This window comes from Vibrio sp. Vb0304, from assembly GCF_033338995.1.
In the GTDB taxonomy this organism is placed as follows: domain Bacteria; phylum Pseudomonadota; class Gammaproteobacteria; order Enterobacterales; family Vibrionaceae; genus Vibrio; species Vibrio alginolyticus.
Window position 1 is genome coordinate 1 of the sequence record NZ_JAWOTT010000006.1, and the last position, 57671, is coordinate 57671.

The following is a 57671-nucleotide window of genomic DNA, read 5'->3' on the forward strand; positions in this document are numbered from 1 at the left end:
AAATTGTTTGAATATGAGCGTACGTTGGATTCCTGCTTTTTGAAAATATCCATGATGAGACCGTTTTTAATTCCTATTGTTTGAGGATTATTTGAGAGGAATGCGATACAAATATTCTGTATCGTGTTTGCCTTTAAAGTGGGCTTCTTCATCCAAAAATGTGCTTACTTGGCCAGAATTGCCGTTCATCGCATCTAACTTTTTGAACAGTGCCCAAGAGGCTTTATTATCTTCCGTGATGGTAGTTTCTACCGATTTAACACCGCCTAATTCCTCTCGGGTGAGAAGTTCTTTCAACATGCGGAATGCTAAACCATGACCTCTAAAGCGAGGTGAGACTGCAACTTGCCAGACAAATAAAACGTCTTGCTCGTCTGGTTTCTGATAACCGGAAATGAAACCTGCGATTTCGCCTTTTTGCTCAACCAAAATACTGGTTTTGCTGAAATGCGTAGACTGTAGGAAATTGCAATAAGATGAGTTCATGTCCAATGGAGGACAGTCTGCAATCAAGCTGTAAATGTCGTCACCATCAGAGATTTTAGGCTCACGAAAAATCCATTTTTTACTTGAGTCTTCTCCAATCTCTGGATAAAGGACCCAAGGTGCTGATGTGATCATGTGAAAATACATATCCTTTGAGGTCTAATTAAATTTCCTTTTTATTATGGGCATCCCTCGCGACTAAAAATCAAATAATCCGCCTTTTTATCGGCATTTTTGTGATTTGTATCACAAAAATAAACCTATTAACCAAAAGTTAAAATAGTTTGAGGTCTAATTTATTAAATAGTCACCTAAATGCGCAGTACAAAAAACAACCAGAATAAGACCATTTTCCATGCTGTTCATTTCTCAGAAAAAAATAGAAATCCAAAAAAAAAGCGGCATGCTTTCGCATACCGCTTTTATCAATAATTTAACTGCTGATACTAGTTATTTTGATTTCTTAGAAACCGCCTTTGGACGAGGTTCATCCATCAAACCTTTTATCAAAGATACCGTTGCAACAAGCAAAACAATAGTAAATGGTAAACCAGTCGTCACCGCCATTGCTTGAGCAGCAGCTAGACCACCACCCAACATCAATGCAATCGCAACCAAACCTTCAAACGTACACCAGAACACGCGTTGTGGCGTTGGTGCATCGACCTTACCGCCCGCAGCAATAGTATCAATAACCAGTGATCCTGAGTCAGAAGAGGTAATGAAGAACACCACGACTAAGATAATGCCGACAAAAGATGTTATCTCAGCCAATGGCATAACATCTAACATGGCAAAAAGTTTTAAAGGGAGTTCTGCGTTAAACACCGCCTCATAGCCATCATTAACGTATTGGCTAATTGCGTTACCGCCAAAAGCCGTCATCCATAACACACAAACTGAAGATGGGATAAGAATAACGCAAATAATAAACTCACGAACCGAACGACCGCGAGACACACGTGCGATGAACATACCCACAAATGGTGACCAAGAAATCCACCACGCCCAGTAAAACGCCGTCCAGCCTTGAGAGTAATTCACATCCTCTCGTCCAAATGGCATAGATAAGGCAGGGATATTAGCCACATAGGAAACGATGTTCTCGAAGAAACCAGTTAAAATCGCAATCGTCGGGCCAACAACAATAACAAATAGCAATAGCAGTGCTGCAAGACCCATATTGATTTCAGATAAGATTTTCACGCCCTTATCGAGTCCAGCCACAACAGAGATTAAAGCGAGCGCAGTAATACCAATAATCAATATGACCTGCGTGGTATTGGTCATTGGGACATCAAACAGGAAGTTCAAACCCGTTGCGGCTTGAGATGCACCGTAGCCTAGCGATGTTGCTAAACCAAAAACCGTCGCTACCACTGCAAGAATATCGATAATATGACCAGTCCAACCCCATACACGCTCACCAAACAAAGGGTAAAAAATTGAGCGCATAGTGAGTGGCAAACCTTTGTTAAATGAAAAGATAGCCAGTCCAAGAGCCAAGAGCGCGTATATTGACCACGGATGAAGTGCCCAGTGGTAAATCGTCGCAGCCATCCCTAATGCCGAAGCTGCAGTTGCATCGCCCTCTGCACCACCTAGCGGTGCCCAGTCAGTACGTACACCATTCTCAACGCTCACGCCACCAATCGCAGAACTAAAATGGGACATCGGTTCTGATACCCCGAAGAATACGAGACCAATGCCCATACCTGCAGCAAATAGCATTGCCAACCATCCGGCATAGGAGTAATCCGGTGTTGCTTCAGTACCACCGATTCGCACACGGCCCAATGGTGTGAAGATCAATCCGACACAGACAATGACAAAAATATTACCTGAAGCGAGAAAAAACCAGTCTAAATTGTGTAACAAACCCGCTCGTAGGTCTGCAAAAAACGGCTCTACCTGTTCTCGGAATAATAGTGTTATCACAACAAACATGACGATTGCTAAGCCAGAAATTGCAAAAACACGGTTGTGAATATCAAGGCCAAATGGGCCTACCTTTAGCGCAACGTTATCCTGACCAATTTGATAGTCAGTATCTATTGCGTTTACTTTTCCATCGGGGCGTTGAATGCCACCGTTATTATCGGTGCTCACGGATAATCTCCTTAAAAATACGTGACCAAGTTTAAATTACTTTCGTCGGAGTTCGAGTAATGAAACGTCTTCATCACTACCAAGCACATGTTCATAAAACATTGTTCTTATAAGCGGTTACTCAATCCGCCATCATAATCTTAAAGCCCCCTATCTCTCATTGCATTTTATTGTTTTCACCATAAATAACGCCTATTGCCAAACCGAAGATATTGGCATGTTTCGATTAAAGTGATACTGCAGTTGTGCTTGAAACAGCTCCGCAGTTGCTAACGCATCCGTCAGGGCATGGTGAGGTTGATAAGCAGGGAGGCCATATCTTTCACGAGCGTACCCTAATCGTACAGAACCGGGTTTCTTGCCTTTCAACTTATTGATAAAACCTCTGCATTCACGGCGTTGTATCGCATACTCAATATCTAACGTATCAACAACAGGAAACTGTATCCCCTCTCCGATGCTATTTAGCAAGGCGTTATTAAAGAACTGCCTTTCAATGTTCTTGTAGTGAACAAGTACCACTTTGCCTGACAACGCATCCAATATTTCACCCAAGATCTGAGACAGCTGCGGCGCGTTTTTAACCTCAGAGTCAGTGATACCGTGAATAATGACAGACTCGTGGTTTAACTCTCTGTTTGGGTTAACGACCCAATGAGCAGAACCATTACATTGAACACGATCAATAGTGAACGGCACAAGTCCGATCGTGAGAATGACATCCTCTTCCGAGTTCAATCCTGTTGTCTCAAAGTCTACCGAGACAAATGGCACTTGTTCAATTGGTGTTTCCCCATTAACCATCGGTGTCGAATAATAGCGTTTGAGCCTCTCGTCTTTCGCTTCTTTAGCGAGTTGCTTGAACAACATTGACCACTCTGGCGTCTGGGATGTATCCAACAACGGATGTTCTTTTTCTGCCTTTTTTGAGAACCACATCATTTGCTACTTCTCTGGTATCGAAACTTAATGAAGTTCTGTGCGTTACTTAGAATTTGAAATGCTGCTTTTAAGTTTCGACGTTCAAATTCAGACATGTTCTCCGGCTCAATATTGTTGTCTGGCTCTTCTCCATTTTCTATATCAAGGGCTTGGTGACGAATTCGAACCATGTAGATTAGCTCCATCGCATCCCTTAAATCCAAACCTCGACCTTTCGGTAAAATGCCAGCATCATTAATGTCATCTAAACGGTCGAAAGAGTTTTGCGATCGCGAACCGATTGCCAGAGAATGCACCCGTATTAAATCGGCCAACGGAGCCGTCCCCCTTCGCTTCAAGTTAATCGAGTTGCGATGACGACCATCTTTCTCCATCACAAAGTCTTTGAAAAAGCCCAGTGGAGGCGTCCTACGTATTGCGTTATACGCCATACAAGCAAGAAAGCGGTTATTTCTTTTCGCTCGTCTCACAATAAAGCTGCTTAATTGCTCCGCCCACTTCACTCGCCCATGCACACCGAGGAGATCAAAAAAGATATTACTATTTAACAATCTCTCAGGGGTTGGATTGTCTATCCAGTTTCCAAAGCATTCTTCCCATTCTGCACGAGTTTTTCGCCATTCTGGGTTGGTAGCCATAATGTCTCCAGTACAATAAGCATAGCCGCATGCCGCTAAACCATCACAAACAAATTTAGCAAACTTTTCAAAGTACTCTCCGTGAATCTCAACGTCATAACTGTTATCGAGAATAAGCGCGTTATCTTGATCCGTTACAATTAGCTGCTCATCCCTCGCCATTGAACCCATTGCGACTAAACAATAAGGAATGGGCGCTGGGCCGAACTCTTGCTCAGCTAATTCAGCGAGGCGTTGTTTGAAACTACTGCCTATAACCGACATGGCTCGACCAATCATGTGCGCGTTGGCATCTTCATTGACCATTCTTACGAAACAGTCTTTTACTTGTTCAGAAACCTGCTTGAGATCCTCGACACTGGTTTGCTGAAAAATAGAGCTCACTAGCAATAGGCTGTTCTGAGATTCGTAACGAACGATGTCCGTCATGCCAATAATTCCTATCGGCTTTTTATCTTTTAAAATTGGTAAATGATGCACGTTGTAACGCAACATGGTTAACATGGCCTCAAACACATAGGCGTTATAATCCAATGAAACCACGTCATAACTCATGACCTCACTCACTGGAATATTGGTATCAATACCCTGAGCTAGTACGCGAATGCAAAGATCGCGATCAGTCAATATTCCAAGCAGCTGTTCGTCATCTTCTTCTGTGAGCTCCTCTGTCGGGCGAATAATGAGCAGAGAGGTGACATTTTCCTCTGCCATTAGTATCGCAGCTTCCTGAATTGAAGCCGTTGCCTCCAGGGTTACTGGATCTCTTGCTAAGATTTTACGTGCCTTAGCGGTGGTAAAGTCATTGCTTTCGGAGCGGCTAGATATTGCGCTTCGCAAACGCGCGCTATCTTCCAGTTCCATGTAGTCCGCAAAGTTTTCAAACTCATCACAAAGTTCATTGAAGATGTTTTCCGGAATACAGTAAACGAGAGTGTCTTCTATCGCTTTGGCTGGCATCCGTACGCGGTTGTTCATCAACAACCCCATCTGACCAAACAGTCCACCAGCATCAATCCTGTTGTAAAGTTCACCTTTACGCCGATAAATCTCTACCGCCCCACTTCTCACCATATACAAGTCGCGGATCGTATCTCCGAAGTTAAGGATTTTTGTTCCTTGCCGAAAGTATGCAACCTCGGCATTGAGAGCAATTTTTCTAAGCTGCTCTTCAGGTAGGTCATCAAAAGGTGGGTACTGGCTAATGAAATTGAGCACTTCTAACTGTTCGGCTTCCATTTTTTATTCCATACGTTGCCTAAACTACAGCGATAAATATCACCCTGAGTGAAATCAAGCAATAAATAAATCTAAGGATAACAGTACCTAACCGATTTCACAGGACCAAGTCTTAATCAAAAATTAGAGCTCTAACCTTTTTATATGTAGAGTTCTAAGCTATCACAGCTTATATCTATGCAAGCGAGTTGAGTTGAAATGTACAAAAAAATTCAAAATAAATTCAACCCTACGTCAGGGCAACGTTATGGCGGATAAAAACACATCACAAGCAATTGTTTTAAATATAAAAAACAAGAATTGAACATACCTTGCTCAACGAACTCTCTATGCACGGCAGAACTAGTTAACCAACCCCCTTTCGTTGAAAGTTGAACTAAAATTAATTAGAGTACAAATCGTTAAACAGTTATAAACACACGAAAAAGGACAGATAACATGGATCCCATACTGGAAGTTAAGGGACTGTATAAAGTGTTTGGAGAAGACCCAGAGAGAGCCTTCTCGCTTATCGACAAAGGCGTCGATAAAGACGGTATTTTTGAACAGACAGGTTTAACAGTCGGCGTAAACGATGTATCTCTCACCATAAATGAAGGGGAAATTTTCGTAATCATGGGCCTTTCTGGCTCCGGGAAATCCACCCTTGTTCGACTTCTTAACCGGCTCATTGAGCCGACTAAAGGTAGTGTTTATCTCAAAGGAAGAGATATCGCCCACATCTCCGAAAATGAACTTCGAGAAGTTCGTCGTAACAATATCTCAATGGTGTTTCAAAGTTTCGCACTCATGCCACACATGACGGTGATTGAAAATGCCGCCTTTGGTTTAGAACTTGCCGGCATCGACGTTAATGAGCGTCAGAAAAGTGCCCTTTCCGCCTTAGAAAGAGTGGGTTTAGACCCTTATGCAGAATCTTTCCCTGACGAATTATCCGGTGGTATGAAACAGCGCGTTGGTTTAGCGAGAGCGTTAGCTTGTGATCCAGACATCCTATTAATGGACGAGGCGTTTTCCGCTTTAGACCCATTGATCCGTTCTGAGATGCAAGATGAGCTTATTCGTCTACAGAACGATGACAAACGCACAATTGTCTTCATTTCTCATGATTTGGATGAAGCAATGCGCATTGGCGACCGTATCGCCATCATGCAAAACGGTGAGGTTGTTCAGGTTGGTACACCTGATGAAATATTACACAGTCCAGCAAATGATTATGTCGAAGCCTTTTTCCGCGGCGTAAACATCGCAAGTGTCTTGACAGCAAAAGATATCGCGCGCAAGAAGCCAGCGGCTGTTTTTAAGAAATCGGAAAATGACGGTCCAGGCTCTGCGATGCAGATTCTGATGGATCACGACCGTGATTACGGTATTGTCGTCGATAAATCTAGCCGATATTCCGGCATCGTATCTCTTGATTCACTACGTTTGGCTCATAAAGAAAACCGTTCGTTAGCCAGTGCTCAATTACCGGATGAAGTTACTCTTCAGCCTGATCAGTCAATTAATGACATTTTGGGTCTGGTTGCTGGTGTTCCTTATGCCGTGCCTGTCGTAGATGAGCAAGGAACTTACTTTGGTGTCGTGACTAAATCACGTCTTCTACAAACACTAGATAAGGATTAACACGATGTCTTCAGAGCAAACTAACAATGATCCCTGGTCAAATACTGCTCCTGCGCAAGATGATCCTTGGTCGCAAGGTACAGAGGCCGCGCCAAGTAATGATTGGCTCAACTCAGAAACTGTAGAGCAAGCACCATTCGATATTATGAACCCATTCCAAGATGCGGTTTTACCCCTCGATAGCTGGGTAGAGTCCGGTTTGAACTGGCTGGTGGAACATGGTCGACCTGTTTTCCAAGCAATACGAGTTCCAATCGACTTTATTCTAACGTCGTTTGAAACTGCTTTGGTGTCTACACCTGCGCCTATAATGGTACTCATTTTATTTTTGCTAGCGTGGCAGTTTTCCAATGTAAAACTTGGTTTTTCTACTCTTGTATCCCTTGTTTTCATCGGCCTAATTGGTGCGTGGTCACAAGCGATGACAACGCTAGCACTGGTGTTAACCGCCGTTTTCTTCTGTTTGCTTATAGGGCTACCAATGGGGATATGGTTGGCAAGGAGCCAAACCGCTGCCAAATTTGTTAGGCCAATATTAGATGCAATGCAAACGACTCCCGCGTTCGTTTACCTTGTGCCAATTGTTATGTTGTTTGGTATTGGTAACGTTCCTGGCGTAGTAGTAACGATCATTTTCGCCCTGCCTCCCGTTGTGCGCCTGACTATTTTGGGTATTCAGCAAGTACCTGAAGAGCTTATCGAAGCTGGCCACTCTTTCGGGGCAAACAAAAAACAGATGCTTTATCGCATCCAGTTACCGTTGGCGTTACCAACCATCATGGCAGGTGTAAACCAAACCTTAATGCTGTCACTTTCTATGGTAGTGATTGCTTCAATGATTGCTGTTGGCGGCTTAGGCCAAATGGTACTTCGTGGTATTGGCCGACTTGATATGGGTCTTGCTGCCGTTGGTGGCTTAGGCATCGTTATTCTTGCGATTTTGTTAGACCGTATCACCCAGGTGTTAGGGGTTAATGCGGGCAACACTAAACTTCGCTGGTATCACACAGGTCCTGTTTCATACCTATTAAAACTGAAAACAAAGACGAACCAAGACGATCTAAAACTTAGGAGAAACATCAATGAATAATTCATGGAAGAAAGCGCTCTCTGTTGGAGCTCTAAGTACTATCGCATTTTCAACTTATGGTGTGGCAAGTGAACTACCGGGTGAAGGTGTCACTGTTCAGCCTGTTCAATCAACCGTTGCAGAAGAAACATTTCAAACGTTGATCGTAAACCGCGCACTTGAAGAGCTTGGTTACGATGTTAAACCGACCAAAGAAGTGGACTACAACGTAGGCTACACCTCTATTGCTAAAGGTGATGCTACTTTCTTAGCGGTTGGTTGGTTCCCTCTTCACGCCGATAAGTACACGATGTCTGGCGGTGATGATAAGTTCTTCCGTAAAGGCCAATACGTAAGTGGTGCTGCGCAAGGTTATTTGATCGATAAGAAAACCGCGGAAAAATATAACATCACGAACATTGGTCAGTTAAAAGATCCAAAATTGGCGAAGCTATTCGATGCAAACGGCGATGGCAAAGCGGACTTAACTGGCTGCAACCCAGGTTGGGGTTGTGAAATGGTTGTTGAACATCAGTTGGATGCTTTCAAACTTCGTGACACAGTAACACACAACCAAGGTAACTACGCGGCGATTATCGCTGATACAATCTCACGTTACAAAAAAGGCGATCCGATTCTTTACTACACTTGGACACCGTACTGGGTAAGTGGCGTTTTAGTTCCAGGGAAAGATGTTGTGTGGTTAGAAGTGCCATTCTCTTCACTTCCTGGTGAGCGTAAGGACATTGATACGACACTAGAGAACGGTAAGAACTACGGCTTCGAGATGAACTCTATGCGCATCGTTGCTAATAAAGAGTTTACAGAAAACAACCCTGCTGCTGCAAAGCTGTTTGAAATCATCAAACTAAATATCAATGATGTTAGTGCTCAGAATATGATGATGAGCCAAGGTAAGAACAGCTCAGCGGACATCGAGTCTCATGTAAATGGCTGGATCAAAGCGAACCAGAAAAAGTTCGACGCATGGGTCGAAGAAGCGAAGAAAGCCGCAATGTAATCATGCCTTTATCAACCTCTAGAGCCAGTTGGTGTTATCAACTGGCTCTTTTTTTTTACACAAACGCCCCTCCCCCTTACATAGACATACCAACACTTACACTACTCGACCATAAACCCACATTATAATTCACGTTTATTTCACGCTTGCTTTGCTAAAAACAACACAACATAACAATTAAACTATTCGAATAAATATGAAAAACTTATCAAAGAGCTCTGTGTGGGGGCCTTTGCAGCCAATTGCTGCCTTTTCTTTGTTTTCGCTTCTATTTCTGTCTATCTCAAGAGTTTTGCTAGCCTTTTGGAAGATTGACCGTATTGACTCTCTAAACGACTTAATTTACATCCTAGGTCAAGGTTTGCGCGTAGATATTGCAACGCTTTGCTGGTTATTTATTCTTCCAGCACTGGTTTCAACCTTCATGCCATTAACCGGTAAGATGGGAGAGTGTTGGAAGCGAATATTACGCATATGGATGGTTTTAGGGCTTTGGGTGCTTGTATACATGGAGCTAGCAACAGCGCCATTCATTCAGGAATACGACCTACGTCCAAACCGCCTGTTTGTGGAATATTTAATCTACCCAAAAGAAGTCTTGAGTATGCTCTGGATTGGCTACAAATTAGAACTGTTTATTGGTGCGTTAGGTACAGTTTTAACCATCACTTTAGGTTGGAAGTGGAGTAAGAAACTGACCGATAAGGCGCAGCAGGTCAACTGGAAATGGCGACCACTATTGGCACTTTTCGTTGTTCTTTTTGGGGTTGCAGGTGCTCGCTCATCTTTAGGGCACCGCCCGCTAAATCCTGCTATGGTCGCCTTTTCTAACGATCCACTGCTTAACGACTTAGCACTGAACTCATCTTACTCATTGTTGTTTGCGGTTAATAGCATGAAGTCAGAAAAGAGTGCGGAGCAGTTCTACGGAAAAATGGACACTCAAAAGATGTTGGAATTAGTTCGCACTTCATCAACAAAATCCGACTTCAACCCTTCATTACTCCCAACCATGAACAGTAACCCCGCGACTTACCAAGGTAAACATAAAAACTTAGTGATTTTGCTACAAGAAAGCTTAGGCGCCCAATTTGTCGGTGCTTTGGGTGGTTTGCCTCTAACACCAAACCTTGATGAACTCATGAAGGAAGGTTGGCAGTTCACACAAATGTACGCCACTGGTACTCGTTCTGTTCGTGGAATTGAAGCTGTAACCACGGGCTTTCCTCCATCTCCGTCTCGCGCGGTAGTGAAGCTGAGTAAAAGCCAAACGGGTTTCTTTACCATCGCGGACTTACTGAAAGCTCAAGGCTATCACACGCAATTTATTTACGGCGGTGAAGCCAACTTTGACAACATGAAAACTTTCTTCTTTGGTAACGGTTTTGATCAAATAGTAGAAGAAGACGATTATAACAACCCAAGCTTTGTTGGCTCTTGGGGTGTTAGTGATGAAGATCTATATAACAAAGCAAACGAAGAGTTTGAACGCCTTTCAAAAAGCGACAAACCTTTTTTTAGCTTAGTTTTTACGTCAAGTAATCATAGCCCTTATGAGTATCCAAAAGGCAAAATTGAGCCATACGATTCAGAACATATGACGCGTAACAACGCCGTAAAATATTCCGATTACGCTTTGGGCACTTTCTTTGAAAAGGCGAAAAAGTCATCTTATTGGGATGATACCATTTTCATTGTAATTGCAGATCATGATGCACGTGTTTCTGGCGCTAACCTTGTTCCGGTTAAGCACTTTCACATTCCAGCATTGATCCTTGGTAAAGGCATTCAACCACGTAAAGATGACCGCATAGCAAACAACATCGACATGCCGCCTACACTGTTATCTCTAATTGGGGTAGATGCTAAAACACCGATGATTGGTCGTGATTTAACGAAGCCACTAGCTCGCGAAGATGAGCGCGCAATGATGCAATACGACAAAAACTTTGGTTATTTAACGCGCGACAATCTCGTTGTGCTTTCACCTGGTGAAAAGGTATCGACCCTGGCGTACGACTTTAACGGCCAAACCATGGAGCCGCTAGAGGTGGACGAGTCTATTGTCGAGCGTGCAAAAGCAAACGCATTATTTGCATCTAAAGCTTATCAAAACAACTGGTATTCTTCCAAACACACTCATTAATACCAATGATTCCGCTGATAAAAAGGAGCTAAACGGCTCCTTTTTCTTATTCTTTCACTTACCTTCGAGAATGTGCTACTGACAACTCCTGTCGTTCCTTTCCGTTAGATTGCCCCTACTATTTCTAATTGATTAAGGAACAAACCATGCTGACTATCAATTCATTCGTTCTCTACGTTGAGGACATCCACATAAGCCAAGTTTTTTATTCGAAACTGTTCGAACGCAAAGTCACGCAGTTGTCTCCAACCTTCGCCGCTATTCCACTGACCGAAGGCTTAACGTTGACACTCAAGCAAAGAGATAATCTTTCACCCTACAGCGGCATTCGAGGTGGTGGTACCGAGTTGTCTTTATCAGTGCCCAATAGTCATATGCTAGAGCGCATTTACAAGCGCTGGAAAGACCTAGGTGTTGAGTTTGTTCAACCACCAGCGACATCAGTGTATGGGTTAAATTTTATGGCTATCGATCCAGATAAGCATCGCATTCGTGTTTTCATAAATGAATAAAAATGCGTTAAAAATGCTTTTTACCCATTCCCAATGTGACTTCAATAAATTAGACTCAAGGAAACATCAAAAGCGGCGTAGTAATAAGAAGGAATGCCCATGAGCTCAAGTATGATCCTTAGCGAATCCCTAATCGAGAGCGGAAGAGATATCCCCCTCAAAGAACTGCTTTATGCAAAGCGCGTGCTGGATAACTACATGGCAGTAGCCAAAGAAAGTAGCCCGCTTGAGCTATTAACTGAGATGAAATCGGCAGCAAAGCAAGTAGAATACTTTACAACGACTAGTAACCCGTGTGAGGCTCGTAATGTCATCAGTCAGATGATTGATAAAATCGACACCGCGGAATCTTTTGCTTCGTTCAAAGCATTAGCAGGTAAGCCATCTCAAGCACTCAATGAACTAATTGAAGATCGAGCTCAGCTGATTAAACACGAACGAGAACTCCTGCTCGCCTCAGGCTATGACGCCTCACGAATCTAATATACGCGATAGGCTAAAAGTCATAGCTAACAACGAAAAAGGAGCTCTTAAAGAGCTCCTTTTGCTTTTCAAAAATCGGATACAAAAGACTTAAAGGCCGATATCTTCCGTTATTGCTTTGATTTGTTTGAGGTCCATTTTATAGACTTCAATCATTTGATCGACCTGACTTAGTCGTGAATTAGCTTCATCATGTTTATCACACGCGTCCGACTTCACGTCCCAAGATTTGCCTTCTAAAAATACGTCACACTCTTTCTTGAGTTTCTCAATCTTAGGTAATAATTTTGACCGTTCTTTCTCGAGAGACTCTAATTCTTGCGAAATTTTTAGCTCTTTCTGGAATACTTCGCGGGACCGCTCAAACATAGTCGCTTGCATATCCGCTTGACGACTCAACTTCTCATTTTCTGACTTCGTCGTGTTGATCTTATCTGCCTGCTGCTTCAATTGAGACTCTAGTGACAAGTTGACCTTCTCGACCTCAGTCAATTGCTTTTGCAACTTCTTAAGTGCTTTCTGATGAGCTTCATCTTTCGCGGCGAGTAACTCACTAACTTGGTTTTGTATTTCTTGGTCGAGCGCCTCTTCCCGCACTTTTACTTGAGATGCCAACTGGGTTCTATCTTGCGTTAGTGCTTGATACTTTTCTTCTAATACGTGGTAAGTCGATTCCCACTTGTTCGCAGTGACAACCGATCCAACAAGGCCACCAAATGCCAAGCCTAACACCGCAGCGATTGCGATATAGATATGCGTACGTTTGTCACGCTCTTCAATGACAACTACGTCGTCTTGCTCTTCCATTTTGTTCTGAGAACTCACCGTATACTACTCCAAGGACTCTTTTACTTTGCTAGCGGATCAATTCCGCAAACATAATTGATGCTGTATAAATCAGAAATGCGCCAATTAATGTTATAACGGTCGCTTTTTGGACTTTTTCATTGGTTCGATAACGAAACAGCACAAATGCTACTGCAATCAACACCGCAATGGCTAATAATCTGGTCATACCGCCTCCTTGTCCACTCATGAAAAACTGCCTAGGTCCGTAGACTGTTTCACAAAGATTCATTGTAACCCATTTATACGTACCATAAGGTCAACTTAGCGTAGATTTTAAAATAAGTGCTCCGATTTTAATCAATTTTGTGTTCTTAATTGAATAACTTATGTCGTAACGATCGAAACACATTTATCGTTCTGAAGTGTTTTTGGGTTCCATTCCCTAACCCAATAAATTTTATTTATGCCGTGACTCGCACAAAAAGATTGGCAAACATACCTTCATGAAAATAGATGAGGTTATTTCATTGAAAATAAATTGACATAGGGTGTTGAAATGGACCAAAAACATGATAGAGTTCACACGTTAATGATGACCAGCATCATTAACTAACCTTTACTCATTTAATTGAGTAATTGTTCCGATGAAGACTGCAGGAGAGTGGTTATTAATCAAATTTTAACATTTGATTAGCATAACTCGCCGAAGAATTAACTATTTCAGGTGCTACCTAGGTAGCGGAGACTGTAGTTGGAGGAACCTCTGGAGAGAACCGTTAAATCGGTCGCCGAAGGAGCAAGTCTTGCACTCACGCAAGGTGAAACTCTCAGGCAAAAGGACAGAGGAGTGGAAAGTTACAACCTAACTATTTTGGCTTGGCCTTCCCGCCTACAACCAATAGCTTAGTTCTTTTAGAGATCGTTGATCTCGTCCTTTCCCTCTTCTCCTTATTAGTTGTTTTATTAAGGGGAAATCATGAACAACCTACAATCTTTACTACAAACCATCGATAATTTTGTCTGGGGTCCACCGCTGCTTATTTTGCTAGTAGGTACAGGTGTTTACTTCACTTTTAGCCTTGGCTTGATCCAGTTTAAACACCTCCCAACAGCGCTAGCGATGGTATTCAGTAAAGATAAGTCATCTAATACTCAAGGTGACGTTTCTAGCTTTGCAGCTCTTTGTACTGCGCTCTCAGCAACAATTGGTACTGGTAACATTGTTGGTGTTGCCACAGCAATCAAACTCGGTGGACCAGGCGCTCTATTCTGGATGTGGCTCGCTGCCCTTTTCGGAATGGCGACTAAATACGCCGAATGTTTGTTGGCGGTTAAGTACCGAAGAGTCGATGATAAAGGCCAAATGATTGGTGGCCCAATGTATTACTTGCAATACGGTGTTGGCTCAAAAGCTCTCGCGATCATGTTTGCAGTGTTTGCTTTGGGTGTTGCTTGTTTTGGTATCGGTACGTTTCCACAAGTAAACGCGATTCTGGATGCAAGTGAGATATCTCTTGGTGTTAACCGTGAGCTATCTGCCTTTGTACTAACTCTTTTGGTTGCTTTCGTAACTTTGGGTGGCATCAAATCCATTGCTAACGTTGCAGGAAAAGTGGTTCCTACCATGGCTGTATTTTATGTGTTGGCGTGTTTAAGCGTGATCATCATGAATGCAGACCAATTGTTCAATGCCGTTGAATTAGTGCTGGTTTCAGCCTTTACATCAACAGCAGCGACTGGTGGTTTTTTAGGTGCAAGCATCATGCTGGCAATCCAATCAGGTATCGCTCGCGGTGTGTTCTCAAATGAATCAGGTTTGGGTAGCGCGCCTATGGCAGCAGCAGCAGCGAAGACAGACTCTTGTGTTAAACAAGGCCTAATTTCAATGACGGGTACCTTTTTCGATACCATCATTATTTGTACCATGACAGGCCTTGCTTTAATCCTGACCGGTGCATGGCAAAGTGACCTAGCAGGCGCCGCGATGACGACTCATGCTTTTGCGGTGGGTTTAAATGCAGATACATTTGGCCCTATGCTCGTCTCAATCGGTTTGATGTTCTTCGCTTTTACCACCATTCTTGGTTGGAACTACTACGGTGAGCGTTGCGTTGTGTTCCTGTTCGGAACTAAAGCTGTGCTTCCATACAAACTGATTTTCGTTGGCTTGGTGGCATCTGGTGCATTCCTTCACCTCGATATGATTTGGCTACTGGCTGATATCGTAAACGGTCTGATGGCAATTCCTAACCTGATTGGTTTGATCGCACTGCGTCACGTCGTACTGGCAGAAACCAAACTGTTCTTTAGCTCAACATCGCAATCAGGTGAAGTTGAAGCAGTGAAAGCTTAGTGAAACGACAGCTGTTCGGTCACAAACTACCAGTAACGGAGAGCAAAGCACATTAGAAATGGTAAAAACATAAAGCCCGCTATTATTTAGCGGGCTTTATTTATCTTCGGTTAAATGGTTAATCTCTCAACCATTGATGCTCAACGTTTTCTCCACGTTCTTCAAAAAACTTCGCATTTTTTTGCTTGAATTGATCCGCTTTCAACTCTGATAGCGGCCAGTCTAAAAATGCTTCTGTTACAAACGAGTCGCCGACACCAACCTCAATCGATTCCAGATGTTTCCCGATGTAGCGATAAAAGTAGCCTTGCCCAAACGCATCGCACACCATAGGTACATGCCTGACACGTTGATGATTGACAGAGACCGAAGCCCAAGTCGTCGTTTTAGGTTCACAGGTTTGCTCTTTTACAACGTCGACCTCAAATTTATTGTCCATAGTTGTCGAAACAAAAACGACAATAGCGTCATGCAAATACACACGCCTGAGCAATAACTGTTTAGTGTCTTGAGTTCGCGTTTGTTGTATTCCATTAGCAAAAGGCTCGAAGTAGCCCCAGTGCCAAGACCAGATCATGCCGCGTTGCGCAAACTGTACTTGTGGCCACGTATGCCAAGCAACAGCGGCACCTATCCACACAATAAATACAGCGAGTAGTATCAACAATCGATAAATATTACGCATTAAACGGGTTTTTCAATTAATAACTTCACACCAAGTGCGACTAATACTGCGCCCGTCGCGCCTTCCATCCACTTCATAAAGCTTGCATTCTTTAGTAGATTTTTAGCCGAGTTAAGCGCGCCAGCTAAACCACACTGCCAAACCATCGCAATAGCAAAGTGTACAGATGCCATCATCATTGATTGAAGCAAGGGTGAACCTTCTGGATTCACAAACTGTGGCAAGAAAGCCAAATAGAAGACCGCCGTTTTCGGGTTCAAGACGTTAGAAAGAAAGCCCTCTCTAAAAGAGCGCTTACCATTAAACACTTCGTGAATCTGCTCGGTCACGGTCAATCCATCTTTCGACGACATTAGCGCTTTTAAACTGCTCAAACCAAGCCAGATAAGATAAGCTGCGCCAATCATTTTTACGATTTGGAACAACTCTGCTGATTGCGCAAGAATCGCCGAGATACCAACCGCAGAAAAAAAAGCATGTACGAATAAACCAAAGCAAATCCCTAGACTGGTTGTACATCCATCTTTTAGGCCCGAGCGGCTAGTGTTACGGATAACAAGTGCAGTATCTAAACCTGGCGTTAACGTTAAAATCGTAATGGCAATAATAAATGCCTCGAAATTCAAAATATCCATATTATCGTGATAATTAATTGTTAATCCTTCATCAATACCGCCAATCCACAAGATTCGCAAGCTTCTTTTTTAAGAGAGCTATACAACTGGGTGAGTTTATGGACAATGGGTTGGAGTTAATTGTTAATTATTAGTAAATTAACGCAGGTTGCTTAGTGCAACACCATATGAAGGACCCGTTATCGGGTGTTTAGGGAAAGAACAAAAGAATAAGAGTAGTCACATGAACGCATTTACAAAACTCGTTGAACATTCCAAAAAAGTGGCAAATTTTGAGCATCTATCAGCCATCATAGATTGGGATCAAGCGGCGGTCATGCCACCTGGTGGCGCTGAAGCACGCTCGAATGCCACGGCAGAGCTCGATGTACATATCCATTCTTTAATGACTCAACCGCACTTGGGAGAGCTTTTCGCTCAGGCAGAAGAAGAGACGCTGTCTACAAAAGAAAAATCTATCCTAAGAGAAATGAAGCGTGGGTGGCAGCAAGCTAACTTACTACCAGAATCATTAGTTCAAGCTCAATCTCTTGCTGGCTCCAAATGTGAACATGCATGGCGTACGCAACGTGGAGAAAATGACTGGGCTGGTTTTGAAAAGAACTGGGCTGAAGTCGTAAAGCTATCGCAGGAAGAAGCGCAAATTAGAGCCGAAGCAAATGGCACGACTCCTTATGATGCCATGCTCGATGTTTATGAACCTGGCACAACGTCTGCGTCGTTAGACATTCTTTTTGCTGACGTGAAAACCTGGCTTCCTACTTTGATCGATGAAGCGCTTGAAAAACAACAATCAGACAACATCTTATTGCCAACTGCACACTACCCTGCGGAAAAGCAAAAAGCGCTCGGTTTGGAAGTCATGAAGCTACTTCAATTCGATTTTGAACACGGTCGACTTGATGAGAGTACCCACCCATTTTGTGGCGGTGTACCGACAGATGTGCGTATTACGACACGTTATAATGAAAACGAGTTTGTCCAATCATTGATGGGGATTGTCCACGAAACTGGCCATGCTCGATACGAGCAAGGGCTACCAAAAGATTTATCAGGAACACCCGCGGGAGAAGCTCGCTCTATGGGTATTCATGAATCACAATCACTCTTCTTTGAAATGCAAATAGGACGAAGCAGCGCGTTTATCGATCACCTCGCTCGACTGGCTTCTAACCATTTTTCTGGTAGTGAATTCGAAAAAGACAATTTAGCCAAAATTTACACTCGCGTAGAAAAAGGCTTTATTCGCGTAGATGCTGACGAACTAACATATCCTGCTCACGTTATCCTTCGATATGAAATTGAGCGAGATCTCATGAACGGCGTCATCAAACATACAGATGTACCAGAACTCTGGAACGAAAAGATGAAAGCGTACTTGGGGCTATCAACCGAAGGAAACTTCAAAAATGGCTGTATGCAAGATATCCATTGGACAGACGGAAGTTTTGGCTATTTCCCGTCCTACACGCTCGGTGCGATGTACGCTGCACAATTTATGGCAGCAATGAAACAAACCGTCGATGTAGATGCGGTTATTCGTTCTGGCGACTTAGCTCCGATATTCAATTGGCTCTCGGAAAACATCTGGAGTAAAGGTAGCTTATTCACCACTGATGAGTTGGTAAAACAAGCCACGGGTGAAACACTGAATGCTAAACACTTTCAAGCTCACCTAAAAGATCGCTACTTATAAAGCGAAAAGAATAGAAAGTAAAAGCCCAAGGTTCGTATGTTCCTTGGGCTTTTTGTAGGCTCTCTATGTGTTATGCCAAGCTAGGGATGAGCCTAGGCTTGTACAAACAGTCCTCACCCTCTGGTCTAGTTTTAAACCGACGATGAAGCCACATATACTGGCTCGGACTTGCCATGATTGATGTTTCAACTATTTGATTCACGAATGCGGCGGCGCGTTGATGATCCTCTTTCGGGAAACCTTCGACGGGCGCACTAATGGTTAGGGTATAGTGTCCGTCTTTTCCTCTTACCATCGTAAAAGGCACAATGGCGCAATCTGTAGAATCAACCAACAAACTTGTACCTGTCGTAGTACAAGCATTTTTAACGGCAAATAACGGTGCAAATGTCGAGCGTCGGTTACCATAATCGTGGTCCGGTGCATACCAAACCCGCTCACCCGCTTTAAGTGCTTCAAGCATGGCTTTGACGTTTTTACGATCAATCAGTGTACGATTAGAGCGAGAGCGTCCCTTATACTGAAAATAATCAAAGCACGGATTATTGTTTGGGCGATAAACACCGGTTCCAGACTTTTTAATGCCAAAAGCTCGAGCACCTAACTCTAGATTCATTGAGTGTACGGCCAACATTAATGCACCTTTGCCTGACTTCTCTAAAGCCTCTAGATGCTCCATGCCTTTTATCGTGACGTGTTTGTTTACCCGTTTATCTGACCAAAACCATGCCATTGCGGTCTCAAAAAGTGCGATGCCAGTATTGTCGATGTTGTCTTTTAGAATTGCTTCGCGTTGGCATTTTTCCATATGAGGGAAGCAAAGCTCAAGATTGCGTCTGATCGTAACTTGACGTTTTCTCATGAATCGCATAGCTAAACGACCAATGTTGCGTCCCAAAGCTAGTTGAACTTTAAAAGGAAGGAGGCTAAGTAAGTACATCACGCTAATGATAATTAACGTTCCCCAGTAACGAGGCAAAAGAAATTCGGCCTTGAATGCAGGCTTTTTGTATTTGTTCATGTAAGTATTGTCAGATGTGCCCATCTATAAGTGATAAAAACAATGATAATGGACTGCACTTTTATCATTGATAACGCTAATAACATAAATTAAAGCGCGCGGATTCTATGGTTCTTCGACACACTACACAATAAGAACTTTGCAGAAATATGTAGGGAATGAAAAAGCAGTAAAGATGAGTCGCCACGTTAACATCTATCGGAGTGATTTATCTACTGCCCTTTCCTAAAGTTTGAAGAAACATAACTTTGTATTTTCAATGCGCTAAATAATGTCTATTTTTCAATCACATAATGCGACCGTTATGAATACAACAATAAGACGTCATATCAATACTCGCCATTAGCGATTGAATTTGCACTAAAAAGCCGCAGCAATTTCTCGCTGCGGCTTCTTATTCACTTAACAAGTAGAGTGGCGTTATTCGTGCCCTACTGTTTTGGATAATAAATTTACGATCAACACACCAGCGATGATAAACCCAACACCAACTAGGGCTGGTAAGTCTAGACGCTGTCCGTAAACAAAGTAACCAACCGTCGCAACCAAAACGATCCCAGCACCACTCCATATGGCATAAACAACCCCAACAGGCATTGTTTGCACTGTGACGGAAAGCAAGAAGAAAGCGATGCCGTAACCAATCAAAACGACTGTGCTCGGCATTACTTTCGTAAATTGCTCTGTTTTGGGAATATAAGAAGTGGCAATCACTTCACATACAATCGCTATCGACAGCGCCAACATTGGTGGCATAGAGACAAGCATTTTGAACATAAGGCATTAACGCTCAACAGAAATGTAACCGACAACATGTCCGGATAATTAGGCCGCGCATTATACCCAACTCATCTCACGATGGAATACCACTAACGATGTTTACACACCATCACTTTCGCTTACTTTTTGATGACCAGGTGAAAGGCTGACGTTTTGGTGCTGACGAGAAATTTCAAAGTAGATATGCATATCAATCGGCTCAGGTGTATTGAGTAGCATCTTACCTACTTCACGTTGGAAATGACCATAATTACCTAGCTCATCCGTTAGTTCTAGGAGCTCGTAAGAGGCTTCATCGGCAAACATTCCATACGCATACTGATAATGACTGATATCCTTGCTCTTATCATAACCCAGCTTTTGAAGAGCTTGATCAATCTCTTCCGGCGTATAAATGTCTTTATCACCAAACGAATGCAGTAGCACGCAAGGAACTTCTTGAGCGATGCCCTGAATCTTTGTCTTTCTCTTGAAAATACCGAACATAATGTCCTCCACTGACGATGTTTCCAAATATGCACATTAATGCAAAATGGTGAGCTGATTGTTTTTAGTATGGCTCATTAATTTGAGACTTCCTTACTACGAAGTCACCTTCACATATTAACGTGATCGCATAATTACCAGCAAATAGTACACACTGCGTTTCAAACCTATCTCATCAGAAACTCTGCTTTAGTCACAATTGTGTGACAACCCCGAGTACGGTTTACCATAATGTAAAGAGTAGATTGAAAAGTCGGATTTCGTATCGACATCTAAACTTAATTAAGTTAGCTTTAGAAGTATAGACGTCTAGATTGACTATACTTAGGGAGAGAAAGTCGTGCCAATTAGAATTCCAGATCAATTACCAGCTACCGATGTATTAAGGACAGAAAACATCTTCGTGATGAGTGAAACGCGTGCAGCGAGTCAGGAAATACGTCCTTTAAGAGTGCTGATCCTTAATCTGATGCCAAAAAAAATAGAGACTGAAACTCAGTTTCTGCGTCTACTCTCAAACAGCCCACTACAGGTTAACGTCGAATTACTGCGCATTGATAACCGCCCGAGTAAAAATACGCCAACTGAACATTTAGACACGTTTTATCGCCAATTTGAAATGGTGCGAGATAAAAACTTCGATGGCATGATCATTACTGGGGCTCCATTAGGTTTGGTGCAATTTGAAGATGTCATTTATTGGGATCATCTCAAAACCATCATGGAGTGGGCAAAAGATCATGTGACATCCACTCTTTATGTTTGCTGGGCTGCGCAAGCAGGGTTAAAGCTACTCTACGATCTACCTAAAAAAACGCGTAAAGAAAAACTTTCAGGCGTGTATCATCATCAAATCCATCATCAGTTTCACCCTATCTTACGCGGATTTGATGACACGTTTTTGGCTCCTCACTCGCGTTACGCAGATTTTTCGCCTCACTTTCTAGAAGAGCATACTGACTTAGACATTTTAGCGACATCGGATGTCGCAGGTGTGTACTTGGCCACCACAAAAGACAAACGCAATGTCTTTGTCACAGGACACCCTGAGTATGATTCTCACACCTTACATAATGAATATATCCGAGATTTAAGCGAAGGTATGGAGCCCGCTATTCCTGTCAACTATTACCCAAACAACAACCCAGATAACCCACCAATTGCAAGCTGGAGAAGCCATGGACACCTCCTCTTTTTAAACTGGCTGAACTACTGTGTTTATCAGCAAACACCGTACGATCTCGATCACTTCAGTGAAGATGCTTTCACTAAAGACGATTAGCTTCAAAATAAGCAAACAAAGCACTCATCATTACCGAAATGTAATATGTGAACCAAGCCGCCATATGGCGGCTTTTTCATAACAGTTTGCAAACCTGATCGCATAGTGTTTTTTCCTCAATAGGTTTTTGCTAAGTAATTCATATCATGCAGAAAGATTCAGGGATGTAGGGATAAAGAATGAAAACAGCAAAGCTCGGTGCACTAATATTATTGTCTCAGTTTGCACTCGTGGGTTGCGTGACGGTGAAAGAAGATGGAAGCCCTGTCGTTAAAGCCGATCCTGTGGCAATGGCAGAATCACGTATCGCACTTGGCTTAGGTTATTTAGACGGCGGTAACATGATTCGCGCGCATGATAACTTACAACAAGCCTTAAACCACGCACCTCAATACTATCGCGCGCAATTATCTATGGCTCACTACTACGAAACGGTTGGTGAAGATATTAAAGCCGAACAGATGTATAAACGCTCTCTACGCCAACACACTAAAAACGGAAATGTGCTCAATAACTACGGTACTTTTCTTTGCAAGCGAGGTGACTTCGAAAAAGCCGATCAGATGTTTAATCGAGCCATTGAGCAGCCTTATTACTACCTTATTCCAGCAAGCTATGAGAATGCAGCTTTTTGTGCGCTAAAATCACAAGATAAAGACAAAGCGAGATACTACTTTACTAGAGCTATCGATCATGACCCTCATAGACCAAAATCGATTTTGCAACTCGCTAAAATAGAAATTGATAGCGGTGATTATACTGAAGCTAGAATTCGATTAATGAGATTCAATCAAATGTATGGCGTGAAGAAGCCCTCTTTGCAACTCATGATTCAACTTGAACGTGCAGCAGGCAATGAAGCTCTCGAGAAAAAGTATCAAAAACAATTGGAAAAATTTTCTTAGTACAAAATAGCGATACATAAGGCGCATTAGCTCACAGCCAATACAGCGCTTGACCAAGAATCCAGTGAATTCAGACTCACGGTGATACATTCATCCTGTACATAAACGTCAAATTCGGTACTATTTGAACGGAATAAGTGACCAAGTCACATTATAAAAAGTGCGCACACAACGAAATTTGTACATCATACTGTTTTTAAGATTGATTTCGGCACATTGATAAATACTAAATATTACTGACATGCACCAGAAGGAAGTTGAAGCCGGATGAAACCTGCCTGCACTCTGTTATTACTCACTTTGCTGAGTTCACCTTTTGTTGTCAGTGCACAAGAAAATATTGAGAAAACATTCACATTTGGCATTGTGTCCAATAAAGCCCAAAGCAAAATCAAAAAAGCGACGCCCCTTACTCAGTATGTAACTGAAAATATGACTGAATATGGTTACGCAAAAGGGGTGGTAAAGGTATTTAAAAATTATCGTCAGCTCGCGGTTGCGCTTGAAAATGGCACCGTTCAAATTGCAACGGCGACCCCCTTTAATGCGATGACCTTAGAAAAGGAGTCTAATAGCCAAGTTCTTGCTATACGATGGAAAAAAGGCCTGCAAAAATATCATACGGTGTTCTTTACTAATAAAGAGAGTGGCATTGAGTCACTTTCTGACCTGCGCGGAAAAACGCTTGTTTTCGAAAAGCGCACGTCTACCAGCAGCTATTACCTACCTGCGATTACATTGCTGAATCACGGAGAAAAACTGCAATACCTTCCCTCTCCTGATGACAAACCGGCCAAAGACAGTATTGGTTATTTATTCCTTGATGAGCAACTCGCTCAGTCAAATGAAATCAACCTATCTGTATGGGTATATAAACAGAGAGTTGCAGCAGGAGCATTCAGTAACTTCAACTGGAACAATCCCAAAGATTTGCCAGAAAACATGAAAGACAAACTAGCGATTTTTTCTCGTTCTGTTGAAATACCCAGGGATTTAATTCTCGCTTCTCCAAGCATGAGCCTAGAGCAACAGCGTAAAATCACGTCCATACTGCTTGATATGGATACAACTCACGAAGGCTCTCTCGCACTTAAAAAGTTTCAGAACACCAAAAAATTCAGCGCGCTTACTCCAGAAATGCGAGCCTCCTTAAGTACAGTGCGCAAGTCAGTTCACTTATTACCGAAGGTGGATTGATGTTTCAAAAGCTCTCACTCGAAACCAAATACATTTGCTCGACAATGTTCGTTGTCTTGTTTGTTGTGGTGATAAATCTTGCGTTATACATGCACGGTTACGATGCGTATTCAAATAGCTTAACTCAACAAATCACGAACAACTCTCAAGAAAAAACAGAATCTTACGTTAAGCAAAAAGGGTTGGTTTATGCAGAGCTATTATCAAAACAGCTTTTTGATCCACTCTATACAGACAATATCAGTCAAGCGTATGAGCAAATTAAGGCAACATTGAGCCAGCCAGATGTCTCGAAAATACATGTTGTTGACAATGAAGGGCTAATCTTTCACGACGGCACTACTCAGCTAAGGATGTTTGCCCAACCTCATTACCGCTCTCCTTTTATTTTGAAAGCAATAGAAGAATCTAGAACTCTCGTTTCCTTTTCCAAGCATCAGTTGGAGATCGCAGCGCCGATTCAGCAATCAAACATTACTCTTGGGGCGGTGTATCTTGAGCTTAACTTGATACACCTACTGGAAGAGAAAGAACAGAACATTGAACAAGTCCAAGCGATTACCTCAAACGATAAACAGAAGATGTTTAACTTGCTGCTAACGATCAGTGGGATATCCGTTCTATTCGGTAGCATCATCGCTTATGCTTTGGGGCGGTCGTTAACTAAGCCACTCAAGCAACTAAAAGATCAATTTTCAGAGTCAAATACCCAAGCGCTGCCAGTCACCGACATACAAAGCAAAGATGAAGTGGGAGAACTTATTTCAGCGTACAACAAAATGTCAAACAAAGTGAACCGATACACCAGCCGAGTTGAGTTCATGGCATACCACGATATTCTGACTTCCCTGCCAAACCGAGAAAAGTTACTCATTGATATTCAAACGCAAATAACTGACCACAAATCCCCCTCACTCGCGGTTGTGTTTATTGACTTGGATGACTTTAAGCACATTAACGATAACTATGGACATAACATTGGGGATAAATTGCTAGGCCATCTTGCCTCAGAGCTTCAAGGCCGTTTGCCGAGTTATTTTAAGCCGCTTTACCGCCTTTCTACCATCGTAAGTCGAGTAGGTGCGGATGAATTTGTACTGGCCTTTCCGTGCTCGGACAATCATGAAGCTAGAGAAAAAGCGAACGATATTCATCGCCAACTACTCTCTCCCTTTAGTTTGGAAGAGAACGATATTCAAATTACGGCAAGCCTCGGAATTGCCGTGTATCCAGAATTTGGTTCAAACGCTGAGTCTCTTTTACAGCTTTCCTCTCTTGCGGCGCAGGAATCTAAAAGACGCGGTAAAGACATTATGACGATATACGATTCCACGTTTGATGAAACGATTAAACAACGTTTATACATAGAACGAGAACTGCGTCGTTCAGTACGTGACTTGTCTCAATTCGAGCTGTGGTATCAACCACAATTTGATCTAAAAACCTATCGCCTAATTGGGGTCGAAGCATTGGTTAGGTGGAATCATCCCGAGAAAGGTTATATCAGTCCAGAATCGTTTATCCCGATCGCAGAACAAAGTGATTTAATATTGGAGCTTGGAGAACATATCATTGAGACGGCAGTTGCTCAGCGGGCAATGTGGGCAGAACATTTCGGTACTGATTTTCACATCGCACTAAACTTGTCCCCAAGACAAATCTATCGCCAAGATTTAAGTCAATTATTTTCTAAGTATTTACGACGACATGATGTCGCCCCTCAAACCATTCATGTTGAAGTGACAGAGTCACTTTTTATTGATGATAATATGTGCTTAAAAAACTACAAAGTATCGGAGTGGAAGTTTGGCTAGATGACTTTGGTACGGGGTATTCAGCCCTTGCCTACCTACAACATATGGCTTTTGACGGGCTCAAGATTGATCGTTCATTTATCGCTCAAATCCGAAAAAGCGATCAAGACGATTCATTAGTTCGCGCGATTGTATCCATGGCTCACAACCTAAGAATGAAAGTAGTAGCCGAAGGCGTAGAAACTCAAACTCAACTCACACGAATGGAGTCTCTCCACTGTGACATCGTACAAGGTTTTTTCTTAGGTAGACCTGTACCTGCCGAGGAATTGATTGCATTTGAATACCAACGAGGGAGTGGCGCTCAAAACGTCAATCACTTTGCTTAGAACGCCGTTTTGTTAACTATTGCCGCTTAGCGCGTTAGTACTCGTAATGCAATATCGGTCACACTTCCCCCACCTCATTAATATGAATTTTCTCTTAAAATCTAACATCTGAGATAAATAAACTACACTTTTCATATCAACTTCTTGGATATGGAAATGCGCGTGGTAGGAATCTTTTCTTGGAACAACCTGTCGGTAAAACAAAAGCTATTTGGGTTGGTTTTGCTGCCAATTTTATTGTTGCTTGTCCTCGCGGGTAAACATGTACAAAGCCTTTCTATCCAGGCTCAGGAACTACAAAAAGCACAGTTATTCTCTGTCTACATAGACCGCGTATCTTCGCTTTATCACCTACCGAATAACCCTGATGTAATAGATAAGCAACTAAAAACTCAGCAGATATCTCAATTGTTACGCGACACCGCTGCACCAGTATTCGGTGAAAACGCTGAGATACTAAACCAGTTGACAAGCTTTGAGGAAGCAACCCTCTCGATGCTCTCTTCGCAAAATCAAGAAGAAAAGTTAGATGCGGCAGAGTGGCGCGCTGATACGTTCAAAGAAATCCTCATGAGCTTAGACAAAGTCTATTTTAGAAATGTGAGTTATGAAACAAACACTCACCTTTCTTCTTTGATGCAACTTGAATGGTTGATGTTTTGGTCCACTGAAGAGCATAGATTAAGCGAATATTTGATTCGATCTTCAGAGGAAAATAACGAGTACGACCTCACAACACAGGCTTCTATCCAATCTTTAATCCAGAACCAACAACTATTTCTAGAGCGTTTTGTGACGCTAAATGCCAATCAACAACAAGTAGATCTGCTCATTGAGACGTTTACGGGTGAAGTCTTTATCAAAAGCCAAGAGTTTCGTGCTTATTTATTGCAACCAGCTCAACTCAAATCATTAACCCCGGATGAGATTGATGCGGGGTTATCTGCACTCAACAAACGCTTATCGTTATTACAAAGTGTTGACGACAAAATGGAACAACAGCTGAGTGATGATATATCAAAGACAATCAACACGACGACACAGCACCGCTTTACCTTTATCGCAATGATGAGCCTTTTAACGCTGTTGGTCGTAAGTTTAACGCTAAGATTGGTGCGAAAAGTTACTGGAAACTTGAATCTAGTCCTCAAATTTCTCAGTAACGAAAGCAATGAACAAAGTAACACTGAAAATTCACCTCTTGCTCAACTAATAAAGGGTAAAGACGAGCTGAGTAAGTTTGCTCGAGAGGTAAAAAAGCTTAGTGATGAGCGGATGTTGTCCAGACTAAAGCTCACACAAGCTAAAGAAGATGCAGAACAAGCAAAAGATGATGCAATTAAGGCGAGTAAAGCCAAAAGTAGCTTTTTGGCCAACATGTCCCACGAGATCCGCACGCCGCTAAATGGCGTTATTGGTATCTCTGAAGTCTTATCCGATACTTCCCTGACTGCCACACAACGCGATTACGTCGACACGATTGAAACCTCCTCCCAACTGCTTTTGAGTTTAATTAATGACGTTCTAGACTTCTCAAAAATTGAATCTGGGATGTTGCTCATTAGCCCACATTCAACTTGTGTTCGAGAGTCTATCTATGACATTGCTTCTATCATTTCACCGAAAGCAAAGGAAAAAGGCATCGATGTGCAAGTCAACATTAGCCGTAACACGCCTTACCACGTAATGTTGGATGACCATCGTATACGCCAAGTTGTCATGAACTTCATGTCTAACGCGGTAAAATTTACCGAACAAGGCAGTGTTGAGCTATCGGTCATCACCCGCGAAATAAAAAATGGTGAAGCGGTCATCGAGTTTTCCGTTAAAGATTCTGGGATTGGTATTGATGCCCAGCAGCAAAAGAAAATATTTGCTCCATTTGCCCAAGAGGATAACTCTACTACCCGACAATTTGGGGGAACTGGACTTGGGCTTGCCATTAGCACGCAATTAGTTGAGCTAATGGGGTGGAGAAATTCAACTTGAATCCGAGAAAGGTAAAGGCAGTCGCTTCTTCTTTGAACTAACTGCTCCTGTTGTGACGCAAGAGTTTAACGCTTATCACGCTCTGAATCACAACGATATATGGATTGTATGCAGCAGTACTCAACTAGAACAAAAACTGCGTAACGAGTTAAGTTTTTTCAACATCAATATAACGCAGTCAGTAGATACCTTAAGTGCGTTGCCAACGTGGATTGATAACGAGCGCGTTATCGTTATTCATGTAGAAGCATCACCAAATGCAGCGGCGATGCATATCGATGAGATAGAAAGCCTTTGTAAACGAAACATTCGTGTCTGCCTCATCAAGCACCTTCATAGCCCACAATTCGACTTTAGAAACAGTATCAGCGCCTTGGTCACTCAGCCACTACTAGGGCAGCGCTTAATTAAAGCACTTGAAAGTTGTGCGGCAAATTTCTCGCACGCACAACAAGAGAGCACTTCAGCGCAACATGTTAAATCTCTGCCGAAAATTTTGGTCGTTGATGACAATACGGTCAATCAAAAAATCGCGGGGCTACACGTCACAAAAGCTGGCTTCGACTTTGATGTCGCTGTAAACGGACAAGAAGCGGTTGAGAAATTTCAACAGAATCAATACAGCCTAATTTTAATGGACTGCATGATGCCCGTAATGGATGGATTTGAAGCCACCCAAATAATTCGTCAAATAGAAGTAAAAGAAAAACGCGCTTTCAGAATTCCGATTATTGCTCTAACGGCAAGTGTGGTCGATGACGATATACAAAAATGCTTTGACGTTGGAATGGATGACTATGTGCCCAAACCGTTTAAAGCAGGGTTGCTTAAAGAGAAGTTAGATAAGGCAATTGGGTTACGTGTTTCCAACACGACGCCTGCTGAACCACACCAAGAGAACACCACCCCCGATAAAACTCATGAACTACCTGCAAGTTCTGAGCAACCAGAAGCAACGGTAACGCCTATTCGCTCCGAACGTATCTTGCTTGTCGAAGACAATAGAGTGAACCAGAAAGTGGCTTCTCTATTGCTATCTAAAGCAGGCTATCAATTCGAAGTCGCTGAAAACGGACAAATTGCAGTCGAGATGTTCCAAAAAGATGGAAAGTTTGATGTTATTTTGATGGATTGCATGATGCCCATAATGGATGGGTTTGAAGCTTCTAGGCAAATTAGAGCTTATGAAGCGAGTAAAGGATTAGCTAAGACGCCCATTATCGCATTAACAGCAAGCGTCGTAGATGATGACATTCAACGCTGCTTTGATTCAGGAATGGATGCCTACGTACCAAAGCCTGTGCGCAAAGAAAAACTGTTGTATCAAATTGAACAAGCAATGTAGGTGGATTCTATGAGTAGAAATCATTCTCGCGTTGCTTTTCCTTTGCGTTACATAAAACGCTATCTGTTTATTCTGATTGTCCTTCTTTCATTAAATTGCCAAGCTCTCGCTGCAGAGAGCTACGCCGTTTTCTCATTTAATGACGAATTCTCTCCGCTCACTGTCAATAAAGCGCGAAAGTTGTACAGAGGGAAGACGCAACTTTTACAAGGCCAGCGAATTGAACTCTCTGACTGGCCTGCGACATCAACAGAAAGAGCTGAGTTCTATCGTTATCTTCTCAACAAAAATTTAGCGCAAATGAACGCGCATTGGGCAAGCTTGTCTTTTTCAGGTAAAGCTAGACCGCCAAAAGTGATTGCACGCTCCAGCATTGATGACCTCATAGCATGGATGCAAGAGAAGCCGAATAGAATTGGTTATGCCCCAACATCGAGCGTCCCTAGTAATGCTCATGTTTTATGTGTGGTTAGCTCGGAGAATTGATATGAAAAAATATTTAACCATGTTATCGCTGAGTATCGCGACCTTTCCGAGCTCAGCCACGATTGAACTAACAGAACAACTTTCTTTAAGTGGTTTTGGCTCTACTTCGTGGGCAAAATCCGATAACCCAACTACGTTACTAGTTAACCGCTTTATTGGCGATGAATCTTGTTTCGATTGCGATACCACTTTCGGCATGCAGCTCGATTATTTTCACAAGGCATTTCGGGCATCCGCACAAGTCGTAAAGCGCCCGCAAGACCATTGGAGCTCGCCTCAGCTCGAGTGGGCGTATTTGGCTTATACCTATCAAAACATAGAAATACGAGGAGGACGCTTAAGACTGCCACTGTTTTTGATGTCTGAGTACAACTATGTCGGCCACGCTTTTACCCAAGCCCGCCCACCGAATGAGGTATATGACAGCATTCTAGGTATCACGGCTTATAACGGCCTATCTGCACGCTGGATTCATGACCTCAATGAGCAAGTCGTACTTACCGCCATGCCGTTTGTCGGGTTTAAAGACAATAGTGACGTAACCATCAATGAACGTACTGAATTGGAAATTGAGTCAAACAACACTGCAGGGATGAACTTAACGCTAAGCGGAGAGAGTTATCGTTGGAATTTTTCCTACCTCCACGGCGATTATGATCAAACAACGACGCTCTCTAACATTGAGCAGTCCACTCCCGGTGGCGGAACCACAATCATTGACCGTCTAGTTGAAACAGAAAAAAACAACACGATCGATCTGTTCTCTCTAGGGTTAAGATACGAGCTCGATAACATTGTGATTATGGCAGAAGGACAGACCAGCAATCTTTCCTCATCTTGGTACGCGACAACAAGTTATAATGTAAACAAGCTGACTCCTTATATTGTTTACGGTCAGCAGTTTAATAGTCGGGATAAAAAAAGTGGAGACAGTTTCTTACTCGGGTTGAGATATGACCTAGATTACAACGTTTCCCTGAATGCAGAATGGCAAAGGTTCAACGCCTACAATAATAGCTCTGGCGCGTTTTCATCAGCCCCAAAGGATGACAGTGCGAGCCTTTATACGCTAATGCTCAACTTCGTTTTTTAATGTTTCTTACAGTACCAATTTCCACAACACTGGGGGCTGTTGTATTAAGAAGGCTTTTTGCAACACGTAACTAAACGCTAAACGACTGGAAGGGATAGAATCGATCAGATAGGTAAGTGGCAATCCAAACAGAGACAAAGGTTACTCTATTTCGGTTTGTTTTGATTGCCTTTTAACCGCTTTTCTTTGCGTCGCAGTGCCCGGAAAAACTTTGACTCTTCGTGGTACCAACCAAGGACACTAATTGGGAAGCCCACGAGCATCATAATAAAAACATCCGCAGGGAGTTGTTCCCAAATGTCGCTTAAAGAATGCAGCTCTCCAAAAATGAACAAACCGATGACTTTACCAAGCAGTAATGCACAACAAATCATAAAGAAGGACTTTAATATATAGTGCCATTTGCCTTTTTTACGCTCTTCTCTCCAATAGGCATATTTATATTGTCGGTCGTACATTCATCCCCCTAAAGTAAACTTGCCGTAAGTTTAAGTATCTCGATAGCGTAAAGTGCGTTGGCACCTCTTTAATCATAGTGCGTATCTAAAGTGAATGCTTGTCGTGGCAATAAGAAGGTGAGGTATTCTGTAGTAAGAGCTACATAATCTCTGAACGTTATATGTCTTGTGTAATTCGGATGATGCGTGATTTTGCTTATCGCTAGTGTTTTCTGAACACCCAAATCGGGCCGATGAGTAGAAACTGTAAATCCTCAAAAAACGACGGTTTTTTACCTTCAATCTTGTGACCGATAAATTGCAATATCCACAATACACCAAACAAGAGCATAGAAATATGCAGAACGGGCAACATCAATACCTCTAGAGACCAAATAAGGCCAATGCACGCTAATGTGTAGCCGATCATCATCATGAATACGCTCAGAGACAAACGAAAATAGAAAACCCAAGTGGGGATCACCGCTACCCAAACCCAATTAAGTTCGAAGCCTAATAATGAAATCTGGGGAATCGACCAAATAAGTCCAACCACAGAAAGGTAAATACCTGGAACTGCGATTGTGTGAATCTTTTGGTTGATAGGGTTTTGGTGACTCTCCCCGTATTCTTTTAGCCATTCAGATAATGCTCGCATATCATTCCCCTTTTCCACCTTCTTATTCTTATATAGCCCGAGGATGAAAAAGGTGCGAATTTTTCCGTAAAGGCTACGAGCAACGAGCGACAAAACAACAGAGGCCAGTGCGTTGCCGATTACTCACCAAGCAACGCTCGTTGTGCTTTCGGCAGCTTGGCAACGACAAGAGCATAAGAGCGTTCACACAAGTCTTGAATCAACCCATCCTCGACATCACCGTTAAAATAAACCGTTATCCAATGACGCTTATTTAAGTGATAACCCGGGATAATATCCGTAAACTGCGACGTTAAGACTTCTCCATCTTCTGGTTTTACTTTTACGCTGACATACTCCCGACCGTTTCTCTCTGCAATGATGGCAAACATCTTGCCTTTGATTTTGTATACAAGCGCTTCAGGCCCAAATGGGAAATCGCTTTCTGCACACATGAAGGTACTTAAGTATTGTTCTAGTTCTTTGCTTTTCATATCCCCTGCCTCCTTCTGCGTTCTCATTCAAATTGTGGCAATAGCAATTTTAACGCCTGGTTAACCTGCTCTTTTTCATTGCCTTCTAAACCATGCAATAACGATTGCTGAACGTCTACATGCTCCAAAATTAGCTTGTCAATTAAGGTTAAGCCTTGCCCTGTTAGTTCAACGGTGACGCTACGTCGGTCTTCTTTACTATGGGTTCTGGTGATAAACCCTTTCTTCTCTAGTTTATCTAAGCGATTAGTCATCGCACCCGAAGTGAGCATCATCGACTCTATTAACGCTGAGGGAGTAAGACAATATGGTGAACCAGCTCGACGCAGTGTCGCTAACACATCAAATTCACCCATTTTCAGATCGTACTTCTTATGTAGCTCGGCGACCCTAGATTCCATGTGTTTTGCAATTCGCATTAGTCGACCCATTATTGCTATCGGTTCAGTGTCGAGGTCTGGCTTCTCCCTAGCCCACTGCTCTACCACTCTATCAATTGCATCCATTATTTCTCTCCAAACATCATATATTTTTTATTTTAACATAAAGATACTTTACAAAAAGCCACCTTACCGATATCGTTACATTTAATTATCTCTACATAAAGATATTTAACATGAACATTTTACTTGCGATGATTCCTGCCTTTTTTTGGGGGACGACTTACGCTGTTACTCAGTTTACTCTACCGGATTGGCCTCCCGTTTTACTTGGCGCTCTAAGGGCACTGCCTGCGGGTCTTTTGTTGCTGGCAATAAAGCCGTCGTTTCCGAAAAGAAGTGAGTGGAAGGTGCTGCTTGTTTTAGGAACCATCAACATCGCTTGCTTCTTTGGTCTCATTTTTGTCATGGCGTTGACGCTTCCTTCTGCCATCTCTGGTGTTGGTATGGTTTCGGTCCCCGTTTTTGCGATGCTGTTTGGTTGGGCGGTCTACAAACGCCAGCCTAGTGGCATCCAAGCTATAAGCGGCGCAACTTTGATTGCTTTAGCTTGGTTCTTATTTGATCCTAGCTCTATTTCTCTCGACCCCGTGGGATTACTTGCGATGATCTCCGCCATTATGTGCATCGTGATAGGAAGTAGCGTAACAAAGTCACTAGGTACAAAAATGCACTGGTGGACAGTGTTAACATGGCAGCTCATTTTGGGTGGCGTGATTATGTCTATCGCAACAAGTGTGCTGGCGATAAACAATCCAGAGCCATATGTTACTGTCGTTCAGGACGTATCCATGACGAATATTCTAGGGTTACTTTGGGTAATTATTCTGAACACCGCATTAGGGTATGGCATGTATGTATGGTTATTACAGCGGATGTCGGTCGTAGATTTTACCTTTGGTGGTATTGCAAACCCAGTCGCAGGCATTGTTTCGGGCCTACTGCTATTGGGGGAAACGTTCACTCCTCTGCAATACAGCTTAATGCTAGGAATGATCGTAATGTCATTACTACCTCAGCTCATTACGTCAATCAAAACGAAAAGAGCCGCGCTAACCTAGGAAACTGGCACCTTTAAAGCGGGATGTTATGACGTTATGGCTGTTAAGCGCTTGCAAGGTTAGTCAGGGGCTCTGGTTTAGCGTAAACATAACCTTGAATAAGGTAAATCGCATGCTGAGCCAGATATTCGACTTGAGCCTGGCTCTCTACACCTTCTGCAATCATCTCACATTCCGCTTTGTTCGCTGCAGACACAATTGAGTCCAGCACTTTCAACTTTTGATCGTCAGATCCTATTGGATCAATGAACATCTTATCCACTTTTACACACCGGATGCCCAAATCTTGTAGGTAAGAAAAGCCACCATATCCGGTACCAAAATCGTCAATTTTGAACTTGTAGCCTTTATTCGTTAAATACAAAATCTCTTTTTTCGCGGCCTCAGTGTCTTTTACTGGTATTCTCTCGGTCAACTCAAAATGAATTCTATTCGAGATTGGCCAATTTAACTCCGACAGCAACTTCGTTAATACGCCTGACTCTAAATGGGAGGAAACAATATTGATGCTGACCCACGTATGCTCGGGCAAGTCACTTAAGTCTTGTATGATTTTACGAATGAGCTGATTGGTCATCGGGATAATCAGGCCACTTTCTTCTGCAGCACCAATAAACATATTTGGTGGCACCATTCCATCACGTCGCGACCATCGAATCAGAGCTTCATATCCTACTGTCTTACCATCGCGACTATCGACAATCGCCTGGTAGTAAGGAATAAATTCTGTATTACTAATCCCATTTTCAATTAGACCTGTAATGGATTTTCTCAAGCTTTTACCAGATATGTATGCAAAGGCAGTCACAAGACCAGCAAGCATACTTACAAGACCGCCCCACAAAAGTACTCTTTCCTGAGCATAATGTTTAAGTTTTTCACCGCTGTATATCTTTATGAGCATGTTGGCTTGAGAATCTCCTGAAAAGAAAAACTCTTTTGACAGTGCGTTTTCTTCTCCTGCAATATTCGCTTTGCCACGGCTTATCGTTAAATCACCAAATATTGGTTCATCATACTTAAACTCTACAAATAGGCAGTCTTTGCAAGGCGTTTTTATTACCTCGTTAACCCAACTGTTATCAAGTACCCAGAAGACTTCAACGTGTTCATTATCATAAATGACCATCCACTCTATTTGGTCATTCTGTTGCGGCAAAATAAGTGATGCGAAAAAGTTTTCATCCATCTGAAATCGTTCACTACTAGATGGGCGAGACACTTCACTACCAATCGTGGAACACGTTTTTCCGCCTTCTGTGGTCATCGCAATAAAACGAATGTAACGGTTATAAAAACGTGGGTCGCGTAAAGTTCTTACATCACTATCACTACAAGTAAAATCTAACTGAGCAATCTGCTTCACTATTGCTCCGTCCAAATAGGCAGACCTTTGATTTAAATAATCTACGTAAGCATCTATTTTCGACGCTTTTACCGAGTTGACGTAAAAGTTGGTTATCGAATGAAAGGCCACTACAAATATGGCGATGGGAACTAAGCCGAGTAAAATGGCATACCTTGTATTCTTTGTTATCAAAGTTCGTCCTGCTAATCTGTCAAGCAACCTAAGTGGGATATGAATACTATCTCATTTTTATAGTCCAAAAAGTGAGGAATGACGCTCAATAAAATTATAGACTCAAGTGGCTTTCAGATGTCGGGATTTAGAATGTGGGCACCAAACCACATTCGAGGAGAACAAAGTAGCGACTAAGTGGAAAGTAAGAACGAGCCCAACTGTTAAGTCATCCGTAATAAAAGTGACAACTTGGATCTTGAGCAATACTTTTTAGATAGGCAGCAGATACGCTAAAAAACAAAAAGGAAACGATTGATGCCAACCGCTTCCTTTATTTGTTATTGCTATTTAAAAGTGCGTGAATTACGCCACTTCAAGAATCACTTTTTCCAACTTATCTAGGCCTTCATTTAGCACGTCAGATTCGATGGTCAGTGGAGGTAACAGACGAATCACGTTCGCTTTTACTCCACAAGAAAGCAGGATAAGGCCGTTTTCTTGCGCTTTAGAAATCACCGCTTTGGTCATCTCTTGCAGTGGTTTGCCTGATTCTGGGTCAGTAAACTCAATCGCCATCATTGCACCCGTAGTACGGATTTCACCGATAGCAGGTACTGACTGTTGCAGCTTAGTCATTCGTGCATTGACCACTTCACCAATGCCCATCGCTTTAGTGCACAAGTTTTCTTCTTCGATGATTTTCAGCACTTCAAGACCAGCAACACAACCAAGTGGCGAGCCCGCATAAGTGCCACCTAAACCACCGGGTAGTGCAGAGTCCATCACATCCGCTTTCCCAACTACCGCTGAGATTGGGAAACCACCAGCAATGCCTTTCGCCATTGTCATTAGGTCTGGTTCAATGCCTAGGTACTCTGTGGCAAACATTTTACCGGTACGAGCAAAACCCGTTTGGATTTCATCGGCAATCAGCATGATACCGTGCTTATCACACAGTTGACGTAAGCCTTGTGCAAACGCTTCAGGTGCTTTGTAGAAGCCGCCCTCGCCTTGCACTGGCTCGAAGATGATCGCAGCAACGCGTGAAGGTTCAATATCACAAGCAAATAGATCGTCGATCGCTTGTAAGCTTTGCTCAATGCTGATGCCGTGGAACGCATTTGGGTACGGCGCGTGGTAGATTTCGTTCGGGAAAGGACCAAAGCCTGCTTTATATGGCGCAACTTTACCGGTTAACCCCATCGTCATATTTGTGCGACCGTGAAAGCCACCTTTAAACGCTATCACTCCGCTACGACCAGTATGAGCGCGTGCCACTTTTACGGCATTTTCGACCGCCTCGGCGCCAGTAGTAAGAAAGATCGCTTTCTTCTTAGTCTCACCTGGTGCAAGTTCTGTCAGTTTTTCTGCCAGCTCAACGAATGACGCATACGGCGTTACCATCGCGCAGGTGTGCGAAAAGTTATCCAACTGAGCTTTGACCGCTTCACTGATGCGCTTATGAGAGTGCCCTGTATTGGTCACTGCAATGCCTGCTGCAAAGTCGATGTATTTGTTGCCTTCGATATCCCATACGTAAGCGTTTTCTGCTTTCTCGACGTAAAGTGGGTACAGTGCGCCCATACCTTGAGCAATAACTTGGCTTCTTCTTTCGTGCAGTTGTTGGTTTGTCATTGTTTTGTCCTTAATTAGTTGCCACCAAAGCAGAGATATTTCACGTCCATGTATTCATCGATACCTTGTTTTGCTCCTTCGCGTCCGATGCCGGACTGCTTAACACCACCGAAAGGAGCAACTTCAGTAGAGATCATACCTTCGTTAATGCCGACCATGCCGTATTCGAGCGCTTCTGCGATTTTCCAAACACGGTGAATGTTTTGGCTGTAGAAGTACGACGCAAGACCGTAGATGGTGTCGTTCGCCATTTCGATCAGCTGTGCGTCACTGTCAAAACGAATCACTGGCGCGACAGGGCCAAAGATTTCCTCAGAGACAATCTTCATGTCGTGAGTAACGTCTTTGAGAACCACTGGCTGCATAAATAAACCATCGAGCTTTTTAAGTTCTGAAACCGGCTTCGCGCCTTGCTCGATAGCACCATCAATAAGCGTCTGAATGCCTTGCTTCGCTGACTCGCTGATCACTGGACCAATGTTGACCCCCTCTTCCAATCCGTTACCAACTTTGAGCTGCTGAACCGCAGCGTCAAACTTAGCAACGAATTCGTCATACACTTTGCTGTGTACATAGAAACGGTTCGCACAAACACACGTTTGACCTGCGTTACGGAATTTCGACGCCATCGCGCCTGCCACAGCTGCATCAATATCCGCATCATCGAATACGATAAATGGCGCGTTGCCACCGAGCTCCATTGAGGTACGTTTGATGTCAGCCGCGCTTTGCTGCATCAGCACGCTACCGACTTGAGTAGAGCCAGTGAAAGACAACTTACGAATCAACGGGTGTGAAGTGAAGATAGCACCGACCTGACGGGAGTTTTCCCCCAATACCACTTGCAGCACATCGCGTGGGATACCCGCTTGATAGGCAAGCTCTGCGACCGCAAACGCAGACAGCGGCGTAGATTCAGATGGTTTTACGACAAAGCTACAACCGGCCGCTAAAGCTGGCCCTGCTTTGCGCGTGATCATCGCAATTGGGAAGTTCCAAGGCGTAATCGCACAGGCGACACCAATTGGCTGTTTGATGGTCACCAAACGCTTGTCCGCACTTGGGGCAGGAATCGTCTCACCGTAGGTACGTTTCGCTTCTTCAGCAAACCATTCGATAAAGCTCGCGCCGTAAAGCACTTCACCTTGAGCTTCAGCCAGCGGCTTACCTTGCTCTAACGTCATTAAGCGGCCAAGGTCGGCTTTGTTTTCTAACAGAAGTTGGAACCAACGATTGAGCATGTCAGCGCGCGTTTTTGCTGGCAGTGCCGCCCACTTTTTCTGCGCCACACTGGCACGTTCAATGCCATTTAAAATGTCGTTTTCGGTTGAGCCTGGTGCGTACCCGAGGAGTTCTCCGGTCGCCGGATTAGTCACTGCAATGCCCTGTTGTGGATTCGCTACCATAAACGAAACAAGGCTTTGGTTTTGTATCTGTTGCATGGTCATTCCTTTTGACAACTCATCATCGCCGCTAAGCCAGCGGCGAGTTTATGTTTAAGCAGGGATCTGCTGCGTAATACAGTGAATGTTCCCTCCGCCGAGTAGAACCTCTCTCGACGGTATCGCGATGATTTGGTATTCCGGCATCGCGTTTTGCAAAATATCGATCGCCATAGCGTCGGTCTCTTCGTCCAGCATCGGCAAGAACACATGCTCGTTGACGATAAGAAAGTTCGCATAAGAGGCACTTAGGCGTTCGCCAGCTTGTCGACTCATTCCCGAACTGGCGTCAATGCCATTGGCTTCGCGCTCGCTGTAATGCAACGGACCCGGTAATGGCAAACGGACAATTTCAATATTGCGCCCTTTCGCATCGTGCTGAGATTTCAGTACTTGTTCCGCTTGACGAGATAACGCGTATTGCGGATCACTTGGGTCATCGGTCCAACTCAGTACCACCTTACCCGGAGCGATAACGTGCATCAGGTTGTCAACATGGCCGTCTGTTTCGTCATTGAATAAACCATTTGGCAACCAAATGACTTTTTCGATACCGAGATACGCCTTTAACTGCTCTTCAATTTGCGCTTTGCTCAACTGTGGATTTCGCCCCGGACTAAGTAAGCACTCTTCTGTGGTGTAAAGGGTGCCTTCACCATCGGTGTGAATCGCCCCACCTTCAAGTACAAACGGTGCGCGGTAATGATCAATACCGATGATGTCGCACACCGAACCAGCGACAAGATCGTCCTGCTGCCAGTTGTCGTAAAGGCCGTTGTATTCGCCGCCCCACGCGTTGAATTGCCAACTAATCCCACGGCGCTCGCCCGCTTGGTTAACAAGCACGGTCGGCCCGATGTCTCGCATCCACGCATCGTTAAATGGGATTTCCACCAAACGTACATCTGAGTGAAGCATTTGACGCGCTCGGTCAAAGTTGTGCGAGCACACCGCCACACACACTTTGGTCACTTCCGCGATTAAGTTCGCGATTCTGGCGAAGGTTTCTTGCGCGGGTAATGCGTCATCACGCCAATTGTCTTTCCTTTCTGGCCACGCTAGCCAAACTTCACTAACCGGCTGAAACTCAGCCGGAAAATAGAAGCCATCCTGCGCTGGTGTTGTCGATAACTTCATTTTAACGCCTCTTTAAACGGCTAGTTTGCCAACGCTGGTGTAAAGGTCTGGACGACGGTCGCGGAACAAGCCCCATGCGTGACGCGCTTTCGCTGTCGTAGCTAGGTCGATTTCTGCGTAAATGATGGTTTCACCTTGACGCGGTGCTTCGGCAATTTTTGCACCAGTGTGGTCAGTGATAAAAGAAGAGCCGTAGAACGTCGTCTCGATACCATCATCGACTTCAGTGCCCACTCGGTTTGACGCAATCACTGGAACGAGGTTTGCTGCCGAGTGACCTTGCATTGTACGTTGCCAGTGGTCACGTGAATCCAGTGTCGGATCTTGAGGCTCAGAACCGATTGCAGTTGGGTAAAAAATCGCTTCCGCGCCGTGCAGAGCCAAGCTGCGCGCAAGCTCTGGGAACCATTGGTCCCAACAAATGCCAGCACCGAACTTACCGAACTTGGTTTGCCACACTTTGAAACCGGTATCGCCAGGGCTAAAATAGTACTTTTCGCTGTAGCCCGGGCCATCAGGAATGTGTGACTTGCGGTAGTTATCTAGTACCGTACCATCGGCATCAATCATCACTAGCGAGTTAAAAAACGTGTTGCCCGCTTTTTCAAAGTAACTGACTGGAATAACGACGCCGAGCTCTTTAGCCAACGCACTCATCTCTTTAATAAGACGACAATTCTCCGTTTCTTCTGCAAGCTCGAAATACTTTGCTTCCTGTTTTTTGCAGAAGTAAGGCGCAGCGAACAGCTCTTGCGGAAGAATCACGTTCGCACCGCTTTGTGCTGCTTCACGAATCGCCTTTTTTGCTTTGGCTAGGTTATCTTCCAGATCCCAGCTTTTCGTCAGTTGAAGGGCTGCAAATTTCACCACTTTGCTCATTGGATATTCCTTATCTCTTAAATCGCCAGTTTGTCACGTAGGTTGTAGTAAGCCGCGCCCATTGCCGTAAACGGAATTTGGAAGTGGCGGCCACCCGGGAAGGAGTAATGTTTCAGTGCAGCAAACGCGTCGAAACGTTCAGCGTGTCCGGTCAGAGCTTCGGCCAGCAACTTACCTGCTAGGTGAGTACACGTTACACCGTGACCGCTGTAGCCTTGTAGGTAGTAAATGTTGTCTGCAAACGAGCCAAATTGCGGCATGCGTGAGTAAGTCAGCAAGAAGTTACCTGTCCAGGTGTAATCAATCTTGATGCCTTTCAATTGTGGGAAGACTTTCTCCATCTTCGGACGAATCAATGCTTCAATGTTTTCTGGGTCACGTGCGCCGTAAACCACGCCACCTCCGAACAACAAACGCTTGTCGGCGGTTAAGCGGAAGTAGTCAAGCAAGTAGTTACAGTCCTCAACGCAGTAGTCACTGGTCAGCACTTGTTTTAGCTGCTCATCACTCAAAGGCTGAGTCGCCACCACTTGTGTGCCACACGGAATCGCTTTGTTGCTGATGTTTGGTGCCAAACCACCAAGGTAGGCGTTACCTGCCAGTACCACGTACTTGCTCTTCACGCTGCCTTTCGCCGTTTTCACTACTGGGTTAATCCCTTTGTCAATCGACACGACCGCCGACTGCTCAAAGATTTGACCACCTAGAGACGTAAACGCAGCAGCTTCACCCAATGCCAGTTTAAGCGGGTGAATGTGACCACCGCGCATATCCAGTAAGCCGCCAGTGTATACTTTAGTGCCTACCGCTTGTTCTACCTCTCCTGCGTCAAGCAGAGTCAGTTGGTCGTTGCCGTAACGCTCCCAGTTCTTCTTATGTTCTTCTAGCCCTTTGAGTTGTTTACTGTTCAGTGCCGTGAACAAGCCACCTTGCTTGTAATCACAGTTGATGTCGTATTTGTCAATCAGGCCACGGATGATATCGCCGCCTTCAAAAATCATATCGCACAGAGCTTTGGCTTGGTTTTGGTCGTAACGGCTTTCAATCACGTCAACATCTCGGCTGTAGCTGTTAACGATTTGGCCACCGTTACGACCAGTTGCTCCAAAGCCCACTTTTGCGCTTTCTAACACAACGACTTTAAAACCTTTTTCTGCAAGGTGTAGTGCAGAAGAAAGACCAGAAAATCCCGCACCGACTACACACACATCGCACTCGATGTCGTTTTGCAACTGTGGGTATTCCGGCATGTTTGGCACAGAGTGCGCGTAGAACGAATCCGTATGCTTGTTCATAGAACTATTCCTTTATTTATCGTAATCGTCAGCAGGCTTAAGGATGGAGGCGAATCCAAGTGGTTTTGGTTTCGGTGAATTTTTCAATCGCGTGGAGAGACTTGTCTCGACCGTTTCCGCTCATTTTGAATCCACCAAATGGAACCGTCATGTCACCTTCGTTGTAGTTGTTAACCCAAACCGAGCCGGCTTGCAGTCGTTTTGCTACGCGATGAACGCGGTTGATATTGCTACTCCAGAGTGCCGCGCCTAAGCCGTACTTCGAATCGTTAGCGATCTCGATTGCTTGCGCTTCGTCTTTGAATGGAATGACACACAGCACCGGACCAAAAATTTCCTCTTGAGCGACACGCATCTTGTTGTCGACGTTGTCTAAAATGGTTGGGGAAACAAATGCACCTTGCCCATCGACATCGCCGCCACAACGTACGTTTGCACCTTCTGATTCACCTAACGAGATGTATTCCAACACTTTTGATTTATGATCTTGATCGATAAGCGCTCCCATGGATGAACTTGGGTCCATTGGGTCTTTTGGCGTGAACGCTTTCGACGCTTGAATAACTTTTTCTAAGAACTGATCTTTGATGCTTTCGTGAACAAGCAGGCGGGTTGCCGCGACGCACACCTCACCTTGGTTGTAGAAACACCCTGCGGCGGTTTCTGCTGCTGCGCGATCTAAATCATCACAATCTTCAAACACGATGTTCGCGTTCTTGCCGCCCGCTTCTGCAAACACACGCTTTAGGTTGCTCTCACCCGATCTGACCATCAGTTGACCTGCAATGCGCGTCGAGCCTGTGAAGGCGATGCAGTCTACGTCTTGGTGTTTCGCCAGCGCGTCGCCAGCTTCATGACCAAAACCCGTAACGACTTGGAAAACGCCTGTTGGTAAGCCCGCTCGAGAAGCAAGTTGACCTAGGAATATCGCGGTGAGAGAAGATTTCTCTGACGGTTTTAGAATCACGCTGTTACCAGCGGCTAAAGCAGGGCCAAGCTTCCAGCACGCAAGCCAAAGGGGGAAGTTCCACGGTACAACCGCAGCAACCACACCAATTGGTTGATGAGAAATAAAAGCGTGTACATCTTTTTCAGTTGGGGCAACTTCGCCGTATACTTTGTCGATTGCTTCTGCGTACCAGCGTAATGCACTCGCCGCACCAGGAATATCGGTAGAGAAGCTGTGAGAGATAGGCTTACCGGTATCAAGCGTTTCTAGCAGAGCCAATTCTTCTTGGTTTTGATCAATCAAGTCAGCAAACTGTTTAAGCACTGCTTTGCGATGAGCTGGGCTGCTCTCGCTCCACTGACCGGATTGAAATGCTTGGCGAGCGTATGAAACCGCGAGATCAACATCTTCATTTTGGCAACGGGCGATTTCGGTGAATATCTCATCTGTTGCTGGGTTAACTACCGGGATGGTTTGCCCTGTTAAAGCGGCACTGTATTCACCGTTAATGTACGCCCTGTTTTCGATGTTTAGATTGTTTTTTAGTTCAATCCATTGCTCTTGGGTTTTCATACGCTCTCCTTGTGATCACACAAGGCAAGCCCCCACTAAAATGTGGTTGGCGTATGCGCACTTATCATTCGACAAGCCTTGTCTGTGTGATTTGTAAATCGATGGGGCTTCGTCGTATCAATAATGTACGACTCGCCCGCTGTTATGACATGAGATTGCCCTTTATATTCCAGAGTGATTTCGCCCTCTAATACGGTGCCAATCTCTTCGCCTTCGTGTTTGATTTCTGCCGCACCAGTGGTTCCATAAGGTGCGTATTCCTCGATCAAGAATCCGATGACTTGATCTTTGTCGCCATTCGTTACCAGTTTCATGGACACCGTCTCGCTCCCGATTTCCACAAGATCTGACGGCTTGATGACTACTTTCACTTCATCGTTCGAAGGTTGTTCAAAAGTGAAAAACTCTGATAACGATAAAGAAAATACATTAACGATTTTTTGTAGTGAGCTTACCGACGGGCTCACTTTGCCATTTTCAATGGATGAGATTGCACTGTGGGTAATACCTGCGCGCTCGGCTAGTTCCCTTTGTGACAATCCATGTTTTTTTCGTAACTGAACAATATTTTTACCAATCTCTTGATTGTCCATTCATACAGCTCCAAACGTTTAACGAGAGGTAGCCATCATAAATTCATTGAACAAAATTTGAGAGAAATGATTGGTTTTTGCTTCCCATTCTGGGTGCCACTGCACGCCAACGAAAAATTTTTGATTAGGAAGACTAAATGCTTCTACCAAGCCATCCGGGGCTTTAGCTTCTACTTGTAATAGAGGAGCAAGCTGATCGACGCCTTGGTTGTGTAGTGTGTTCACTTCAAAGAAGGTGGTATTTTCCCAATGATTTTGCACCAGCCATTGTTCAAATAAGCTCTGCTTTTGAACTAGTACAGCGTGTGCTGGCGCGTATTTTTGTTCGAAATCTTCAACAGGCGCTTCACGATGGTCATTGAAGCCGGAGTCATGAACGGCTGGGTTTAACGAGCCACCAAGTGCGACATTCATCTCTTGAAAGCCGCGGCAAATACCAAGGCACGGAATGTTTTGGTCAACCGCATGACGAATTAACGTGAATGAGAGCTCATCACGAGCTTCATCTTTGTAGCTCTCTTCGTGCGTTGCATTGTATCGATGTGGCGCAACGTTAGAGTGGCTGCCAGGAAAAAGAAAACCATCACATATGTCTAGGATGGTGGTTACGTCATCGCCCGACATGTCGGGAGCCAACATAATCGGTAGTCCTCCAAAATCCTTTATGGCGCGAAGGTAAAAGTCGTTGACCGCTTGTATCTGATAGCCACCCAACTCTTTAGCGCAGCTAACCACACCAATGATGGGTTTGTGTGTATCTGCCATGATATGTCCGTGTTCAATTTATTTAACACAAACCCTACAAACCATGTACAAAATTATCAACACAGATGACCATTATTATCGTCACAACGTGATCTGACGCACTTTTTAGGCTTCAAAACTGAATATTTATGCTCATTATATTGAACAAAACAAAACCAACTGTTACAAAATAGTTAACAGAAAGACATAAAAACCAGCCGTTAAACATCAAAAACACAGTGTAAGTGCATGTTTAAATTAAAAATAACCTAAAAAACAAACAACTCGCTCAGAGTACTGTAATTTATTTGTTAATTTGGTTATTTCTAATTTCTACTCGTCAGGCTATTTGGAGAAGAAAATGGAATCGTATCTACAGGAAGTAAAAAATTTTAAACAAAAATGGCCCGATATTGAATTTATCGATCTCATCTTTACCGATATAAATGCCACCCCAAGAGGAAAACGCATCCCGATAGATGCTCTAGAAAAACTGAATAAAGGTGTTGCCCTCCCCCTTTCGACCATCACCCTAGATACCAAAGGTAACGTCGTTGAAACAGCCGGGTTGGGAGAAGATCTCGGAGAACCAGATAATCTCTGCTATCCAATCAGCGGCACCTTAATGCCGACGGCAAAAGAACAAGTTGGTCAGCTACTGCTTAGTATGATGGATGAAACCGGGCAGCACCCTAACCCACTGTTCATCCGAAACATTCTCGCTTCTATATTGCAAACACTGCATGCTAAAGACCAATATCCTTGCGTCGCGCTCGAGCTGGAGTTCTATTTAATAGACAAAACCCGCGGCGAAAATGGCGAACCATTAACGGCAATTAACCCCACGAAAAAAACTCGAGAAAAAGATACCGAGGTTTACGACCTTGATGGACTAGATGACTACGCTGATTTCTTGGCCGACCTTAATCGAATTGCATTAGAACAAGGTTTAAACACTTCCGGAGCCCTATCTGAATCGGCACCAGGGCAGTTCGAAATCAACTTCAACCATTCTAAAGATGTGCTTCGAGCATGTGATGAAATCATCATCGCAAAACGCTTGATTCGCCAGGTCGCTCATCAGCACGGATTTGACGCCACATTTATGGCGAAACCTTTTAGTGAGCAAGCGGGTAATGGCATGCACATTCACCTCAGCTTGGTTGATACAGATGGTAACAACCACTTTAGCCAACCAGACGGTCAAGCGAGCGCCTTCTTCTATCAAACCATGGCAGCGATGCTGTCACAAACATCCGATGCCATGGCCCTAATCTGTCCTAACGTTAACTCTTACCGTCGCTTTGTTCCTGGCGCTTACGTCCCAACCAAAGCCGATTGGGGAGAAAACCACCGCGGTGTTGCGTTGCGTGTGCCTATCAGCGATAGCAAAAATCGCCGTATAGAGCATCGTATAGCAGGCGCTGACGTTAACCCATACATTCTCGCTGCAGTAGTACTTTCCGCAGTATTAGCGAGTGAAAGCTACACCAAAGATCAATGTCCACCGACTCTCAGTGATGATGCAATTGAGTTACCTCTGCGTATGTCAGAAGCTCTAGAGCGACTGGAGCACAGTGAGCTGGCTCAATACATCTCAAGAGATTTTATCGATTTGTATCTAGCTTGCAAACAGAGTGAACTCGCAGAATTTGAGCGAGCGATTACTCCATTGGAAATCGACTGGATGTTGCACTCGGCATAAACAAAGGAAATGAACTTTATGACTACGCAGACCAAGGCGCTGGATGCGCCTCTTAAAATCAACTCTCAACACATTATTATTTCTTTAATCTCGGTTGCGACGTTTGTCTTTTTTACCACAATCGGTTTGAACCATGAGGAAGGCGAAGCCTACGGATGGATGAGTCTTTTACCAACGGCGTTGGTATTGGTCTTTGCGCTGACAACACACCGAACTGTGGAAGCCCTCTTTAGCGGCGCTATTGCCGGTGTTCTTCTGCTTAACCCAACTGAAGCGGTAGAACAGATTGTTGATATTTCCATGAGTGTAATGATGGATGAAACTATTGCTTGGATCATCCTCGTTTGTGGTTTGATGGGCGGCCTAATTGCTATTTTGGAGAAAGGCGGCAGTATCTTGAGCTTCTCCGACATGCTAGTCACGAAAGTAAAAAGCCGTAAGCAATCGATGCTGATGACCTTTGCTTTAGGTATTCTGATCTTTATCGACGATTATTTGAATGCGATTGCAATTTCTTCCTCAATGAAAAAAGTTACGGACGGCTACCAAATCTCGCGTGAAAAACTCTCATATCTTGTGGATTCAACCGCCGCACCTATCTGTATCCTCGTACCAATTTCCACTTGGGCAATTTTCTTCAGTTCGTTGCTAGAAGCAAACGGAGTAGCAGGAGCGGGAGATGGTATCAAAGCATACATTGAAGCTATTCCATACATGGCTTACGGCTGGGTAACGCTGGTGATTGTTTTGCTGGTTGCAATGGAAAAGATCCCAGATCTAGGTGCGATGAAAAAGGCAGAAAAGCGTGCGAAGAATGGTCAAGTTCGTCCAGACGGTGCAACAGATGTCGACTTTGGTCCCGATGTATCTGCACATACCAACCCAACCATGGGCCTTGTCAACTTCTTGTTACCAATGATCGTACTTGTTGCCGCAAGTTGGTATTTTGGTATCGATCTACTTGCTGGTGTTTTCGTCGCGTTAATCTTTACTATTAGCTTTTACGGCGCACAAAAACTGATCTCGATGAACGACATGTTCGAAGCTGTTTATGATGGCATTAAGGTTATGCTACTGCCGCTTGCGACCGTTATTGGTGGTTTCATGTTGAAATCGGTCAACGACTCATTGGGCGTCACGCAGTATGTCATTGAGACCGTCAGCCCTTACCTGTCAGCGTCTTACTTCCCGGCGATTATCTTTATGATTACGGGCGCGTTGGTATTTGCAACGGCATCGTCTTGGGGAACGTTTGCAGTAGCGATGCCAATTGTTCTACCTTTGGGCGAACAGCTTGGTGTGCCTCTACACTTAACCGTTGCAGCGCTGCTTTCAGCATCAGCGGCAGGGAGCCACTCTTGTTTCTTTAGTGACTCAACCGTGTTATCTGCACAAGGTTCAGGCTGTACAGCAATGCAACACGCAACCACACAGTTTCCTTATGCGTTGATTGGTATTGTTGCAACCGCGATTTTCTTCTTCATCATCGGTTAGCCCCTTTATCTAATTGCAAAGCCCTGCTCAAAAATAGCGGGGTTTTGTTCTATCAAGTCAAATGATCCTCTTAAAACGACTTTACGCGCGTTCAGTATAAAAATACTCAAAGATGTACAGCTGCACTCAATAAGGGTTTGGTAAACCTAATATTTTTGGTTTACGCTTAGCGAAGCGTTTATTGTGCAGCAAGGCAGCTTTTGAGTAACTTAAATGCCGCCTTAATACAGTGTTAACGGTTGGAGAGACATGAAAAAGTTAGCCCAAGAGATATGGATATTTGACGGAGATCCCGTCCAATTCTTAGGACTCCCATACACCACTCGTATGACTATTGTTAGGCTTTCTGATGGTGGCCTTTGGGTTCATAGTCCAATTAAGTTATCAAATTCGATTAGAGAGCAAATCAACAATCTAGGCCAAGTGAAATACTTAATCGCTCCTAATCATTTACACCACTTGTTCTTATCTGAATGGGTATTTGCCTATCCTAGCGCAGAAGTTTATGGCACAAATGAAGTCATTAAGAAGTGCCGTGATATACACTTTCACGCTTCACTTAACCAAGGCGGTAATGCTTGGAACTCTGAGATTGAACAAGAACTATTTTCTGGCTCTCCATTAATGGAAGAGTGTGTGTTTTATCATCGACTTTCAAAGACCTTAATTGTTACTGACCTCGTCGAGAATTTTTCTGGCCAGAACTTTAACTACTGGCAGAGGTTTGTGGCTAAAGGGGCCGGTATTCTTGCTCCGAATGGAAAAATGCCTTTGGATTGGCGCCTAAGTTTTATGTTTAGCAAACAAGAGGCTCGAAAACACTTAAATAAATTGCTGTCTTGGAAACCTAATATATTGGTTATGGCTCACGGTGAAATCGTCCTTGATAATGCAGACAAGTTCTTACAGCGCTCTTTTAAGTGGCTAGTATGAGACAGCATTGAAAACTCACACAACAGAATAGACAAGAAGCTATTTTAAAACATTAGGCCCTTTTAGCTTAGTCTTAGGGGGGGGAATTTACAGAACTACACGTTATGTTTAACGATAAGATCCCCTGTTCCTCTTAATTGAGCATTATGCAGCAATTTAAAATTCCGTTAGAATTGCACTTCAAAAACTTCAATGCGAAGAATTCTGGACATTGATACGGACATAAGTTCAAGAGTTAACATAACGCAATAGCAATCTCTTACTAATTATTTTGCATCGAGACATTGGCATACTCCCGAAACAAACCCTTCTACTCTAAAGGTTTTGTTAATAACAGTTGCCATGCTTGTTAGTTATTCTCGTTGAACTCAGTATCTTGAAGTTGTTTGAATATATAAATTTAAAAAAAAAGAGACATAAGATGCACAAAAAACTCATCATTCTAAGCTTGCCTATTCTATTAGCTGCATGTGCGGCACCAAAGTATACGGTAGAAACAATCTCGAAAGAAAATCAGAGCAAGGAAATCACCATCGTAAAAGACAACGCCACGCGAGATGTTTTCTTAGATTCGATGCAAGACTGGTGTTTGGATACCGCCCACAAATGCACAGTCGTAAGCGATGGCACTCCTCCTGTTAGCTCTGAGCTGACACTTACTTACGTATCACGCTGGAGCTGGGATTTTAGAACATTTATCGCTGATGCTCAGATCAAAGCCTACAAAAATAACGAAAAAGTAGGACAAGTTGAATTTAAAGCACCAAACAGCGCGAATCCAGATAAATGGGGTAAAGACAACAAACGAATCATTTCGATGATGGATTTGTTATTCGGTAAACAAACCGTGAGTGAGGCTCAATCCAAGATTAAGCTGGGCGAAATGTAATGAGCCGAGCAATTGCCCATTTAACCAGCCTCATATATTTGTAGAAAAAGATAGGAATGTTTAAGTGACTGAAGTCAAAACCATTGGGCTTTTCTTTATAACCGCCATTGCAGAAATATTAGGCTGCTACTTACCTTATCTCTGGTTAAAGGAAGATAAGTCAGTTTGGCTTTTGGTACCAGCAGCGCTATGCCTTGCTATGTTTGCTTGGCTTCTATCTTTACATCCTACCGCAACTGGCAGAGTTTATGCCGCTTACGGTGGTGTCTATATTTTTGTCGCAATTCTATGGTTGTGGTGTATCGACGGCGTTCGACCAACGCTCTGGGACATAGTGGGGGTTTCTGTCGCTATGCTTGGCATGTCAATCATCATGTTTTCACCCAGAGCATCCTAAACGTAACCGAGGGAAACCCTTACGCTTAGTATTTTGGCTATGTGCTAGATTTATTGATTAATAACATTATGACGTAATTGCTACATAGCCAAAGTATGCTTGGGCTTCACCCCAAAACAGCGCTATTTATAGGAGATACCAATGAACCATGCAGTGAAGGCAAGATTTGATGAGTATCCAAAACATGTGCGTATTCGGATAGAAGAGCTACGAAATATCGTCTTAACTATCGCTTCTGAATTAAAACTGGGGGAAGTTGAAGAATCTCTAAAATGGGGAGAGCCAAGCTACAGTGTGAAAACAGGTAGCCCGGTAAGGATGGATTGGAAACAGAAAACGCCTAGTCGTTATTATCTGTTCTTTAATTACCAAACTAAGCTCGTCGACACATTCCGCGAACTGTATAGTGACTCACTTGAGTTTCAGGGTAATCGAGCAATAATTCTATCTTTATCCGCTCCTTTGCCAGAAGCTTCAATCAAGAGCTGTTTAGAATTAGCATTAACCTATCAAAAGCGAAAGAACTTACCTCTTTTAGGTATGTAAGATCGCTTAATAAAACTATTTACGGCCGATTAACCATATTCAACTACTCTACCTTTGTATCCTTTTTAATGCTTACGCAGTAAAGTTTTAGATTAAGTGGTCACGTTAATAGCGCCGTAACCAAACTAGTAATATCGAAATAAAGAAGAGTTTATGAAATCAAAAATCTTGTTCTTACTTATGCTTGGAGCTCATTTCAATGCTTTTTCAGCGACGAACTATCAAGTCAATGTGGTAGTAACAGAGCCTCAATCAACATTCATTTTTCCGACTTTTGAAATATCCTCTAAAGGAAAAAGCAAAACCAGTTTTGTCGACGGCTGCGCGTACTTAGGAACCCTTTCAGAACCGAGCAAAAATAGCATACAGCTTGAAGCTACCATGTCATGCAACCGAGATGGCGCTACGTCAAGGATGGAAATGCCGGTATTTGTACTCAACTCCGAGGGTCAAAGCGCGAGTTATGATCTTGTAGAAAACGGGGTCGTGATGTGGAAATATTCTGTAGAAGTTAAGCCGTCACTTAAAAAGTGATATATCAGAAATACTAAAGTAACAATCAGCACTATTAACCGCCGCTTAAGTGTAATAGGTATATTCTTTACGACTTAATGACGTTACTTGTTGCCGCAAGTCTCCAACTCATGTACAAAACAGCCCTAATTTTAATAGGAGCTAAGTGGCATGAATTTAATTGTACGTCAGGTAACTTTAGGTGATGCTGAAGGCATTACAAACGTCCTCAATCCCATCATTATTGAAGGTTTATACACTGTATTAGATACGCCTTTCACACCTGAAGAAGAAAAAGAGTTCATTACTCATTTCCCAGAACGGGGCGTGTTTACAGTCGCTTTATCCGAAAATAGCTCACAAGTCATTGGTTTCCAAAATATCGAGCCCTTTGCACAATATACAAAAGCTTTTGACCATGTTGGCATAATTGGTACGTTTGTTAGTGACGGTGCTCGTGGCCAAGGTGTGTCTAAACAGCTTTTCAAATCGACATTCGAAGTAGCCAAACAAAAGGGTTACGAAAAACTATTTGCGTACGTCCGCAGCGATAATGACCGAGCGTTATCAGCCTATCTCAAACAAGGCTTCGAAATCGTAGGGACCGCGAAGAAGCATGCAAAAGTTCGTGGGAAATACGTAGACGAAGTCCTCATTGAGAAGTTTTTGTAGGTGTTAAGTCGCTAAACACTAAGCACGCATATAAGAACATTTGAACCAAGACTCAATTTCCGTCGTAACAATGTCTTTTCTTAAATAGGTTATTTGAAATGAAACTGACCTCGGAAACTGAGTCAAGAATAATAGAAATGGCATGGGAAGACCGCACCCCATTTGAGGCTATCGAATTTCAATTTGGTTTGAATGAATCCGACGTGATTCAGTTTATGCGTAGCCGGCTCAAATCAAGTAGCTTTAAATTGTGGCGTAAAAGGGTTTCGGGGCGCAATACAAAACACAACAAGCTACGAAACTCAGACATCATTAGAGGTTATTGCCCGACTCAATATAAGCCGCGATAGCGAACTGCACTTGGCATAAATTTTTATTACGAATCGCAACATTTATCGCCCTACCTTTGAACCAACTTCATGATTGGAGGGGAATAGTCACCACTTAATTCAACCTAGGTGTTTCAGGGCGATAATAAATTCAATGGGAGTCATATTAACATCCTCAGACGCCATCAAACTAATGATTCCACAGAAAAGATTGATACAAAACGCCCACTAAAAGTAACTCAGATTAAGGCGTCATTTAACCCGTGTATCAATCTCTTTTACCTTCTATTTAGGCACTAGAATCACTAACCTTCTATTTTATCTTTGAAGGCACAGACAAAAAGCTGCATGATTAAAAAGGAAAAATAGCTGATAACGGTTTAACAAGCACTCGGAGCTTGGAGGCAATTTTGAACAAATTACTTATGATATTTGCGTTGGTTTCTTTACCTTGCTTGGCTTCTGCTGATGTTGAAGATCCCTGCAAAGTAAAAGGCGGTGGCGTTATGGCTGGTTATCAGTGTGTAGAAAAGAAGATGGAGTCTGCAGATAAAGAGCTTAACGAAAGTTACAAGGAAGCAATCGCTAGAATAGGTGAGGAAGAAAAAGCACTAAGGAAAACATGGTCTCAGACCGAACTGGTAGAGCCATTTCGAAAGGCCCAAAGAGCTTGGCTAAAATACAGAGACGCCGAATGTGAATTTACGGGCCTGTCTTCCACACCCTCACCCTGGCAAGGTGTCCAGATTGAAGAGTGTAAGTTAAGAATGACGTTAGAACGCGTCGAGTACTTCAATGGAGTATACGTAGGCTAAACGGATTACATCTAACAAAGCACTTCAATAAGATTCGCAACTCTTGGCAATTTCAGTTTAAATGTACTCAGTGTTTAAGATGCAAACGTTCAGGTTGAGTGGTCGCTCCGCTTACTACTTAACCCTGCGTTGTGCGTAAAGCTAATATGGGTGTGAAATAATTATGGAAAAAGACGATTTAGTTGGGCTAGTAGTTAAGTATTTCGAGAAAATAGATGCCGGTGATCCTAGCTATCTGGATCTATTCTCAGAGGATGTTGATTTTTTCTTTCCTAAATTTGGGCAAGCGAAAGGAAAGAGTGCCTTAGTGGAGTTTGGCAATAGGATTGGTAGCTCGTTGATTAGTATCTGGCACGACATAGACGGCTTTCAAATAACGACTGCTGGAAACAAGGTCATTGTTGAAGGACAGGAAGGCGGCGTAATGAGTGATGGTACCTCTTGGCCGGACAACAAAGTTTCCACAGGGCGTTTTTGTAGTGTATTTGAGTTTGAAGGAAAAATGATAAGTCGTATGTTTGTGTACGTAGACCCTGACTTCCCGAGTCGAGATTTTGAGAGAATTTCCGTGCTGTCAGGCGAGAGCAACGTGCGACAAACTGTTCAAGCCTGAATACCACCGTTACCGCATAGCATCTTTGTTATGCGGTAGTATTCGTAGTTAAGGTGTGTTGAGGGCTTTGATATCGCTTTACTCACACCTTATCAGTGCGTTAGCCACATTCCCTTACTGATAGAAATGCTACTTTCTTCAATCGTCCTGTATTATGATAATGAAAAAGATTGCATTAATTTTAAGATTAAAATGAACCAAAAATTTTTTCTAAAACTACTCCCTGTCCCTTTTCTTCTAGCCGGTTGCCAGTCTACGCAAAGCCAGCTACAGCCTATACCTGAAAACGTATTATCAAACCTATCGACTCAATGGGCAGTGGTAGAGGCCTGTTTTCATTCCGATGCTTATAGCTTAGAGCAATCGGTAAACTATCGAGAGGCCATTAACTATTCTTTTTCTACTTGGCTAGTCGATCAGTCCGATATCGATCAGTCGGTAAATGAAGCTCGTGTAGCGTTATCAGAATATCAGTCTCAGAATGATGGTTTAGGAACAACATGTAAGGATTGGCACCTACCCCTAGAATCTGGATTGCGAGAAGTTAACAATCATAAGAATCAAGTGGCGATAGACCAACAGCGAGCACATGAAATACATAAAGCAAACGCTTCTAAACCTGTGACGTATTCAACACCAGCATCTACTTCGACTAGTAATGTTGTTCACTGTTACAAATTGGAAGACGTTAGCTTGAATAAGAACATTCAAACCTTTAATGGAATGATATGCCCTATAGGCTGGCTTAAATATTATGGCTATTAATGTATTTGATTAATACAGGACTTAAGAATGAACTCTAAGTTTAATTTTTAGTTCAAGATTGGGTTTCTTGTTTACAATGTAATGTTTCCAGTTGGATTACCGTATTCGAATAGATTGACGAAGTTAATCAATATATGTGTATTGATGCTTACTTTTTATCGAGTTATCTTTGTTTGATAGCCATTAAAACGAGTAAGGAAACAAAGTGACTGTGTTAACAAAAGGCATACACCACGTAGGTTTAACCGTATCTAACCTAGAAGCAAGCGCGAAGTTTTTCACTGAACAATTAGGTTGGAGTGAAGTAAAAAGAAACCCAGACTACCCGGCAATATTTGTGAGTGATGGGCATATCATGCTTACACTATGGGCGGCTAAGGCTGATGCCGCCACTCCATTTGACAGAAAAACGAATATTGGTTTGCATCACTTAGCTTTACTCGTAGAGACTGAGAAGCAACTCGATGAGTTGCGTGATCAATTTATGGCGTCGGGAATCGAAATTGAGTTTGGTCCCGAGCTTGTTAAGACAGGACCCGCAAAACATTTAATGTGTTACGACCCAAGTGGTATTAGGGTTGAGTTTTTCTGGGCGGGCTCGTAAAACAAACATAACAAAGTTTTATAATAGGGATTTGGCACACATGGCATTGTTAGTTTGCACCGCGTTTGGTGTTTAAGGTGCTTAGCAGAAGCTTGTGTATCGAATACCCCCTCCTACTACACATTTTGCGACTTACGAGTAAGTCCAAAAGGATAAATGTTATGTATAAAATCGGCGTTGTTTTATTTGATGATTTCACGGATATCGATTTCTTTCTTATGTATGACTTGCTGGGGCGCACAACCGACAGTTGGACAGTAAGTATACTTGGAACTAAATCTGAACATCATTCCCACCTCGGTATGAAAGTTAAAACAGACGGACACCTTTCTGAGGTGACGAATCAAGATGTCGTTCTTATTACAAGCGGCAAACGGGGTATTCCAGCCGCTTTAAAAGATGCTGAATTTATGTCAGCGTTGAATCTTGATCCAAATAGGCAGCTAATAGGTTCGATTTGTGCGGGATCATTCATCCTCCATGAACTAGGTTTACTAAAAGGCAAGCGATTAACAACAAACCAGATGCAAAGGATGTTCTACAAAGTATGGGAGGAGATGTTCAGGATCTGCCTCTCGTGATAGACGGTAATGTAGCGACGGCTGGTGGCTGTCTTTCACTGATGTATCTAATTGGTTGGTTAACAGAGCGGCTATTTGACTCAAACAAACGAAAAGCTATACAAAATCAATTGATACCTGCTGGGCAATTAGATCTATTTGAAGAGCTTATTACCACAACTATTCAATCAGCAGAGTTAGCAAGCTCGGATAACAAGGCGTTAAATAATCATTCATAACATGTGGTGTTTTACATTACGTTAGTTTTAGTGTTTAGGGTAAGTCACACATCAGTCTTGTGTGACTTACCCTTGAACATAACGCCACTTGGGGAAATTAACTTACAGGGAGTAAATCAATTGGTAAAAATGTACGGTTCTGAAGAGACAAGAGCGTTTTGCTGTAATTGTAAAGAAGTAACGCTACATCGGTACGAAAGCTTCTCTAAAGCGCAGGAAAAGACCGAGAAAAAAGCTAAAGGTTTCTTCTCTGGTCTATTTGCAGCAATAATTAGCTCATTAATGGAAGGCGAAGCGACTGGTGACTACAAATGTACAATATGCGGCACCAATCTTCACACGCCAGATAATTTAGATTAGTAGTCAGTGTCTCTAAAGCCACAGCAAGTGGCACGCAACATAATTTATAGACGGCTCTAGTGGGTTTGAAGTGTATGCACCTTATGCATTGCATTTAGGGTTTTGAGGTTGTGTTGCGGATCAGGTAGTGCGCTTTTATCTTTAACAAGGGGCTAACGCAGAGCAAAAACAAGGGACAAGAAAAGAAGTAGTTTTACTTGAATATCAATGAATTACAGACACAAAAAAGCCCACCAAAAGGTGGGCTTTTTTAAAATTTGGTGGGTCCGGGCGAACTCGAATCGCCGACCCCTACCATGTCAAGGTAGTACTCTAACCAACTGAGCTACGGACCCAAATTTTTATGTTCCTAACCATTCAATTCAGAATGGTGCGTCCGAGTGGACTCGAACCACCGACCCCCGCCATGTCAAGGCGATACTCTAACCAGCTGAGCTACGGACGCATTTCTCTGGAACGACGAGGATATTAGCTATAAGCGAACGACGGTGCAAGCACAAATTTACCAACTTTGAACCGTTTGGCGAAAATGTAAACTCAACACGCGTTTTCAGATGATTTTATCGACAAGGACTGAGCCTGCAGGGTTTAAAAGTGTGATCTATATAACTTTTATTATCTCACTTAATTGTCGTAAGGCACTTCACTGAGCATCCAAATCTGTAAGATTTGCGATACCTTAGGGCAAGTGCCGAACAAAATCTGATATTTAGGTTTAAATGGTTCGCCGATATAGGTTGTACGGATCAACTCTCCTGTTTTGACGTCTACTTGAGTGCTCACCCTGCCTTTGAAGTTTTGAAATATGACAAACTGCTCACTGTGGTAAACCATTTGCTCTCGGTAAAACAAGAAATGATCTTGGGGTGTCTCTGTCAATTCACACTCCAGTGGTTTCAAATTAGGTATCGCACTAACATTCGATGTGATGAACAACGCCGATAAAATCCATCCGTATCGCATATGGCTGCCCTATTCTGCCCTCTTTTTCAAAGTATAGGCCCTGCCTTGATGACTGATACAAAAAAGGCTTTGATCATCTCTAATCAAAGCCCCTTGTTTCTGCTGGTTAATTGTCGTGTTTAGTCGTCCGCCTCAAACACAACGTTATAATTTTCGGTGTATGTACAATTCGGCTGACGGCTACAAGTAAAGAAACGTCTCCCTTTGAACTCACCTTGGCTTGCGGTTTTAATGATCATCGGACTGCCGCATTTTTTACAAAAACGCACTTCTTTATCGG

At 43.3% G+C, this 57671-nt stretch carries 56 protein-coding genes, 2 tRNA genes, 2 pseudogenes and 1 riboswitch (1 of these 61 running past the window's edge); of the genes and pseudogenes, 32 read left to right on the forward strand and 28 right to left on the reverse strand.

The window, feature by feature from the left end:
- Positions 1 to 87 precede the first annotated feature (87 nt).
- The 4 genes from ectA to R7P35_RS10235 all read right to left on the reverse strand — a co-directional run bounded on the left by ectA (position 88) and on the right by R7P35_RS10235 (position 5414).
- Positions 88 to 621, reverse strand: coding sequence for a diaminobutyrate acetyltransferase (ectA, locus tag R7P35_RS10220; protein WP_005393379.1), 534 nt, complete (start codon positions 619 to 621; stop codon positions 88 to 90).
- A 315-nt stretch (positions 622 to 936) separates the two neighbouring features.
- Positions 937 to 2595 (reverse strand): BCCT family transporter, encoded by a 1659-nt coding sequence (locus R7P35_RS10225; RefSeq protein WP_005377772.1) that lies wholly within the window; start codon positions 2593 to 2595, stop codon positions 937 to 939.
- Between the two features lie 192 nt (positions 2596 to 2787).
- Entirely contained in the window at positions 2788 to 3537 is a 750-nt protein-coding gene (locus R7P35_RS10230; protein WP_042522538.1) for a 3'-5' exonuclease, read from the reverse strand.
- A complete protein-coding gene (locus R7P35_RS10235; protein ID WP_005377775.1) occupies positions 3534 to 5414 on the reverse strand; it encodes a DUF294 nucleotidyltransferase-like domain-containing protein in 1881 nt (626 codons plus the stop codon). Before R7P35_RS10235 ends, R7P35_RS10230 begins: the two co-directional genes overlap by 4 nt.
- A 438-nt stretch (positions 5415 to 5852) precedes the next feature.
- On the opposite strand from R7P35_RS10235, the gene proV reads away from it, so the two are divergent.
- The 6 genes from proV to R7P35_RS10265 all read left to right on the forward strand — a co-directional run bounded on the left by proV (position 5853) and on the right by R7P35_RS10265 (position 12271).
- The gene (gene proV / locus R7P35_RS10240; protein WP_017633996.1) at positions 5853 to 7040 is read left to right on the forward strand and encodes a glycine betaine/L-proline ABC transporter ATP-binding protein ProV; all 1188 of its coding nucleotides are present in this window, start codon (positions 5853 to 5855) and stop codon (positions 7038 to 7040) included.
- A gap of 4 nt (positions 7041 to 7044) precedes the next feature.
- Positions 7045 to 8130: a glycine betaine/L-proline ABC transporter permease ProW gene (gene proW / locus R7P35_RS10245; RefSeq protein WP_005377778.1), complete on the forward strand. Its 1086-nt coding sequence runs from the start codon at positions 7045 to 7047 to the stop codon at positions 8128 to 8130.
- Entirely contained in the window at positions 8123 to 9130 is a 1008-nt protein-coding gene (gene proX, locus R7P35_RS10250; protein ID WP_005385703.1) for a glycine betaine/L-proline ABC transporter substrate-binding protein ProX, read from the forward strand. The genes proW and proX overlap by 8 nt, the downstream gene beginning before the upstream one ends.
- A gap of 196 nt (positions 9131 to 9326) precedes the next feature.
- Positions 9327 to 11276, forward strand: coding sequence for an LTA synthase family protein (locus R7P35_RS10255; protein ID WP_186584302.1), 1950 nt, complete (start codon positions 9327 to 9329; stop codon positions 11274 to 11276).
- Between the two features lie 146 nt (positions 11277 to 11422).
- Positions 11423 to 11788 carry a VOC family protein gene (locus R7P35_RS10260; RefSeq protein WP_005377781.1) on the forward strand — a complete coding sequence of 122 codons (366 nt, stop codon included), beginning with the start codon at positions 11423 to 11425 and terminating at the stop codon, positions 11786 to 11788.
- Positions 11789 to 11887: 99 nt separating this feature from the next.
- On the forward strand, positions 11888 to 12271 hold the full coding sequence (locus R7P35_RS10265) for a hypothetical protein (protein ID WP_005377782.1): 384 nt from the start codon (positions 11888 to 11890) through the stop codon (positions 12269 to 12271).
- A 90-nt stretch (positions 12272 to 12361) separates the two neighbouring features.
- On the opposite strand, the gene R7P35_RS10270 is transcribed toward R7P35_RS10265, so the two are convergent.
- A complete protein-coding gene (locus tag R7P35_RS10270; RefSeq protein WP_054865581.1) occupies positions 12362 to 13096 on the reverse strand; it encodes a chromosome partitioning protein ParA in 735 nt (244 codons plus the stop codon).
- Positions 13097 to 13127: 31 nt separating this feature from the next.
- Positions 13128 to 13286 carry a hypothetical protein gene (locus R7P35_RS10275; protein ID WP_005377784.1) on the reverse strand — a complete coding sequence of 53 codons (159 nt, stop codon included), beginning with the start codon at positions 13284 to 13286 and terminating at the stop codon, positions 13128 to 13130.
- Positions 13287 to 13813: 527 nt separating this feature from the next.
- Positions 13814 to 13913, forward strand: a riboswitch (glycine riboswitch).
- Positions 13914 to 14036: 123 nt separating this feature from the next.
- Here R7P35_RS10275 and R7P35_RS10280 point away from each other — a divergent pair.
- The gene (locus tag R7P35_RS10280; RefSeq protein ID WP_005377785.1) at positions 14037 to 15413 is read left to right on the forward strand and encodes an alanine/glycine:cation symporter family protein; all 1377 of its coding nucleotides are present in this window, start codon (positions 14037 to 14039) and stop codon (positions 15411 to 15413) included.
- Positions 15414 to 15531: 118 nt separating this feature from the next.
- On the opposite strand, the gene R7P35_RS10285 is transcribed toward R7P35_RS10280, so the two are convergent.
- Together R7P35_RS10285 and R7P35_RS10290 are read right to left on the reverse strand one after the other, a co-directional pair.
- Positions 15532 to 16098, reverse strand: a complete 567-nt coding sequence (locus tag R7P35_RS10285) for a threonine transporter RhtB (protein ID WP_238958866.1) — start codon at positions 16096 to 16098, stop codon at positions 15532 to 15534.
- Positions 16098 to 16733 (reverse strand): LysE family translocator, encoded by a 636-nt coding sequence (locus R7P35_RS10290; RefSeq protein WP_017820932.1) that lies wholly within the window; start codon positions 16731 to 16733, stop codon positions 16098 to 16100. Before R7P35_RS10290 ends, R7P35_RS10285 begins: the two co-directional genes overlap by 1 nt.
- A gap of 223 nt (positions 16734 to 16956) precedes the next feature.
- Between R7P35_RS10290 and R7P35_RS10295 the strand changes: the two genes are divergently transcribed.
- Positions 16957 to 18429, forward strand: a complete 1473-nt coding sequence (locus tag R7P35_RS10295; RefSeq protein WP_005377788.1) for a carboxypeptidase M32 — start codon at positions 16957 to 16959, stop codon at positions 18427 to 18429.
- Positions 18430 to 18499: 70 nt separating this feature from the next.
- On the opposite strand, the gene R7P35_RS10300 is transcribed toward R7P35_RS10295, so the two are convergent.
- The 3 genes from R7P35_RS10300 to R7P35_RS10310 all read right to left on the reverse strand — a co-directional run bounded on the left by R7P35_RS10300 (position 18500) and on the right by R7P35_RS10310 (position 20716).
- Positions 18500 to 19450: an LpxL/LpxP family Kdo(2)-lipid IV(A) lauroyl/palmitoleoyl acyltransferase gene (locus R7P35_RS10300; RefSeq protein WP_042522548.1), complete on the reverse strand. Its 951-nt coding sequence runs from the start codon at positions 19448 to 19450 to the stop codon at positions 18500 to 18502.
- Between the two features lie 420 nt (positions 19451 to 19870).
- Positions 19871 to 20206 (reverse strand): DMT family transporter, encoded by a 336-nt coding sequence (locus tag R7P35_RS10305; RefSeq protein WP_175413481.1) that lies wholly within the window; start codon positions 20204 to 20206, stop codon positions 19871 to 19873.
- 123 nt (positions 20207 to 20329) lie between these two features.
- On the reverse strand, positions 20330 to 20716 hold the full coding sequence (locus R7P35_RS10310) for a hypothetical protein (protein ID WP_053303128.1): 387 nt from the start codon (positions 20714 to 20716) through the stop codon (positions 20330 to 20332).
- 340 nt (positions 20717 to 21056) lie between these two features.
- On the opposite strand from R7P35_RS10310, the gene metA reads away from it, so the two are divergent.
- From metA to R7P35_RS10350, 8 genes and pseudogenes are all read left to right on the forward strand, one after another.
- Positions 21057 to 21998 (forward strand): homoserine O-acetyltransferase MetA, encoded by a 942-nt coding sequence (metA, locus tag R7P35_RS10315; RefSeq protein WP_005377792.1) that lies wholly within the window; start codon positions 21057 to 21059, stop codon positions 21996 to 21998.
- A 179-nt stretch (positions 21999 to 22177) separates the two neighbouring features.
- Positions 22178 to 22903: a type IV pilus biogenesis/stability protein PilW gene (gene pilW, locus R7P35_RS10320; protein ID WP_017820928.1), complete on the forward strand. Its 726-nt coding sequence runs from the start codon at positions 22178 to 22180 to the stop codon at positions 22901 to 22903.
- 267 nt (positions 22904 to 23170) lie between these two features.
- Positions 23171 to 24100 (forward strand): phosphate/phosphite/phosphonate ABC transporter substrate-binding protein, encoded by a 930-nt coding sequence (locus R7P35_RS10325; RefSeq protein WP_186584303.1) that lies wholly within the window; start codon positions 23171 to 23173, stop codon positions 24098 to 24100.
- A complete protein-coding gene (locus tag R7P35_RS10330; RefSeq protein WP_318092060.1) occupies positions 24100 to 25914 on the forward strand; it encodes a diguanylate cyclase domain-containing protein in 1815 nt (604 codons plus the stop codon). Before R7P35_RS10325 ends, R7P35_RS10330 begins: the two co-directional genes overlap by 1 nt.
- Positions 25899 to 26243: an EAL domain-containing protein gene (locus tag R7P35_RS10335; protein ID WP_318092062.1), complete on the forward strand. Its 345-nt coding sequence runs from the start codon at positions 25899 to 25901 to the stop codon at positions 26241 to 26243. The genes R7P35_RS10330 and R7P35_RS10335 overlap by 16 nt, the downstream gene beginning before the upstream one ends.
- A gap of 156 nt (positions 26244 to 26399) precedes the next feature.
- Positions 26400 to 29577: pseudogene (locus R7P35_RS10340) on the forward strand (response regulator).
- Between the two features lie 9 nt (positions 29578 to 29586).
- Positions 29587 to 30063: a hypothetical protein gene (locus R7P35_RS10345; RefSeq protein WP_025766726.1), complete on the forward strand. Its 477-nt coding sequence runs from the start codon at positions 29587 to 29589 to the stop codon at positions 30061 to 30063.
- A 1-nt stretch (position 30064) separates the two neighbouring features.
- Positions 30065 to 31156: a hypothetical protein gene (locus R7P35_RS10350; RefSeq protein WP_025766727.1), complete on the forward strand. Its 1092-nt coding sequence runs from the start codon at positions 30065 to 30067 to the stop codon at positions 31154 to 31156.
- Positions 31157 to 31302: 146 nt separating this feature from the next.
- Here R7P35_RS10350 and R7P35_RS10355 read toward each other — a convergent pair whose 3' ends face one another.
- The 4 genes from R7P35_RS10355 to R7P35_RS10370 all read right to left on the reverse strand — a co-directional run bounded on the left by R7P35_RS10355 (position 31303) and on the right by R7P35_RS10370 (position 33230).
- Positions 31303 to 31614 carry a hypothetical protein gene (locus R7P35_RS10355; protein ID WP_005377799.1) on the reverse strand — a complete coding sequence of 104 codons (312 nt, stop codon included), beginning with the start codon at positions 31612 to 31614 and terminating at the stop codon, positions 31303 to 31305.
- 202 nt (positions 31615 to 31816) lie between these two features.
- On the reverse strand, positions 31817 to 32251 hold the full coding sequence (locus R7P35_RS10360; protein WP_005377800.1) for a DUF962 domain-containing protein: 435 nt from the start codon (positions 32249 to 32251) through the stop codon (positions 31817 to 31819).
- Between the two features lie 119 nt (positions 32252 to 32370).
- The gene (locus R7P35_RS10365) at positions 32371 to 32724 is read right to left on the reverse strand and encodes an MmcQ/YjbR family DNA-binding protein (protein WP_017633985.1); all 354 of its coding nucleotides are present in this window, start codon (positions 32722 to 32724) and stop codon (positions 32371 to 32373) included.
- A gap of 23 nt (positions 32725 to 32747) precedes the next feature.
- Positions 32748 to 33230: a MarR family transcriptional regulator gene (locus R7P35_RS10370; RefSeq protein WP_318092064.1), complete on the reverse strand. Its 483-nt coding sequence runs from the start codon at positions 33228 to 33230 to the stop codon at positions 32748 to 32750.
- Positions 33231 to 33340: 110 nt separating this feature from the next.
- Here R7P35_RS10370 and R7P35_RS10375 point away from each other — a divergent pair, with 110 nt between their 5' ends.
- A complete protein-coding gene (locus tag R7P35_RS10375; RefSeq protein WP_025766728.1) occupies positions 33341 to 34225 on the forward strand; it encodes a DMT family transporter in 885 nt (294 codons plus the stop codon).
- A gap of 43 nt (positions 34226 to 34268) precedes the next feature.
- On the opposite strand, the gene R7P35_RS10380 is transcribed toward R7P35_RS10375, so the two are convergent.
- From R7P35_RS10380 to R7P35_RS10420, 9 genes are all read right to left on the reverse strand, one after another.
- Positions 34269 to 35591 carry an EAL domain-containing protein gene (locus tag R7P35_RS10380; RefSeq protein WP_213872809.1) on the reverse strand — a complete coding sequence of 441 codons (1323 nt, stop codon included), beginning with the start codon at positions 35589 to 35591 and terminating at the stop codon, positions 34269 to 34271.
- A gap of 519 nt (positions 35592 to 36110) precedes the next feature.
- Entirely contained in the window at positions 36111 to 37382 is a 1272-nt protein-coding gene (gene gabT / locus R7P35_RS10385) for a 4-aminobutyrate--2-oxoglutarate transaminase (protein ID WP_213872808.1), read from the reverse strand.
- A gap of 14 nt (positions 37383 to 37396) precedes the next feature.
- A complete protein-coding gene (locus R7P35_RS10390) occupies positions 37397 to 38824 on the reverse strand; it encodes an NAD-dependent succinate-semialdehyde dehydrogenase (protein WP_213872807.1) in 1428 nt (475 codons plus the stop codon).
- Between the two features lie 54 nt (positions 38825 to 38878).
- Positions 38879 to 39961, reverse strand: a complete 1083-nt coding sequence (aguA, locus tag R7P35_RS10395) for an agmatine deiminase (RefSeq protein ID WP_017633979.1) — start codon at positions 39959 to 39961, stop codon at positions 38879 to 38881.
- Positions 39962 to 39973: 12 nt separating this feature from the next.
- Positions 39974 to 40840 (reverse strand): N-carbamoylputrescine amidase, encoded by an 867-nt coding sequence (gene aguB / locus R7P35_RS10400; protein WP_025766731.1) that lies wholly within the window; start codon positions 40838 to 40840, stop codon positions 39974 to 39976.
- A gap of 17 nt (positions 40841 to 40857) precedes the next feature.
- Positions 40858 to 42135: an NAD(P)/FAD-dependent oxidoreductase gene (locus tag R7P35_RS10405; protein ID WP_005377810.1), complete on the reverse strand. Its 1278-nt coding sequence runs from the start codon at positions 42133 to 42135 to the stop codon at positions 40858 to 40860.
- 37 nt (positions 42136 to 42172) lie between these two features.
- Entirely contained in the window at positions 42173 to 43657 is a 1485-nt protein-coding gene (locus tag R7P35_RS10410) for an aldehyde dehydrogenase (RefSeq protein WP_054577889.1), read from the reverse strand.
- 35 nt (positions 43658 to 43692) lie between these two features.
- Complete coding sequence (gene puuR / locus R7P35_RS10415; protein WP_005377813.1) at positions 43693 to 44250, reverse strand: HTH-type transcriptional regulator PuuR; 558 nt, start codon at positions 44248 to 44250, stop codon at positions 43693 to 43695.
- A gap of 18 nt (positions 44251 to 44268) precedes the next feature.
- The gene (locus tag R7P35_RS10420; protein ID WP_005377814.1) at positions 44269 to 45015 is read right to left on the reverse strand and encodes a gamma-glutamyl-gamma-aminobutyrate hydrolase family protein; all 747 of its coding nucleotides are present in this window, start codon (positions 45013 to 45015) and stop codon (positions 44269 to 44271) included.
- 340 nt (positions 45016 to 45355) lie between these two features.
- On the opposite strand from R7P35_RS10420, the gene R7P35_RS10425 reads away from it, so the two are divergent.
- The 15 genes and pseudogenes from R7P35_RS10425 to R7P35_RS10495 all read left to right on the forward strand — a co-directional run bounded on the left by R7P35_RS10425 (position 45356) and on the right by R7P35_RS10495 (position 56428).
- A complete protein-coding gene (locus R7P35_RS10425; protein ID WP_053306915.1) occupies positions 45356 to 46699 on the forward strand; it encodes a glutamine synthetase family protein in 1344 nt (447 codons plus the stop codon).
- Positions 46700 to 46717: 18 nt separating this feature from the next.
- Positions 46718 to 48193 carry a Na+/H+ antiporter NhaC family protein gene (locus tag R7P35_RS10430; protein WP_213904707.1) on the forward strand — a complete coding sequence of 492 codons (1476 nt, stop codon included), beginning with the start codon at positions 46718 to 46720 and terminating at the stop codon, positions 48191 to 48193.
- Positions 48194 to 48442: 249 nt separating this feature from the next.
- Complete coding sequence (locus tag R7P35_RS10435) at positions 48443 to 49126, forward strand: DUF4336 domain-containing protein (protein WP_213904708.1); 684 nt, start codon at positions 48443 to 48445, stop codon at positions 49124 to 49126.
- Positions 49127 to 49547: 421 nt separating this feature from the next.
- On the forward strand, positions 49548 to 50015 hold the full coding sequence (locus tag R7P35_RS10440) for an Sbal_3080 family lipoprotein (protein ID WP_005385757.1): 468 nt from the start codon (positions 49548 to 49550) through the stop codon (positions 50013 to 50015).
- Between the two features lie 64 nt (positions 50016 to 50079).
- Positions 50080 to 50412: a YnfA family protein gene (locus R7P35_RS10445; protein ID WP_005377819.1), complete on the forward strand. Its 333-nt coding sequence runs from the start codon at positions 50080 to 50082 to the stop codon at positions 50410 to 50412.
- Between the two features lie 141 nt (positions 50413 to 50553).
- Complete coding sequence (locus R7P35_RS10450) at positions 50554 to 50958, forward strand: DUF1801 domain-containing protein (protein ID WP_213904709.1); 405 nt, start codon at positions 50554 to 50556, stop codon at positions 50956 to 50958.
- Positions 50959 to 51111: 153 nt separating this feature from the next.
- Positions 51112 to 51492 carry a hypothetical protein gene (locus R7P35_RS10455; protein ID WP_047100679.1) on the forward strand — a complete coding sequence of 127 codons (381 nt, stop codon included), beginning with the start codon at positions 51112 to 51114 and terminating at the stop codon, positions 51490 to 51492.
- Between the two features lie 150 nt (positions 51493 to 51642).
- Positions 51643 to 52143, forward strand: coding sequence for a GNAT family N-acetyltransferase (locus R7P35_RS10460; protein WP_137281925.1), 501 nt, complete (start codon positions 51643 to 51645; stop codon positions 52141 to 52143).
- A gap of 98 nt (positions 52144 to 52241) precedes the next feature.
- On the forward strand, positions 52242 to 52493 hold the full coding sequence (locus R7P35_RS10465) for a TIGR03643 family protein (RefSeq protein ID WP_005377824.1): 252 nt from the start codon (positions 52242 to 52244) through the stop codon (positions 52491 to 52493).
- A 404-nt stretch (positions 52494 to 52897) separates the two neighbouring features.
- Positions 52898 to 53287 carry a lysozyme inhibitor LprI family protein gene (locus R7P35_RS10470; protein WP_042522523.1) on the forward strand — a complete coding sequence of 130 codons (390 nt, stop codon included), beginning with the start codon at positions 52898 to 52900 and terminating at the stop codon, positions 53285 to 53287.
- A 163-nt stretch (positions 53288 to 53450) separates the two neighbouring features.
- Positions 53451 to 53900 (forward strand): nuclear transport factor 2 family protein, encoded by a 450-nt coding sequence (locus R7P35_RS10475; protein ID WP_005377826.1) that lies wholly within the window; start codon positions 53451 to 53453, stop codon positions 53898 to 53900.
- Positions 53901 to 54092: 192 nt separating this feature from the next.
- Positions 54093 to 54665, forward strand: coding sequence for a hypothetical protein (locus tag R7P35_RS10480; protein WP_225466652.1), 573 nt, complete (start codon positions 54093 to 54095; stop codon positions 54663 to 54665).
- Between the two features lie 205 nt (positions 54666 to 54870).
- Entirely contained in the window at positions 54871 to 55269 is a 399-nt protein-coding gene (locus R7P35_RS10485; protein ID WP_017820909.1) for a VOC family protein, read from the forward strand.
- Between the two features lie 161 nt (positions 55270 to 55430).
- Positions 55431 to 56068 (forward strand): annotated as a pseudogene (locus R7P35_RS10490) (DJ-1/PfpI family protein).
- A gap of 129 nt (positions 56069 to 56197) precedes the next feature.
- Positions 56198 to 56428, forward strand: a complete 231-nt coding sequence (locus R7P35_RS10495) for a hypothetical protein (protein ID WP_017820907.1) — start codon at positions 56198 to 56200, stop codon at positions 56426 to 56428.
- 258 nt (positions 56429 to 56686) lie between these two features.
- On the opposite strand, the gene R7P35_RS10500 is transcribed toward R7P35_RS10495, so the two are convergent.
- The 4 genes from R7P35_RS10500 to R7P35_RS10515 all read right to left on the reverse strand — a co-directional run.
- Positions 56687 to 56763, reverse strand: a tRNA-Val gene (locus tag R7P35_RS10500).
- Between the two features lie 33 nt (positions 56764 to 56796).
- Positions 56797 to 56873, reverse strand: a tRNA-Val gene (locus R7P35_RS10505).
- Between the two features lie 179 nt (positions 56874 to 57052).
- On the reverse strand, positions 57053 to 57391 hold the full coding sequence (locus tag R7P35_RS10510; protein WP_025766742.1) for a hypothetical protein: 339 nt from the start codon (positions 57389 to 57391) through the stop codon (positions 57053 to 57055).
- A gap of 119 nt (positions 57392 to 57510) precedes the next feature.
- On the reverse strand, positions 57511 to 57671 hold the 3' portion of the coding sequence (locus R7P35_RS10515) for a DUF2726 domain-containing protein (RefSeq protein WP_005377831.1). The gene runs 499 nt beyond the window's last position; 161 of the gene's 660 nt are visible here — the last part of the coding sequence; its start codon lies beyond the right edge, outside the window; its stop codon occupies positions 57511 to 57513.

Bases quoted from the DNA above. Each gene is read 5' to 3' on its own strand.
- ectA (WP_005393379.1), bottom strand. From the start codon at position 621: ATGATCACATCAGCACCTTGGGTCCTTTATCCAGAGATTGGAGAAGAC.
- R7P35_RS10230 (WP_042522538.1), bottom strand. From the start codon at position 3,537: ATGATGTGGTTCTCAAAAAAGGCAGAAAAAGAACATCCGTTGTTGGAT.
- R7P35_RS10235 (WP_005377775.1), bottom strand. From the start codon at position 5,414: ATGGAAGCCGAACAGTTAGAAGTGCTCAATTTCATTAGCCAGTACCCA.
- proV (WP_017633996.1), top strand. From the start codon at position 5,853: ATGGATCCCATACTGGAAGTTAAGGGACTGTATAAAGTGTTTGGAGAA.
- proW (WP_005377778.1), top strand. From the start codon at position 7,045: ATGTCTTCAGAGCAAACTAACAATGATCCCTGGTCAAATACTGCTCCT.
- proX (WP_005385703.1), top strand. From the start codon at position 8,123: ATGAATAATTCATGGAAGAAAGCGCTCTCTGTTGGAGCTCTAAGTACT.
- R7P35_RS10255 (WP_186584302.1), top strand. From the start codon at position 9,327: ATGAAAAACTTATCAAAGAGCTCTGTGTGGGGGCCTTTGCAGCCAATT.
- R7P35_RS10260 (WP_005377781.1), top strand. From the start codon at position 11,423: ATGCTGACTATCAATTCATTCGTTCTCTACGTTGAGGACATCCACATA.
- R7P35_RS10265 (WP_005377782.1), top strand. From the start codon at position 11,888: ATGAGCTCAAGTATGATCCTTAGCGAATCCCTAATCGAGAGCGGAAGA.
- R7P35_RS10275 (WP_005377784.1), bottom strand. From the start codon at position 13,286: ATGACCAGATTATTAGCCATTGCGGTGTTGATTGCAGTAGCATTTGTG.
- R7P35_RS10280 (WP_005377785.1), top strand. From the start codon at position 14,037: ATGAACAACCTACAATCTTTACTACAAACCATCGATAATTTTGTCTGG.
- R7P35_RS10285 (WP_238958866.1), bottom strand. From the start codon at position 16,098: ATGCGTAATATTTATCGATTGTTGATACTACTCGCTGTATTTATTGTG.
- R7P35_RS10290 (WP_017820932.1), bottom strand. From the start codon at position 16,733: ATGGATATTTTGAATTTCGAGGCATTTATTATTGCCATTACGATTTTA.
- R7P35_RS10295 (WP_005377788.1), top strand. From the start codon at position 16,957: ATGAACGCATTTACAAAACTCGTTGAACATTCCAAAAAAGTGGCAAAT.
- R7P35_RS10300 (WP_042522548.1), bottom strand. From the start codon at position 19,450: ATGAACAAATACAAAAAGCCTGCATTCAAGGCCGAATTTCTTTTGCCT.
- R7P35_RS10305 (WP_175413481.1), bottom strand. From the start codon at position 20,206: ATGCCACCAATGTTGGCGCTGTCGATAGCGATTGTATGTGAAGTGATT.
- R7P35_RS10310 (WP_053303128.1), bottom strand. From the start codon at position 20,716: ATGTTCGGTATTTTCAAGAGAAAGACAAAGATTCAGGGCATCGCTCAA.
- pilW (WP_017820928.1), top strand. From the start codon at position 22,178: ATGAAAACAGCAAAGCTCGGTGCACTAATATTATTGTCTCAGTTTGCA.
- R7P35_RS10325 (WP_186584303.1), top strand. From the start codon at position 23,171: ATGAAACCTGCCTGCACTCTGTTATTACTCACTTTGCTGAGTTCACCT.
- R7P35_RS10330 (WP_318092060.1), top strand. From the start codon at position 24,100: ATGTTTCAAAAGCTCTCACTCGAAACCAAATACATTTGCTCGACAATG.
- R7P35_RS10345 (WP_025766726.1), top strand. From the start codon at position 29,587: ATGAGTAGAAATCATTCTCGCGTTGCTTTTCCTTTGCGTTACATAAAA.
- R7P35_RS10350 (WP_025766727.1), top strand. From the start codon at position 30,065: ATGAAAAAATATTTAACCATGTTATCGCTGAGTATCGCGACCTTTCCG.
- R7P35_RS10355 (WP_005377799.1), bottom strand. From the start codon at position 31,614: ATGTACGACCGACAATATAAATATGCCTATTGGAGAGAAGAGCGTAAA.
- R7P35_RS10360 (WP_005377800.1), bottom strand. From the start codon at position 32,251: ATGCGAGCATTATCTGAATGGCTAAAAGAATACGGGGAGAGTCACCAA.
- R7P35_RS10365 (WP_017633985.1), bottom strand. From the start codon at position 32,724: ATGAAAAGCAAAGAACTAGAACAATACTTAAGTACCTTCATGTGTGCA.
- R7P35_RS10370 (WP_318092064.1), bottom strand. From the start codon at position 33,230: ATGGATGCAATTGATAGAGTGGTAGAGCAGTGGGCTAGGGAGAAGCCA.
- R7P35_RS10375 (WP_025766728.1), top strand. From the start codon at position 33,341: ATGAACATTTTACTTGCGATGATTCCTGCCTTTTTTTGGGGGACGACT.
- gabT (WP_213872808.1), bottom strand. From the start codon at position 37,382: ATGACAAACCAACAACTGCACGAAAGAAGAAGCCAAGTTATTGCTCAA.
- R7P35_RS10390 (WP_213872807.1), bottom strand. From the start codon at position 38,824: ATGCAACAGATACAAAACCAAAGCCTTGTTTCGTTTATGGTAGCGAAT.
- aguA (WP_017633979.1), bottom strand. From the start codon at position 39,961: ATGAAGTTATCGACAACACCAGCGCAGGATGGCTTCTATTTTCCGGCT.
- aguB (WP_025766731.1), bottom strand. From the start codon at position 40,840: ATGAGCAAAGTGGTGAAATTTGCAGCCCTTCAACTGACGAAAAGCTGG.
- R7P35_RS10405 (WP_005377810.1), bottom strand. From the start codon at position 42,135: ATGAACAAGCATACGGATTCGTTCTACGCGCACTCTGTGCCAAACATG.
- R7P35_RS10410 (WP_054577889.1), bottom strand. From the start codon at position 43,657: ATGAAAACCCAAGAGCAATGGATTGAACTAAAAAACAATCTAAACATC.
- puuR (WP_005377813.1), bottom strand. From the start codon at position 44,250: ATGGACAATCAAGAGATTGGTAAAAATATTGTTCAGTTACGAAAAAAA.
- R7P35_RS10420 (WP_005377814.1), bottom strand. From the start codon at position 45,015: ATGGCAGATACACACAAACCCATCATTGGTGTGGTTAGCTGCGCTAAA.
- R7P35_RS10425 (WP_053306915.1), top strand. From the start codon at position 45,356: ATGGAATCGTATCTACAGGAAGTAAAAAATTTTAAACAAAAATGGCCC.
- R7P35_RS10430 (WP_213904707.1), top strand. From the start codon at position 46,718: ATGACTACGCAGACCAAGGCGCTGGATGCGCCTCTTAAAATCAACTCT.
- R7P35_RS10435 (WP_213904708.1), top strand. From the start codon at position 48,443: ATGAAAAAGTTAGCCCAAGAGATATGGATATTTGACGGAGATCCCGTC.
- R7P35_RS10440 (WP_005385757.1), top strand. From the start codon at position 49,548: ATGCACAAAAAACTCATCATTCTAAGCTTGCCTATTCTATTAGCTGCA.
- R7P35_RS10450 (WP_213904709.1), top strand. From the start codon at position 50,554: ATGAACCATGCAGTGAAGGCAAGATTTGATGAGTATCCAAAACATGTG.
- R7P35_RS10455 (WP_047100679.1), top strand. From the start codon at position 51,112: ATGAAATCAAAAATCTTGTTCTTACTTATGCTTGGAGCTCATTTCAAT.
- R7P35_RS10460 (WP_137281925.1), top strand. From the start codon at position 51,643: ATGAATTTAATTGTACGTCAGGTAACTTTAGGTGATGCTGAAGGCATT.
- R7P35_RS10465 (WP_005377824.1), top strand. From the start codon at position 52,242: ATGAAACTGACCTCGGAAACTGAGTCAAGAATAATAGAAATGGCATGG.
- R7P35_RS10470 (WP_042522523.1), top strand. From the start codon at position 52,898: ATGATATTTGCGTTGGTTTCTTTACCTTGCTTGGCTTCTGCTGATGTT.
- R7P35_RS10475 (WP_005377826.1), top strand. From the start codon at position 53,451: ATGGAAAAAGACGATTTAGTTGGGCTAGTAGTTAAGTATTTCGAGAAA.
- R7P35_RS10480 (WP_225466652.1), top strand. From the start codon at position 54,093: ATGAACCAAAAATTTTTTCTAAAACTACTCCCTGTCCCTTTTCTTCTA.
- R7P35_RS10495 (WP_017820907.1), top strand. From the start codon at position 56,198: ATGTACGGTTCTGAAGAGACAAGAGCGTTTTGCTGTAATTGTAAAGAA.
- R7P35_RS10510 (WP_025766742.1), bottom strand. From the start codon at position 57,391: ATGCGATACGGATGGATTTTATCGGCGTTGTTCATCACATCGAATGTT.